Source organism: Collimonas fungivorans (assembly GCF_028292705.1).
In the GTDB taxonomy this organism is placed as follows: Bacteria; Pseudomonadota; Gammaproteobacteria; order Burkholderiales; family Burkholderiaceae_D; genus Collimonas; species Collimonas fungivorans_B.
In genome coordinates this window covers 55,903-103,248 of sequence record NZ_JAQGLV010000193.1, presented here as the reverse complement: position 1 = coordinate 103,248, position 47,346 = coordinate 55,903, and the positions used below count along the sequence as shown (strand labels likewise).

Annotated in this window: 44 protein-coding genes and 1 tRNA gene (1 of these 45 only partly in view); 23 read left to right on the top strand and 22 right to left on the bottom strand. The window is 61.6% G+C overall.

What is annotated here, in order from left to right; all coding sequences use genetic code 11:
• The 3 genes from ligD to JWQ61_RS10850 all read right to left on the bottom strand — a co-directional run.
• Positions 1-2,140: DNA ligase D (gene ligD, locus JWQ61_RS10860; RefSeq protein WP_304360543.1), on the bottom strand; the 2,140-nt coding region annotated here is incomplete at its 3' end.
• Between the two features lie 8 nt (positions 2,141-2,148).
• Positions 2,149-3,045, bottom strand: coding sequence for a Ku protein (locus tag JWQ61_RS10855; protein WP_304360542.1), 897 nt, complete (start codon positions 3,043-3,045; stop codon positions 2,149-2,151).
• Between the two features lie 29 nt (positions 3,046-3,074).
• A complete protein-coding gene (locus JWQ61_RS10850; RefSeq protein ID WP_304360541.1) occupies positions 3,075-3,653 on the bottom strand; it encodes a DUF4142 domain-containing protein in 579 nt (192 codons plus the stop codon).
• Positions 3,654-3,872: 219 nt separating this feature from the next.
• Here JWQ61_RS10850 and JWQ61_RS10845 point away from each other — a divergent pair, with 219 nt between their 5' ends.
• The 3 genes from JWQ61_RS10845 (at position 3,873) to JWQ61_RS10835 (ending at position 5,292) form a co-directional block, all read left to right on the top strand.
• On the top strand, positions 3,873-4,127 hold the full coding sequence (locus tag JWQ61_RS10845) for a hypothetical protein (RefSeq protein WP_120236008.1): 255 nt from the start codon (positions 3,873-3,875) through the stop codon (positions 4,125-4,127).
• Between the two features lie 377 nt (positions 4,128-4,504).
• On the top strand, positions 4,505-5,056 hold the full coding sequence (locus JWQ61_RS10840) for a type 1 glutamine amidotransferase domain-containing protein (protein WP_304360548.1): 552 nt from the start codon (positions 4,505-4,507) through the stop codon (positions 5,054-5,056).
• Between the two features lie 26 nt (positions 5,057-5,082).
• A complete protein-coding gene (locus tag JWQ61_RS10835) occupies positions 5,083-5,292 on the top strand; it encodes a hypothetical protein (protein ID WP_304360540.1) in 210 nt (69 codons plus the stop codon).
• Between the two features lie 37 nt (positions 5,293-5,329).
• On the opposite strand, the gene JWQ61_RS10830 is transcribed toward JWQ61_RS10835, so the two are convergent.
• Complete coding sequence (locus JWQ61_RS10830) at positions 5,330-5,812, bottom strand: DUF4019 domain-containing protein (protein WP_304360539.1); 483 nt, start codon at positions 5,810-5,812, stop codon at positions 5,330-5,332.
• A gap of 238 nt (positions 5,813-6,050) precedes the next feature.
• Here JWQ61_RS10830 and JWQ61_RS10825 point away from each other — a divergent pair, with 238 nt between their 5' ends.
• The 3 genes from JWQ61_RS10825 to JWQ61_RS10815 are packed head-to-tail and all read left to right on the top strand — an operon-like array spanning position 6,051 to position 8,418.
• Positions 6,051-6,803 carry an ABC transporter permease gene (locus JWQ61_RS10825; protein ID WP_369684890.1) on the top strand — a complete coding sequence of 251 codons (753 nt, stop codon included), beginning with the start codon at positions 6,051-6,053 and terminating at the stop codon, positions 6,801-6,803.
• 14 nt (positions 6,804-6,817) lie between these two features.
• Positions 6,818-7,768, top strand: coding sequence for an MlaD family protein (locus JWQ61_RS10820; RefSeq protein WP_304360537.1), 951 nt, complete (start codon positions 6,818-6,820; stop codon positions 7,766-7,768).
• Positions 7,765-8,418: a hypothetical protein gene (locus tag JWQ61_RS10815; RefSeq protein ID WP_304360536.1), complete on the top strand. Its 654-nt coding sequence runs from the start codon at positions 7,765-7,767 to the stop codon at positions 8,416-8,418. The genes JWQ61_RS10820 and JWQ61_RS10815 overlap by 4 nt, the downstream gene beginning before the upstream one ends.
• A 6-nt stretch (positions 8,419-8,424) precedes the next feature.
• On the opposite strand, the gene JWQ61_RS10810 is transcribed toward JWQ61_RS10815, so the two are convergent.
• Positions 8,425-9,708: a lipase family protein gene (locus tag JWQ61_RS10810; protein ID WP_304360535.1), complete on the bottom strand. Its 1,284-nt coding sequence runs from the start codon at positions 9,706-9,708 to the stop codon at positions 8,425-8,427.
• A gap of 103 nt (positions 9,709-9,811) precedes the next feature.
• Positions 9,812-10,702: a transcriptional regulator GcvA gene (locus JWQ61_RS10805; protein ID WP_304360534.1), complete on the bottom strand. Its 891-nt coding sequence runs from the start codon at positions 10,700-10,702 to the stop codon at positions 9,812-9,814.
• A gap of 171 nt (positions 10,703-10,873) precedes the next feature.
• Between JWQ61_RS10805 and JWQ61_RS10800 the strand changes: the two genes are divergently transcribed.
• The 8 genes from JWQ61_RS10800 to JWQ61_RS10765 all read left to right on the top strand — a co-directional run bounded on the left by JWQ61_RS10800 (position 10,874) and on the right by JWQ61_RS10765 (position 17,840).
• Positions 10,874-11,665: a methyltransferase domain-containing protein gene (locus JWQ61_RS10800; RefSeq protein ID WP_304360533.1), complete on the top strand. Its 792-nt coding sequence runs from the start codon at positions 10,874-10,876 to the stop codon at positions 11,663-11,665.
• Between the two features lie 26 nt (positions 11,666-11,691).
• A complete protein-coding gene (locus JWQ61_RS10795) occupies positions 11,692-12,264 on the top strand; it encodes a chromate transporter (protein ID WP_304360532.1) in 573 nt (190 codons plus the stop codon).
• Entirely contained in the window at positions 12,261-12,791 is a 531-nt protein-coding gene (locus JWQ61_RS10790) for a chromate transporter (RefSeq protein WP_014005945.1), read from the top strand. Before JWQ61_RS10795 ends, JWQ61_RS10790 begins: the two co-directional genes overlap by 4 nt.
• Before the next feature lie 69 nt (positions 12,792-12,860).
• On the top strand, positions 12,861-13,247 hold the full coding sequence (locus JWQ61_RS10785) for a VOC family protein (RefSeq protein WP_304360531.1): 387 nt from the start codon (positions 12,861-12,863) through the stop codon (positions 13,245-13,247).
• Between the two features lie 103 nt (positions 13,248-13,350).
• A complete protein-coding gene (gene dbpA / locus JWQ61_RS10780; protein ID WP_304360530.1) occupies positions 13,351-14,730 on the top strand; it encodes an ATP-dependent RNA helicase DbpA in 1,380 nt (459 codons plus the stop codon).
• A gap of 337 nt (positions 14,731-15,067) precedes the next feature.
• Positions 15,068-15,754 carry an autoinducer binding domain-containing protein gene (locus JWQ61_RS10775; RefSeq protein WP_304360529.1) on the top strand — a complete coding sequence of 229 codons (687 nt, stop codon included), beginning with the start codon at positions 15,068-15,070 and terminating at the stop codon, positions 15,752-15,754.
• A 187-nt stretch (positions 15,755-15,941) separates the two neighbouring features.
• The gene (locus JWQ61_RS10770; RefSeq protein WP_304360528.1) at positions 15,942-16,502 is read left to right on the top strand and encodes an acyl-homoserine-lactone synthase; all 561 of its coding nucleotides are present in this window, start codon (positions 15,942-15,944) and stop codon (positions 16,500-16,502) included.
• Between the two features lie 153 nt (positions 16,503-16,655).
• Positions 16,656-17,840 (top strand): low temperature requirement protein A, encoded by a 1,185-nt coding sequence (locus JWQ61_RS10765; RefSeq protein ID WP_304360527.1) that lies wholly within the window; start codon positions 16,656-16,658, stop codon positions 17,838-17,840.
• A 9-nt stretch (positions 17,841-17,849) separates the two neighbouring features.
• Here JWQ61_RS10765 and JWQ61_RS10760 read toward each other — a convergent pair whose 3' ends face one another.
• The gene (locus JWQ61_RS10760) at positions 17,850-18,752 is read right to left on the bottom strand and encodes an AraC family transcriptional regulator (protein WP_304360526.1); all 903 of its coding nucleotides are present in this window, start codon (positions 18,750-18,752) and stop codon (positions 17,850-17,852) included.
• 253 nt (positions 18,753-19,005) lie between these two features.
• Here JWQ61_RS10760 and JWQ61_RS10755 point away from each other — a divergent pair, with 253 nt between their 5' ends.
• Positions 19,006-19,740, top strand: coding sequence for an SDR family oxidoreductase (locus JWQ61_RS10755; protein ID WP_304360525.1), 735 nt, complete (start codon positions 19,006-19,008; stop codon positions 19,738-19,740).
• A 66-nt stretch (positions 19,741-19,806) separates the two neighbouring features.
• On the opposite strand, the gene tauC is transcribed toward JWQ61_RS10755, so the two are convergent.
• From tauC to tauA, 3 genes are read right to left on the bottom strand one after another with little or no spacing between them, the layout of a single operon-like run.
• Positions 19,807-20,688: a taurine ABC transporter permease TauC gene (gene tauC, locus JWQ61_RS10750; protein WP_304360524.1), complete on the bottom strand. Its 882-nt coding sequence runs from the start codon at positions 20,686-20,688 to the stop codon at positions 19,807-19,809.
• Complete coding sequence (locus JWQ61_RS10745; protein WP_304360523.1) at positions 20,685-21,500, bottom strand: taurine ABC transporter ATP-binding protein; 816 nt, start codon at positions 21,498-21,500, stop codon at positions 20,685-20,687. The genes tauC and JWQ61_RS10745 overlap by 4 nt, the downstream gene beginning before the upstream one ends.
• 9 nt (positions 21,501-21,509) lie before the next feature.
• Positions 21,510-22,514: a taurine ABC transporter substrate-binding protein gene (tauA, locus tag JWQ61_RS10740; protein ID WP_304360522.1), complete on the bottom strand. Its 1,005-nt coding sequence runs from the start codon at positions 22,512-22,514 to the stop codon at positions 21,510-21,512.
• Between the two features lie 248 nt (positions 22,515-22,762).
• Here tauA and JWQ61_RS10735 point away from each other — a divergent pair, with 248 nt between their 5' ends.
• The 4 genes from JWQ61_RS10735 to JWQ61_RS10720 are packed head-to-tail and all read left to right on the top strand — an operon-like array spanning position 22,763 to position 26,519.
• Entirely contained in the window at positions 22,763-23,059 is a 297-nt protein-coding gene (locus JWQ61_RS10735) for an XRE family transcriptional regulator (protein ID WP_304360521.1), read from the top strand.
• Positions 23,056-24,369 (top strand): type II toxin-antitoxin system HipA family toxin, encoded by a 1,314-nt coding sequence (locus JWQ61_RS10730; protein ID WP_304360520.1) that lies wholly within the window; start codon positions 23,056-23,058, stop codon positions 24,367-24,369. Before JWQ61_RS10735 ends, JWQ61_RS10730 begins: the two co-directional genes overlap by 4 nt.
• 32 nt (positions 24,370-24,401) lie before the next feature.
• Positions 24,402-25,289 (top strand): Dyp-type peroxidase, encoded by an 888-nt coding sequence (locus JWQ61_RS10725; RefSeq protein ID WP_304360519.1) that lies wholly within the window; start codon positions 24,402-24,404, stop codon positions 25,287-25,289.
• 12 nt (positions 25,290-25,301) lie between these two features.
• On the top strand, positions 25,302-26,519 hold the full coding sequence (locus JWQ61_RS10720; protein WP_304360518.1) for a winged helix-turn-helix domain-containing protein: 1,218 nt from the start codon (positions 25,302-25,304) through the stop codon (positions 26,517-26,519).
• Here JWQ61_RS10720 and JWQ61_RS10715 read toward each other — a convergent pair.
• Positions 26,516-29,329, bottom strand: a complete 2,814-nt coding sequence (locus JWQ61_RS10715; RefSeq protein ID WP_304360517.1) for an EAL domain-containing protein — start codon at positions 29,327-29,329, stop codon at positions 26,516-26,518. The genes JWQ61_RS10720 and JWQ61_RS10715 overlap by 4 nt on opposite strands.
• Before the next feature lie 336 nt (positions 29,330-29,665).
• On the opposite strand from JWQ61_RS10715, the gene JWQ61_RS10710 reads away from it, so the two are divergent.
• Positions 29,666-33,739 (top strand): Pls/PosA family non-ribosomal peptide synthetase, encoded by a 4,074-nt coding sequence (locus JWQ61_RS10710; protein WP_304360516.1) that lies wholly within the window; start codon positions 29,666-29,668, stop codon positions 33,737-33,739.
• Positions 33,740-33,751: 12 nt separating this feature from the next.
• Positions 33,752-34,306 carry a GNAT family N-acetyltransferase gene (locus JWQ61_RS10705; protein ID WP_304360515.1) on the top strand — a complete coding sequence of 185 codons (555 nt, stop codon included), beginning with the start codon at positions 33,752-33,754 and terminating at the stop codon, positions 34,304-34,306.
• Between the two features lie 87 nt (positions 34,307-34,393).
• Here the strand turns inward: JWQ61_RS10705 and JWQ61_RS10700 are convergent.
• From JWQ61_RS10700 to JWQ61_RS10665, 8 genes are all read right to left on the bottom strand, one after another.
• Positions 34,394-34,478, bottom strand: a tRNA-Leu gene (locus JWQ61_RS10700).
• 111 nt (positions 34,479-34,589) lie between these two features.
• The gene (gene iolB, locus JWQ61_RS10695; RefSeq protein WP_304360514.1) at positions 34,590-35,384 is read right to left on the bottom strand and encodes a 5-deoxy-glucuronate isomerase; all 795 of its coding nucleotides are present in this window, start codon (positions 35,382-35,384) and stop codon (positions 34,590-34,592) included.
• Positions 35,381-36,283 carry a myo-inosose-2 dehydratase gene (gene iolE / locus JWQ61_RS10690; protein WP_304360513.1) on the bottom strand — a complete coding sequence of 301 codons (903 nt, stop codon included), beginning with the start codon at positions 36,281-36,283 and terminating at the stop codon, positions 35,381-35,383. The genes iolB and iolE overlap by 4 nt, the downstream gene beginning before the upstream one ends.
• Before the next feature lie 29 nt (positions 36,284-36,312).
• Positions 36,313-38,181, bottom strand: coding sequence for a 3D-(3,5/4)-trihydroxycyclohexane-1,2-dione acylhydrolase (decyclizing) (gene iolD / locus JWQ61_RS10685; RefSeq protein WP_304360512.1), 1,869 nt, complete (start codon positions 38,179-38,181; stop codon positions 36,313-36,315).
• Complete coding sequence (iolC, locus tag JWQ61_RS10680) at positions 38,178-40,151, bottom strand: 5-dehydro-2-deoxygluconokinase (RefSeq protein WP_304360511.1); 1,974 nt, start codon at positions 40,149-40,151, stop codon at positions 38,178-38,180. Before iolC ends, iolD begins: the two co-directional genes overlap by 4 nt.
• Positions 40,152-40,187: 36 nt before the next feature.
• Entirely contained in the window at positions 40,188-40,970 is a 783-nt protein-coding gene (locus JWQ61_RS10675) for an ATP-binding cassette domain-containing protein (RefSeq protein ID WP_304360510.1), read from the bottom strand.
• 2 nt (positions 40,971-40,972) lie between these two features.
• Positions 40,973-42,142 carry an ABC transporter permease gene (locus tag JWQ61_RS10670; RefSeq protein WP_304360509.1) on the bottom strand — a complete coding sequence of 390 codons (1,170 nt, stop codon included), beginning with the start codon at positions 42,140-42,142 and terminating at the stop codon, positions 40,973-40,975.
• Between the two features lie 189 nt (positions 42,143-42,331).
• On the bottom strand, positions 42,332-43,336 hold the full coding sequence (locus tag JWQ61_RS10665; RefSeq protein ID WP_304360547.1) for a sugar ABC transporter substrate-binding protein: 1,005 nt from the start codon (positions 43,334-43,336) through the stop codon (positions 42,332-42,334).
• Between the two features lie 234 nt (positions 43,337-43,570).
• On the opposite strand from JWQ61_RS10665, the gene JWQ61_RS10660 reads away from it, so the two are divergent.
• Positions 43,571-44,437, top strand: coding sequence for a MurR/RpiR family transcriptional regulator (locus tag JWQ61_RS10660; RefSeq protein ID WP_120236040.1), 867 nt, complete (start codon positions 43,571-43,573; stop codon positions 44,435-44,437).
• Between the two features lie 39 nt (positions 44,438-44,476).
• Positions 44,477-44,839, top strand: a complete 363-nt coding sequence (locus JWQ61_RS10655; protein ID WP_304360508.1) for a hypothetical protein — start codon at positions 44,477-44,479, stop codon at positions 44,837-44,839.
• 85 nt (positions 44,840-44,924) lie between these two features.
• On the opposite strand, the gene JWQ61_RS10650 is transcribed toward JWQ61_RS10655, so the two are convergent.
• The 3 genes from JWQ61_RS10650 to JWQ61_RS10640 all read right to left on the bottom strand — a co-directional run.
• Positions 44,925-45,950: a Gfo/Idh/MocA family oxidoreductase gene (locus JWQ61_RS10650; protein ID WP_304360507.1), complete on the bottom strand. Its 1,026-nt coding sequence runs from the start codon at positions 45,948-45,950 to the stop codon at positions 44,925-44,927.
• Entirely contained in the window at positions 45,947-46,939 is a 993-nt protein-coding gene (gene iolG / locus JWQ61_RS10645) for an inositol 2-dehydrogenase (RefSeq protein WP_304360506.1), read from the bottom strand. The genes JWQ61_RS10650 and iolG overlap by 4 nt, the downstream gene beginning before the upstream one ends.
• A gap of 159 nt (positions 46,940-47,098) precedes the next feature.
• Positions 47,099-47,346: the end of an MFS transporter gene (locus JWQ61_RS10640; RefSeq protein ID WP_304360505.1), read on the bottom strand. It continues 1,042 nt past the right edge of the window; only the last 248 of its 1,290 coding nucleotides appear in the window; the start codon falls outside the window, past its right edge — the gene reads right to left on this strand; it ends in the stop codon at positions 47,099-47,101.

Genomic DNA, 47,346 nt, shown 5'->3' with positions numbered 1-47,346 from the left:
TCACCGTATCCCAGCCATGGTGTTTCCTGATCGGCACCACCACATGCAGGCCTTTGCCGCCGCTGGTCTTGATCACGGCCTCCAGCTCCAGTTGCTGCAGGAAAGCGCGCAGCAGCAGAGCAGCTTGCTGCACGGATTCCCATGTGGTTTTTTCGCCGGGATCGAGATCGAAAGTCATGCGGTCGGGTTTCATGATGGACGTCTTGAGCGCGTTCCAGGTATGGAATTCAATCACGTTCATTTGCGCTGCCGACAGCAGTCCGCCCGCTGCGGCGATTTCCAGCAAGGGCGGATGGCCAGGGTCCAGCGCCGTCGTCAGCTGGCGCACGCCATGCATCTTGATCTCGCCCAGGTGCTTCTGGAAGAACAGCTGGCCGGCGATGCCGTCCGGCGCCCGCAGCAATGACACCGGCCTGCCCTTCAGGTGCAGCAGCATCAGCGGCGCGACCAGGCCGTAATAGCGTATCAGTTCGATTTTCGTGATGCCACTGGCAGCGTCGATCACGCGTTCGCCATGCGTGACTTTCAGCGATTTGAGTGTCTTGCTTTGCGGCTCTGCGGCAGGAATATGCATGGCGCTCTCCCGGTTGATTGCCTGCGGCTGCTTATCGCTGCGCAAACCGTGGAACACCGAATGACGGATATGGCCGTCGGCAGTCCATTCGGCGAACGACACTTCTGCCAGCAGCAGCGGTTCTACCCAATGCACTTTTCGATAGCGCCCGGTGGCGCCGCTGAACGGACTGCTTGCGGCGGATATTGCCTTGAGTTTCTTTGTCAGCGCCGCCAGGCCGCGCGCATCGAAGCCGGTACCGACATTTCCCGCATAGCGCAGCTTGCCATCGGCATCGTGCACTCCCAGCAGCAGCGAGCCCACGCCGATGCGCGAGCCTTGCGGATCGGTGTAGCCGCCGATGACAAATTCCTGGCGCTGGGTGCATTTCAGCTTGATCCAGTCGCCGGAGCGGCGCGTGACATACAGGGAGTCCTGTCGTTTGCCTATCACTCCTTCCAGGCCCATCCGGCAGGCGGAGGCGACGATGTCCCTGGCGCTGACGTCAAACGCGTCGCTGAGACGGACCGGCGCCGGCGTTTTTGTGTTGAACAGGGATTGCAGCAGCTTGCGCCGCTCAAGCAGCGGCACGCCGCGCATATCGTAACCGTCGTAAAAAGGCAGGTCGAACAGGTAGTAACTGACGGCTGCAGCGCTGCCGGCACTATCGAAGGCCTGCTGCAGGCGCTGGAAATCGGGCAAACCGCGTTCATCAAGCACCACGATTTCGCCGTCATACCAGCCCGCCGGCAATTTCATCCGTTCCAGCGCGGCTTTCAAAGCCGGCAACTTTGCGGTCCAGTCATTGCCGTTGCGGGTATACAAGCGCAGGGATTTTCCGCTGACCCGGGCCAGCAGGCGATAACCATCGAACTTGATTTCATATAACCAGCCCGCGCCGCCCGGCGCGGCATCAACCAGGGTCGCCAGCTGCGGCGCCAGATGCCTGGGCAATGCGGCCTTGACCACGCCAGCCGGCATTTTTGCGCGCTTGCGCCGGCCGGCGGCAAGCGGGGCCGGTTTCCGTTCTTCTTCGACAGCCAGCCTGGCGACGCTGTCCGGCATTTCGTCCACAACGCTGTATGCCAGCGCCGGCCGCGCATAGTCGTCTTTTTCCTTGATCAACAGCCAGGCTTCTTTTTTTGCGCCATCCGGTTTCATCCGTATCAGCGCCCAGCGGCCGTGCAATTTGTGTCCGCGCAATTCGAATTTCAGATGGCCGCTCCGGTATTGCTTGAGCGGATCGCCGCCGACAGCTTCCCAGCTGCCCTTGTCCCATATGATGACTTTGCCGGCGCCATATTGCCCGGACGGAATTTCACCCTCGAAGCTGTTGTAGGAAATAGGATGGTCTTCGACATGCACCGCCATGCGCTTGTCCTTGGGATCAAGGCTGGGTCCCTTGGGAATCGCCCAGCTTTTCATCGCGCCGCCGAGTTCGATGCGGAAATCGTAGTGCAGCCGCGAGGCCCAATGCTTTTGTATGACGAACGCGCGCGCGCCACGGCTGGCCTGCCCTGCCGTAGACGGCTCCGGGGTGACGGTAAAATCCCGCTTTTTCCTGTAGCTTGTCAATGCGTCGGACATGGGCGGCATCAGGCTGTTGAACGTTTAGGGGAAGGTTTGGCTTTGGCTGTCGACGTCCTTTTGCCGGCCGGCGCTTTGGCTGAACGCGGCCTGGCGGCTTTGCCTGGGCTTTTGTTCAAGCTGCGCTGAAGCATCTCAGTCAGGTCATAGATCTTTGCGCCGGCGGTATCGGCGGACGTTGTTTCCACTTCGCTGACCGTAGCGGTATCGCCGGCCTTGATTTTTTCTTCGACCAGTTTCAGGATCTGTTCCTTGAACGTATCGGTGAAATCTTCGGCATGCCAGCGCTGGCTCATTTCGCTTACCAGCTGTTCCGCCATCTGCAATTCCTTGGCAGACAGGCCGGCGGCCTTGCTGCCCGCCGGCGGCAGATCCAGTTCGTCCCAGCTGCGCACCTCGCCGCCCCAGCGCAGCAGTTCCAGCACAAGCGCCGGGCCGACCGGCGCCAGCAGGGCCAGGTGCTGCTTGGTCTGGATCACCACCTTGGCGATGCCGACCTTGCCGCTTTTGTGGAGTATCTCGCGCAACAGCGCATACACTTTGGCCGCCTTGTTGATAGGCGCTATGTAATAAGGCCGCTGCAGATACACAAAAGGAATATCCGCCGCGGCGACAAACGCTTCTATTTCAATAGTCTGCGTGGTTTTTGGATAGGCGGCAGCGATTTCTTCCTGCGACAGGACCACGTACTGCCCTTCCTCATAGGCGATGCCCTTGACAATGTTTTCACGCGCCACCTCCCGGCCGGTTCTTTTGTTGACGCGCTTGTAGCCGACCGGATCCATCGAACGCTTGTCCAGCCAGTCGAAATCCAGCCCCTGCTCGGACGTCGCCGCATGCAGGGCGACCGGAATATGGACCAGGCCGAACGATATCGCTCCTTTCCAGATCACGCGCCGGCTCATCTCATGCTCCTTTGCTCATATGGGGCAGATCATTTTTCAGCGTCGACTGTAGCCTTTAGCTGCGTCGCCATTTCCAGGTGCTCCTGCAGGCCCGGCAAATTGTTGGCGGCAAACTGCTTGATGTCGGCATCCTTGGCGCTGGCGGCGGTTTTCTTGAACAGGTCAACCGCATCCTTGTGGGCCGACACGCCGATCATGCCGGCATACTGCTTGTCGAATGTGGGGCCTTGCAGCTTGCCGAGAATTGCGATTTTTGCTTTTTGCGCCATTCCGGGTTCATCCGGCACGCTGACATTTTTAGATGCGGCCAGTGCTTTCAGTTCGTCGCCGACCTTGCCGTGGTCAGCGATCATTTTTTCGGCAAAACTCTTGACTGCCGGATTGCTGCTCTTCTCCAGGGCCAGCTTGCTGGCATCGATTTCGGCATGACCGGCATGGGCGGCATCGGTCAGGAAGCTTTTATCCTGGCGCGCCAAGCTGTCTGCCGCCAGTGCGTGGCTTGAGCTGAACGCCAGTCCAGCCAGGACGGCGACTCCCAGCATGGCGATCATTTTCCTGGACGATTGCGGATGAAGTACACGGGCTTGCGGACGGAATGACGGGATCATGGTTGCTCCTAAGTATCGGATCGGTAGCTCCACTCTACGCATCGCTCGATATGAAAAATATCAGACAAGACCGTCCCCTGCTGTAAGAATCGATGAGATTTGTAGACGACACGGCAACTCGGCGCGATGTCCTACACGACATTCAGCGACTGTCCGATAGCCCGCCATGGCGGCGCCTCATAAGCTGGGTTTACACGATGCGGCAAACCGGGAGCAAGCATGAGCGACATTACGCAAGCGCAGATACGCAACAACTACAGCAAGGAACTGAACAGCCGTTTCAAGCAGCTCAGGAGATGGGCAATGGACAACTGGCCGCTGCCCGACCAGCCTCTGACTACAGCCGATTTCAGCGCAGCGGAACATGAAATCCAGTTGCTGCTTGGCGCCAAACTGCATTCGCAGTTGCCGGCCAGCACGCCGGAAGACTTCGAGCCGCAATATCTGCCGGTGACGCCGGCACCCTGGCCTTGATTGCAACAGGACAGCGCATGAGTGCAGTCAACCGCAATGAAAAAACCTGGCAGCACAGCAGCCGCAGCCGAGAGCGGCGGCAGCCGGCCGGCGCCAGGCCACCTATACCTTTACAAGGAACCTCCATGAACGCCAACAGCGCCAACCACAAGCAGCAAAAAAATGTCCGGTCCGACAAGCACGACAGTCCGGATGAAATCACGCTCGACAATGCCAACGAAATGTCGTTCCCGGCCAGCGATCCGGTAGCCTCCTCCAACATCACGCGCGTCGCTGAAGCGCCGGACATGGCTGCCGCCGCGACCGACCATCAAAACAGCAATGCGGTGGAAGGCGGCGTCGACAGCGGCAAGTCGCCGGCCGGCAGCCTGCGCCACATGAACATCGCGATCCTGGTTACCGATGGCTTCGAGCAAGCCGAGCTGTTGGATCCTAAAAAAGCGCTGGAAGAAGCAGGCGCCACCGTCCATGTCGTTTCCGACCAGAGCGAGAGCGTGCAAGGCTTCCTGCATACCGAGAAAGCCATGCGGGTAAGCGTCGACAAGGCGCTGGCCAAGGCACTGCCGGAAGATTATGCAGCGGTGCTGCTGCCGGGCGGCGTGGTCAACGGCGATGCGCTGCGCATGTCGCCGCAGGCGCGCGGTTTCATCCAGAGCATCAACAAGGCGGACAAGCCGATTGCCTCGATCTGCCATGGCGGCTGGCTGCTGATATCGGCCGGCATCGCCAAGGACCGGACCGTGACCAGCTGGCCGAGCCTGCAAGACGATTTCAGGAATGCCGGCAGCACATGGCTGGACAAGGAAGTGGTGCGCGACCGCAATTTCGTTTCATCGCGCAAGCCTGACGACATCCCGGCGTTCAACCAGGCCTTCATCAGCTTGCTGCGCGAACAGCAGCACGCTGCATCCCATCCCGGACAAAAGTGAACGCCATGCCGCGAAAAACGACAAATATGAATGACAAGACGCCGCATAAGAAGGATGGCGAGCCGCTGCTGCCGAATGAGAGAGACGAGACCCCGGACCAGCAGGCAGCCAGGCCGCGCAAGAAGATGAAACAGGCGTTGACTGACCTGGATAAAGGCCTGGTCGATACCGACATGCACGGACAGCGCGGCGTGGAAAAAGTAGTCCGGCGATCCACGAAACTCCAGGGGAAATAAATAATCCCCAGTCGCACCGATGCAAGCGCGAGCTGTCCTATTTTTTGGGATCGGCGGCGGGAGCAGCCGGAGCTGGCTCGAATTTCGTGATCACGTAACCGACGGGTATCCATTTATCGCCGGCCTGCACCAGGGATACTTTCTCAACGGTTGGCGCTTTGGCAAAACGTCCGGCAAATGCGATATTCAGGTACTCTCCCGGCGGCAATTCCGGCGGGTTGGTGACATGAACGATTTGCGCCCACTGGCGGCTGTTCAGCGGACCCAGTTCCGTCTTCACCGCACCCAGGTATTTCAGCCAGTCTTCCTTGCTGGTGCTTTTCTGCATGGTGGGGCCGCTGCTGCTCCACATCCGTTCGGCCTGGTTGCTGTCGGCCAGCGCTATCCACTGCGAGGCGGTAGCGATGGCGCCGTCGATCGATGCCGTGCCCTGGGCAAATGCGGAATTGGCGGCCAGCAGTCCGGCCAGGGCAAATCCGGCGGTGCAAGAAATTTTCTTAAGCGATAGCAAAGTAGTCATTTTTTCTCTTTCCGTGAAATTGATCCGGGTTTTCAGAAAATCGACAGCGGCCGGCGGCGGCTGATTTTTGCCAGAAAGTCTAGCATATCCGTTTCTATTGGCAGCCGGCCGCCACTGCGGGGAAGTCAGCGTCATTAAATAAAAAGAAACCGAAGCAAGACAGTTTTCAGAGTTGCTGCGTTATCATTGAGTTATGTATCCAACCCCGTCCCGCTACATAAAACCAGAGCAATGGGCCGTGACTGTCCTGCGCACCCTGGATAGCTGGTGGCGCATGCTCCACCTGGTCGGCATCGCGCTGGCCATGGGCGTGTCGCCGTCCACCTATCACCGGGCCAACCGCAGCGCCACCTACCGCTACATCTACAGCGGCACCTGGCAGATCCTGCCATGGTTCACCCTGCTCTCGACCTTGCTCAGCCTGGTGCTGATCCGCATCGTGCTGGTCACCGCGCTCAGCTACGGCCTGTCGCGTTATGCGCTGGAAATGATGGTGCGGGTGCTGGTGCTGGAGCTGATCCCGCTGTCGGCGGCGCTGTTCGTGGCGCTGCGCGCCGGCCTGGCCTTCAACGGCGGGCAGTTGCCGGCAGCCGCCGCCAGCCAGAGCGCGACGGCGCCGGATATAGCGCAGTTGCAGCAGGACCTGGTGCCACGCGTCATCGCCAGCGCCTTCTCGGTGATGAGCCTGGCGACGGTGAGCGGCATGATTGTCTTGCTGCTGGCGTATGTCAATGTCTACGGCGTCACTCCCTGGGGCCTGCTCGACTACACGCGCACCGTGGGGCGGGTGTTCGATCCGGCGGTCACGCTGGGTTTTGCCCTGAAAACCCTGCTGTTCGGACTGGCGGTAGCAATCATTCCCACGGCTGCGATCCTTGAAAGCGCGCGCCGCCACACCACGCTGTCATCCACGCTGCAGCCGGGCGCCACGCGCCTGCTGTTCGTGCTGGTCCTGATCGAGGTCGGGGCGCTGGCGGTGAAATACATTTAATCTGGAAAACAACCATGGCACTCGCCCCTGATTCCCCGCCTGTCCGGCCGCCCGCCAATGTCGAACTCAAGGCGTTGCTGCTGCTAGTCCTGATGGCCGCGCTGGTATGCGGTTTTGTGCTGTACGTGATGTATGCGCGCGGGGTGTTCGAAAGCACCCAGCGCCTGGTGCTGGTGGCCGACGATTCCGAGGGCGTGCTGGTCGGCATGGACCTGACTTTCTCCGGCTTTCCTATCGGCCGCGTGCAGCGCATAGACCTCGGTCCGGACGGCAAGGCGCGCATCCTGATCGACGTCCCGCGCAAAGACGCCAACTGGCTGCGCACCAGCAGCGTATTCACACTGGAGCGCGGCCTGGTCGGCGACACCCGCATCCGCGCCTTTACCGGCGTGCTCGACGATCCGCTGCTGCCGCCGGATTCGGTGCGCACCGTGCTGCGCGGCGACACCGCGGCGGAAATCCCGCGCCTGGTGGCGACCGCCAGGGAACTGCTGGAAAACCTGCAGACCATCACCGCCGCCGACTCCAGCCTCAACACCAGCCTGGCCAACGTGCAAGCCATGACCGGCCGCCTGAACGGGCAATACGGTGTGCTGGGCGGCGCGCTGGGCGGCGATGAGAATGCCAAGAAGATCATCGCCACCCTGGACCGCGTCAATGCGCTGCTGACCAAGGCCGACCAGCGCGTATTCGGCCAGCCCGGCCAGCGCGGCGTGATGGACGATGCGCAAGCCGCGATTGTCCAGCTCAACAATGTATTGAGCGATGCCCGCACCAGCCTCAAGAAAGTCGATGCGGTGCTGGCCGAGGCGCAGGCGGTGGGCAGCAATGCCCGCATCGCCAGCAACGACCTGGGCGCGCTGCGCGCCGAAGTCGACGCCAGTTTGCGCAAGGTGACCCAGCTGGTCGACGAAATCAACCGCAAATGGCCCTTCGCCCGCAATACGGAGCTCAAACTGCCATGAAGATTGCCTATCCCCTCGCCGTTGGCGCTGTATTGCCGGCCTTGCTGCTGACCCTGGCCGCCTGCAGCAGCAAGCCGCCCGCGCCCGAGTGGCAGGGCAATGCCTTTAGCTCCCTGCAAAGCTTTTCCTCAGCCTATTTGAGCGGCAATACACGCGTGGCCGATGTGGAATTTGCGCGCGCCCGCGATGCTGTCGCCAGCACCGGCCGCGCCGACCTGGTGGCGCGCGCCGAGCTGACCCGCTGCGCCACGCGCGCAGCCAGCCTGGAGTTCGACAACTGCGCCGGATTCCAGCCGCTGGCGCCGGACGCTGACGCCGGCGAACGCGCTTATGCAAATTATCTGAATGGCCAATGGCAGGGGCTGGACGCCAGCCTGCTGCCGCCCCAGCATAGAGCGGTAGTCGGCAGCGGCCGCATGGACAGCGTTGAGGACCCGCTGGCGCGCCTGGTGGCAGCCGCCGCCCTGCTGCAAAGCGGACGGCTGACGCCGGCGGATATCACCAATGCCGTCGATACGGCCTCGGCCCAAGGCTGGCGCCGGCCCTTGCTGGCCTGGCTTGGAGTCCAACTGCAGCGCGCCAAGGCCGCGGCCGACCGCGAAGCCCAGGCGCGCATCCAGCGCCGTATCGACCTGGTGGCCAAGCCTTAGGGCCTGTCAGGGCGGCGGCGTCAACGCCGCGCAATTCGAGGTGATCGGCAAGCCGGCAAACAATTTCTGTACGAAGGGCTTGGAATCGGCCAGCGAGACCAGCACCGTGCTGTCATGGGTCTGGCCGGGATAATAATGCTGCTCGATGGTGCTGCCGGCAGCGCAAGCGTCTTTCGCGAACAGATACTGGACCGCGGTCGGGATATCGGTATCCAGGGTGCCGGTGCCGACAAATACCGGCGCCGCGAACTTGACCGTCGGATAATTGGACGACTGCAGGGTTTGCGTGGCCCAGGTGGTGACGTCGCCGTTGAATACATCGGAAGTGACCAGTTTGTTCTGCATGATGTTGTCTTCAATCGGCCCCAGGCACTGGCTCGCCGCCACCGCATAAAACGCCTTGCCCTTGGCGGTCAGGTGATCCGACAGCACAAAACCCGGCACTACTCTCTCCGCAGTGGCGTAACCCAGCCAGGCATACGCTTCCAGCGTCCCCAGCACCGAGGTGAAGCCGCTGGTCGGCACCTGGGCCGTCAGCGCATTCAGGTAGGCCAGCACGCTTTGCAGCTGGTAAGGAACGCCGGTCGCCACCGTTCCCAGCAGCTTGATTTCAGGCGCGTAGCTGGGCGCGTAGGCGGCGGTGGCGATCGCTCCCTGCGCACCTTGCGACTGGCCGACGATCACTACCGAACTGGATAGCTGCGGGAAGTTTTTGGAGACCGCTCGGATGCTGTCGAGAACGCTGTAGGCTTCCGGCCTTGCGTGCAAATAAGGATGCAAGCCGGGTGTGCCCAATCCCTGGTAATCGGTAGACACCACGGCATAACCTTGCGCCAGCCAGGCATCCAGGTAATCCACGTCGCGCGGGTCGCGCACCGTCCACGACGGCGCGCAGACGTCGGCTACGCCGACCGTGCCATGGGCCCAGGCGATCAGCGGCCAGCCGCCGACCGGCGGCGCGCCCTTGGGCAGCTGCAGATCGCCGGAAACGTAGATGGCGGTCTTGCCGTCGTCGCCATCGGTCGAGCTGTACAGGATGCGCACCGCCTGCGAGGCATTCGGCAGCACCTGGCTGGCCGGCAGCGGTTCCTGCTGCAACAGCACGCCGGGCGCGCTGGGTAAAACCGCGTTCCAGCGGTAAAACGCGGATACGCCGCCATCGGCGGTGAACGCCTTCGATTGCGGCACGACGTTATCGTCGCCGCCGCCACCGCCGCAGGCGCCGAGCGCCAGGCCAAGCAGAGCGGCGACAATCAATTTCGAAGGACGGCTGAACTGGGTATGGCGCATGACTTTTGTCTCCTCATTTATTTTTTTGTAAATTGAGCCGAGTCCAAAATGGCTGTTGCCATTATGCATCATTATTTGGGCGATCCGCGCTGCCCAGACCGCGTCAGCGCAGCGATTCCTGCTGCAGCCAGTCGCAAAAATGCTTGATCAAAGGCTGCTCTGCCTGGTGCCGCGCCACTATCCACCAATAGCTCCTGGCGCGGATCACCGGTTCAGCCAATGGGGTCACCAGGCGGCCGCTGGCCAGCTCATCGGTAATCAGCGGCAACGGTCCGAGCGCCACGCCGAGGCCATCGACGGCGGCCTGCAAAGCCAGGTAAAAATGGTCGAACGATTGTTTTTTCTTGCACAGGGCCGGCGCCACATTGGCTTCCGCCAGCCATTTTGGCCAGGCATCCGGGCGCGTATCCGAATGCAGCAAGGTATGCGCCGCCAGGTCGCCGGCGCTGCGGATCGGCGCACGCGCCAGCAATGCCGGGCTGCAGACCGGCAGCTCGCTCTCTTCCAGGAATTCACCGCTGACGCAGTTCGGCCAGTGTCCCGGGCCGCGCCGTATCGCAACGTCGAACAGTTCGCCCGATTCACCCAGCGGCTGTTGCGAAGTCGAGGTCGACAGCTTCAGCTCTACCCCCGGATACAGGCGCTGGAATCCGCTCAGGCGCGGCAGCAGCCAGCGCATGGCAAAGGTCGACAAGGCATTGATGTGCAGCACCCGCACCGTGCCCGATTCACGCAGCAGCTTGGTGGCGGCGGCGATATTGTCGAATGCCGCCTGCACCGTCAGCAGGTAGCGCCGGCCGTCGTCGGTCAGTTGCACCCGCTTGCCGAGGCGGTGGAACACTTGCATGCCGAGCCATGCTTCCAGCGCCGCTACCTGGCGGCTGACCGCGCCATGCGTCACATGCAACTCTTCGGCGGCGGCCGAGAAATTTTCAAAGCGCGCCGCGACTTCAAATGCGCGCAACGCTTGCAGAGGAGGAAGTTTACGAGACATGGTTGTGATTATAAATCACAAGCAGCGTGTAAAAAAGTCGATTTGTAAGATCCCCACGGTTCTGTAACATGCGCCTATCGGATCAATATTTACCAGTTCTTGTGGCGAAACGACTGATTTTCCGGAAAACGCCGATGAATTGCACCCTTGTGAAAAATCCTAGGAGATGACATGGACAAGACTACAGATATGGCTACAGATTTTTGGGATGCCAAGCAGTACATGCACTTCGGCAATGAACGCCTGCGTCCCGCCCTCGACCTGCTGGCTTATGTGCCGGAGCAGGAGCCGCAGCGGGTGGTCGACCTCGGCTGCGGTACGGGCAACGTTTCGGCCTTGTTGAAGGCTCGCTGGCCGGCTGCCGACGTGCTTGGCGTCGACAGCTCGGAAAACATGCTGGCGGCAGCCGCGGCGGCGGTGCCGGAATGCCGCTTCGAGCGCGCCGATCTCGCACACTGGCAGCCTGAAGGACTGCTGGACGTGATTTATTCGAATGCGACGCTGCAGTGGCTGCCCGATCATCCCACCCTGTTCCCGCGGCTGCTGTCGTTCCTGCGCGGCGGCGCCTGGCTGGCAGTGCAGATGCCGGCGATGCACGATGCGCCGCTCAGGAAAATGCAGGCGGAACTGGCCAGGTCGCCGGCGTTTGCGCCTTACCTGCGCGGAGTGCCGCAGCACCCATCGATCCTGACCGCGGAAAACTACTACGACCTGCTGCGCTCCCGTGCCAGCAAGCTGGATATCTGGGAAACTACTTACCTGCATACCTTGCGCGGCGAGAATGCAGTTGCGGAATGGGCTGCCGGCACCAGCCTGCGGCCTTACCTGGAAGCCCTGCCGGAAGATAAGCGCGCCGCCTTCCGCGCCGCCTATGCGGAAGCGATGCGGGAGGCCTATCCGCAACGCGAAAACGGCGTCACACTGTTGCCGTTCAAGCGGCTTTTCATCGTCGCCAATGTCTGATCCGAAAAATACGCAGTGACCACACAATGACTACAGAATCCATCATCACTGACCAGGACATGACGCGCACCGCGCCCTCCACCCGCGAGCTGTTCTTCGGCTTCCTGACGCTCGGGCTGATCGGCTTCGGCGGCGTGCTGCCGCTGGCGCGCCGCATGATCGTCGAGCAGCGCCGCTGGCTGAACCCGGCGCAATTCACTGACATGCTTGGCCTGTGCCAGTTTCTGCCGGGCGGCAACATCATCAACCTGTCGGTGGCAATAGGGCTGCACTTCCGCGGCGTCGGCGGCGCGCTGGCGTCCCTGTTGGGATTGATCGCAGCGCCGTCGGCGATCGTGATTGCACTCGGCGTGGTCTACCAGCACTTCCAGGACAATCCCTCGGTACAGCATCTGTTCGCCGGCCTGGCCGCGGCAGCCTCTGGCCTGCTGATCTCGATGGCGCTGAAAATGCTGGTCCCGATCCTGAAAAAACCGCTGCCGCTATTCATCGCCAGCCTGTTTTTTGTCTCGATCGCCCTGCTGCGCCTGCCTCTGCTGCCGACCATGCTGGTGCTGGCTCCGCTCAGCGTGATCGCTGTCTGGAAGCTGCCGTCATGACCGATACCCTGCTCGCCCTTGCAACGATTTTCAGCCAGCTGTCGCTGCTGGCTTTTGGCGGCGGCAATACCATCCTGCCGGAAATGCAACGCCAGGTGGTCGACATCCACCACTGGATGTCGCCCCAGGATTTCAGCGCCATGTTCGCCCTGGCGCAAGCCGCGCCGGGACCGAACATGATGGTGGTGACGCTGGTCGGCTGGCATGTCGCCGGCTGGCCCGGCGTGCTGGTCACCAGCCTGGCCAAATTCGGCCCGTCCTCGCTGCTCACCGGCGTGGTGCTGCACCTGTGGCAGCGCTTCAAGGACCGCCCGTGGCGCGCCACGGTGCAAGCCGGGCTGGTGCCGATGACGGTCGGCCTGGTGGCCGCCAGCGCCGCCCTGATCACCGAGGCCTCGACCCATGCCTGGGGCCTGGCGGCAATCGCCGCCGCCTGCGCGCTGCTTACCTATAAGAGCAAAGTGCATCCGCTATGGGTGCTGGCGGCAGGCGCGCTGCTAGGCTTGAGCGGGATAGGTCAGGTATAGTCAGGGCTGGACAGCCGCCGCACGCTGGCGGCCGCTTTTTACACTGTGTTCAATCCCGCCCGACCACCCATGCAAATTTCCGGCATCCACCACGTCGCTATCATCGCCTCCGACTACCAGCGTTCCAAGCGCTTTTATACCGAGCTGCTGGGCCTGGCCATCGTCGCCGAAACCTACCGCGAGCAGCGCGACTCCTACAAACTCGACCTGCGCACCTCGGACGGCGTGCAGTTAGAGCTGTTTTCCTTCCCCTCGCCGCCGCCGCGTCCGAGCCGGCCGGAAGCCTGCGGCTTGCGCCACCTGGCGTTCCGCGTGCCCGACGTAGCCGCTGCCGTCCAGGAACTGCGCGGCCAGGGCATTGCCGTGGAAGACATCCGTATCGACGAATTCACCGGCAAGCGCTTCACTTTTTTCGCCGATCCCGACGGATTGCCGCTGGAGCTGTATGAGCAATGAACAGTCCAAGTAGTCGTTCTGACAAGCATCGGGGCATTACACTGGTCCTAAGTCCTGCCTCCTGTTAGACTTCCCTCCCTTTTAAGCTGGCGACAACCTCATCGTGAAAACCTCTTCTTTCTCCACCCTCCCGCTGGCGCCGGCGTTACTCAGCAACCTGGATAGCCTCGGCTACCATGAAATGACCACCATCCAGGCGCAGAGCCTGCCGGTGATCCTCGAGCGGCGCGACCTGATCGCCCAGGCCAAGACCGGCAGCGGCAAGACCGCGGCCTTCGGCATCGGCATCCTGCACAAGCTCAATCCCAGCTATTTCGCGATCCAGGCGCTGGTGCTGTGCCCTACGCGCGAGCTGGCGGACCAGGTCGCCAAAGAGCTGCGGCGGCTGGCGCGCTTTGCCGACAACGTCAAGATCCTGACCTTGTGCGGCGGCACGCCGATGGGCCCGCAGATCGGTTCGCTGGAGCATGGCGCCCATATCATCGTCGGCACCCCGGGACGCATCCGCGACCACATCGGCCGCGGCAGCATCAACCTCGGCACCGTGCAGACGCTGGTGCTGGATGAAGCCGACCGCATGGTCGACATGGGCTTCTACGAAGAAATCTCGGGCATCGTCAGCGCCTGCCCGGCGCGCCGCCAGACCTTGCTGTTTTCCGCCACGTATCCGGACGACATCCGCAAAGCCAGCGCCGAATTCCTGCGCGATGCAGTCGAGGTCAAGGTCGAAGCGCAGCACGATACCGGCCGCATCGAACAGCGCTTTTACGAAGTCTCCTACGAAGGCCGCAATGCCGCTGTGGCGCAGCTACTGAACCACTACAAGCCGGTCTCGACCATCGCCTTTTGCAACACCAAGATCCATTGCCGCGAACTGGCCGACGAATTGCGCGCGCAGGGCTTCAGCGCGCTGGCGCTGTACGGCGAACTGGAACAGCGCGAGCGTGACGAGATCCTGGTGCGCTTCGCCAACCAGAGCTGCTCGGTGCTGGTGGCCACCGACGTCGCCGCCCGCGGCCTGGATATCCAGACCCTGGGCGCGGTCATCAATGTCGACGTTTCCAAGGACACCGAAGTCCACATCCACCGCGTCGGCCGCACCGGCCGCGGCCAGGACCGGGGGCTGGCGCTGAGCTTGTGCGCGCCGAACGAAAAGAAATGGGTCAAGCTGATCGAGGACTACCAGCAAGGACCGGTCAGCTGGTTCGACCTGGCGGCGCTGGAACCGGCCGAGGGAGAACCGCTGACCGCACCCATGCTGACGCTGTGCATCATGGGCGGCAAGAAAGACAAGCTCCGCCCGGGCGACTTGCTGGGAGCGCTGACCGGCGATGTCGGCCTGAGCAAGGAACAGGTCGGCAAGATCAGCGTGTTCGAATTCGTGACCTATGTGGCGCTCGACAAACGGATCGCCAAGCAGGCGTTCGGCAAGCTCAGCAACGGCAATATCAAGGGCAAGAACTTCAAGATGCGGTTCATTTAAATCGAAGCGCCGCGGGTGGCATCGTGCATGTGAACAAATCAACAATTATTTTTGTATGTTCACTCAATCCCCTCGGCGGCAAAAGTGTGTTAAATTTCCTAATGGAAACTTTTTTGTGAGCGCGGAAATCCGAGGCCCGCGCCGCAACTGAAGCCAAAAAAGGCATACAGGTTTTGATTCCAAATGCTAGCTGATGTGACGTTGCAATGCCGTTTCCCAGGCCCCTCTCTGACAATGGCCTGAGTGCGGTTTTGCAGCAGAAGAAAAGAATTTCCTTCCATGAAAAACACACATTTTTTACGGGAGTGCAGGTATGTTTAGTTGGCAAGAGCAACAAATGCAGTCTATGTTGAGCGCGAAATCCGCGCCCGTCCTTTTTAACGCCTTGTCCGGAGTCGCCAAGCAGCTCGGCTTCGATTACTGCGCTTACGACATGCGCCTGCCCTGGCCGGTGGCCGAGCCCAAGGTAGTCAGCCTGAACAACTACCCCACCACCTGGCAGCAGCGCTACATGCAGGAGCGCTACGACAAGATCGACCCCACCGTGTCGCATGGCAGGCACTCGAACCTGCCGATGGTCTGGTCCGACAAGCACGTCGCCAGCAACCACTCGTTCTGGGAAGATGCACGTTCGCACGGCCTGCACGCAGGCTGGGCGCAATCCTGCCATGACGCCAAAGGCATCTCCGGCCTGCTCAACCTGTCGCGTTCGGACGACAGCGTCTCGCACAAGGAGCTGCGCGAGATTTCACTCAAGCTGTCGTGGCTGGTGGGAGTCGCGCATGAAGGCCTGTCGCTGCTGCTGATCGAGAAACACATGCCGGAAGCCGCCACCCAGCTGACTTCGCGAGAAATCGAAGTGCTGCGCTGGACCGCCGACGGCAAGACTTCGGGCGAAGTCAGCGAGATCATGAACATCACCGACCGCACGGTGAATTTCCATATCTCGAACACCTTGAAAAAACTCAACGCCACCAACAAGACCGCAGCGGCCATCAAGGCCGCCAGGCTCGGCATCCTGTAACCTCGGCCGGCGCTGCCTCCAGCGCCGGAATCCGACGCAACCCCTGTCAATCCGGCCCTGGCCGGATTTTTTTTGCCCATTTCCTGTCTGATTCCCCGTCGCCCCCTACCTGTCAACCTTGACAGTTACGCCAAGCGCCCCATGCATTTCAAAATTAATTCACCAATACTGACTAAGGACACTACTGATGAACGTCATTTCCGGGGCTGCTGCCGAGTTGTCAAGTGAGCTATTTTCGAAAATATCCAGCTACCGCCACAAGGTTTTTGTCGAAACCCTGCAATGGAAACTGGAGACCAAGGATGGCGCAGAACTGGACCAGTTTGACCATGCCGACACGGTCTACGTGGTGGCGCAGGACAACCAGGGCGAAGTCAACGGCTGCGCCCGCCTGCTGCCTACCAACCAGCCCTATCTGCTGAGCGAAGTCTTCCCGCAGCTGCTCAAGGGCGCGGCGCCGCCCTGCACCACCGAAGTGTGGGAGCTGTCGCGTTTTGCCGCCGTCGATTTCAGCAAAAAACATCAAAAGCACGAGACGCCGCTGGCGCAGGTTTCCTCATCCAACGCCTACCAGCTGCTGCAAGCCTCGATAGACTGCGCCGCCCGGCGCGGCGCCAAGCGCCTGATCACCGTCTCGCCGATAGGCATCGAGCGCTGGCTGCTGCGCGGCGGCTTCAAGGCGCACCGCTCGGGACCGCCCATGCTGATAGACGGCCATCGCATTTTCGCTTGCCTGATCGACGTCTGAGCAACGCCGGTCTGCCGGGCTCCACGGTAACAGCCCGGCCGCGCATGCAGTGCACAATCAAGCCTGGCGACGGCGCCGCCGGCGGCAATTGACATGCGATGGAAACCTCCCTTATTGTGAATGACAATATCTACACAACGAGGGAAAACCACCATGGCCATCTGGGGCAAAGCCAACCTATTGCGCACGCGCGACGGCCATGAAGCCAAGGTGCTGTCGGTCGAACTGTTCTTTGACCTGGTCTATGTCTTTGCGGTTACCCAGCTCTCCCACCACTTGCTGGAAAACCTGACGGTGCTGGGAGCCGTCCAGACCCTGGTCCTGTGGTTCGCGGTCTGGCTGGTCTGGCAATACACCTGCTGGGTGACCAACTGGTTCGACCCGGATGCCATGCCGATCAGGGTGCTGCTGTTCGCCATCATGCTGGTCGGACTGGTGATGTCGGCGGTATTGCCGGATGCGTTTGGCGAACGCGGCCTGATTTTTGCGGTGTGCTACGCCAGCATGCAGATCGGCCGCACCCTGTTCGTGGTGTTCCACCTGGGACGGCACCATGCGCTGAGCAAGAACTTCCAGCGCATGCTCGGCTGGCTGTGCATCTCGGGCGCACTCTGGATCGCCGGCGGCCTGTCGCAGGGCCAGTATCGGCTCCTGTTCTGGACGCTGGCGGTGGCTTGCGAATACCTGTCGCCGATGATCGGCCTGTGGCTGCCGGGCTTGGGACGCTCCCGCACCCAGGACTGGACCATCGAGGGCGGCCACATGGCCGAACGCTGCCAGCTGTTCGTGATCGTGGCGCTGGGCGAATCGATCCTGGTGACCGGCGCCACCATCGGCCATATGGCGAACTGGGATGCGCCGACCCTGATCGCTTTCCTGGTGGCTTTCCTCGGCAGCCTGGCGATGTGGTGGATCTATTTCGACACCAGCAGCCAGGCCGGCACCGAAGCCATCGTGCATTCCAAAGATCCGGGGCGGATAGGCGCGTATTTCCACTACACCCATGTCATCATTGTCGCCGGCGTGATCATCACCGCGGTCGGCAACGAGCTGGCGATGGCCCATCCGGCCGGACACATAGAGACAAAATCGCTGGCGACGCTGGTCGGCGGACCGATGGTTTACCTGCTTGGCAACGGCATCTACAAGACCGTGGTCTACCGCCTGTTCCCGTTTTCGCACATGATCGGGCTGGTACTGCTGGCGATATTGATCCCCTTCGCCTATTACACCGACCAGCTGATGATCTCCGGCCTGACCACCGTGATACTGATCATCGTCGCCATCCAGGAAAGCATTTCGCGGCGCAGCTCCCAAACAGCGCGCCACGCCGAATAAGGAAAGAAGCTAGGCCGGACTGCCGACCGCCGCACCGGCGGCCCGCAAACGCGCCACATCGCGCGCCGGCGGCGAGCCGAACATGCGGTTGTACTCGCGGCTGAATTGCGAAGGGCTTTCATAACCGACCAGGTGCCCTGCGGTGGCGGCGTCGCCGATCTGGGCGAACAACAGGCGGCGCGCCTCTTGCAGCCTGAGCTGCTTCTGGTATTGCAACGGCGTCATCGCCGTCACCGCCTTGAAATGATGGTGCAGCGAAGACGAACTCATGTTCGCTTCGCGCGCCAGGCTTTCGATCCGCAACGGCAGCCGGTAGTCGCGCTTGATCAGTTCGATCGCTTTCACCACGTGCTGGGCCTGGCTGTCGGACATGGCGATCTGGTGCAGCATGCCGCCCTGTTCATCCTGCAGCAGGCGGTACAGGATTTCACGTATCGCCAGCGGCGCCAGCACCGGAATGTCCTGCGGCGTCGCCAGCAGTTGCATCAGGCGCAGCATCGCATCCAGCAAGCTGGAATTGGCCTTGCTGACAAACACGCCGCGCGCCGGCAAATCAGGCCTTTTCGCATGGCGCTCGCCGGCCATGATCAGGTCGCCGATCTCCTTCGGATCAAGGTCCAGCCGCACGCACAGGTAAGGCAACTCCGGCGTGGCTTGCGTCACATGGCCCATCAGCGGCAGGTCAACCGAGACCACCAGGTACTGGGCCGAATTGTAGATATAGACTTCGTCGGCCAGCATCGCCTGCTTCTGTCCCTGGGCAATGATGCACAAGGCCGGCTTATGCAAGCCATGGGCGGGCGCCGAGGGTTGCGACAATCGCAGCAGGTTAAGCGGCGCTATCGCCGTCTGGTGCGTGCCATCGGTGACGGTGTATTGCTCAATCAAGCGCGCCAGTTCGAGTTGTTTCATCGACACCAGAGGGTCGGGGGCACTCTCTTGGATTGATCCTGAATCATTCATTTCCGGCCTCGTTTCCAGTATTTGCAGGGTTTGACCGAGTCTACTATTTTTCCATCGGACGCGGCGCCGCCCGGCCGCACAACTGGAGGATCAGGCAAGAAGTCGCGACGAAGCGACTATCCCTGGCCGCTTCCCGGCTCCTATATTGATAAGCATGTCTGGCGCCGACGGCGCGGGACCTGACTACATCAAGGAGAAATACATGTCTGGAATCAAGGATAAAGTTGTCATCATCACCGGCGCCAGCAGCGGCATCGGCGAAGCCACCGCCCGCATACTGGCGGCACATGGCGCTCGGGTAGTGCTGGGCGCGCGCCGCACCGAACGCCTGGAAACCCTGGCGGGATTGATCCGCACAGCTGGCGGCATAGCAGAATATCAAGCCCTGGATGTCACCAAACGCAGCCAGCTGGAGGATATCGTGGCGCTCGCCAAAAGCCGCTTCGGCCGGGTCGACGTCATCGTCAATAATGCCGGAGTAATGCCGCTGTCGACGCTGGAGCAGCTGAAGGTGGACGAATGGGACCGCATGGTGGATGTCAACATCAAGGGCGTACTGTACGGCATTGCCGCCGCCTTGCCAGTCATGCAAGCCCAAGGCAACGGCCAGATCATCAACGTCGCTTCGGTCGGCGGCCATCGGGTGGTGCCCAGCGCGGCGGTATATTGCGCCACCAAGTTTGCCGTCAGGGCGATTTCGGACGGCTTGCGCCAGGAAGTCGACAACATCAGGGTGACGGTGATTTCGCCGGGGGTGACCGAATCGGAGCTGGCGGACAGCATCACCGACCCTGCCGCCAAGCTGGGAATGCAGGCTTACCGCAAGATCGCCATTACGGCGGAAGCGGTCGCCCGCACCATCCTGTTCGCCATCGAACAGCCGGCTGACGTCGACCTCAGCGAGATCGTGGTGCGTCCGACGGCAAGTGCAACCTAACGCAGCGCCACGAAACAACAGGCCAGCCGGTCACGGCTGGCCTGCCCCACCTCCCTGAATCGGGAACTATGCGCGGCCTTCCCACGGCACGTATTTGCGCTGCAGCCAGCGCAAGGCATATTCAAAACTGGAAGCAATCAAGGCAATCACCAGGATCCCCATGATGACGACATCGGTCACCAGGAACTGCGCCGCCGACTGGATCATGAAACCCAGCCCCCGCGTGGCGGCAATCAGCTCCGCCGCGACCAAGGTCGACCAGCCGACGCCCAGGCCGATGCGGATCCCGGTCAATATGTCCGGCACCGCGGACGGCAGGATCACGAAACGGATCAGCTGCCAGCGCGAAGCGCCCAAGGTCTGCGCTGCCCGCAGCCGGTTCTGGTCGACCCGCCGCACGCCATGCAAGGTAGCGATCGCCAGCGGCGCGAAAATCGCCAGGTAGATCAGCAGCACCTTGGACAGTTCGCCGATGCCGAACCAGATCACGATCAGCGGCAAATAAGCCAGAGGCGGGATCGGCCGGTAAAACTCGATCAGCGGATCGAACACCGCGCGCGCACGGCTGCTCAGGCCTATCAGGATGCCCACTGGAACGGCGCTGAAAATGGCCAGCAGCAGCGCGGCGAATACCCGTGCGATGCTGGTGGCGGCATGCTGCCACAAGGTAGCGTCGACAAAACCGTCGAGCGCGACCGCCTTGAATTTCTGCAATACCGCCAGCGGCGACGGCAGGAACAGCGACGGCACCAGCGCCAAGGCGCTGACCAGCCACCACAAACCCAGCAAAGCCGCTACCGTCAGCAGAGTGATGCTGCGCTCGGAAACGGCGCGCCCGGCCTTGGTTTTTGGGGCCTCCTGGCGCTGGCGGGCAGCGCTCGGCGATGCCTCCGGCTCCGGCGGCAGTTCAAATTCAAGCGGCGAAAACGTCACGGATAATTCACTCATGCCAATGCCTCCTCCAATCCGGCAAGGTTGCCGGAAGCGTTGCTCGAAGCATGACCCGGATGCAGCAGCTGCTCCAGGATTTCCTCGCGCAGGCTGACGAAGCGCGGATCGGACTTGATGCTGCGCGCCGCTTCGCCGGCCGCAAAACGCGCTCCGAATTCGAGCTGGCGCGCACTCTCCACCCGTCCCGGCCGCGCCCGCAGCAACACCAGGTCGGTCGCCAGGAACAGCGCTTCTTCCACGCTATGGGTAATCATGAAGATGCCTTTGCCGGAGGCTTTCCAGACTTGCAGCAGATGTTCCTGCATGTGTTCGCGCGTCAAGGCGTCGAGCGCGCCTAGCGGCTCGTCCAGCAACAGGAAACGCGGATCGACCGCCAGCGCGCGCGCCAGGCTGACGCGCTGGCGCATGCCGCCGGACAGTTCCCAGATGGCGGCGTCGGCGTAATCCTGCAGCCCGGTCAGCGCCAGGTATTCGTCCGCCCTGGCATGGCGCTGCTGCGGCGACTGCCCGGCCAGGCGCAGCCCGAACGCGACATTTTCCCGCACCGTCTGCCATGGCAGCAAGGTATCGTTCTGGAACACCACGCCGCGCTCGGCGCCCGGCCCGGTGACCGCCACACCGTCAATGCTGACGGAACCCGAGCTCGGCTTCAGGAACCCGGCGATCAGGTTGAGCAAGGTGGTCTTGCCGCAGCCAGATTCACCGATCACCACGGTAAACCGGCCGTCATGCAGATCCAGCGACAGATCGTGCAAGACTGGCCGCGCCGCGTTGGGATACACCACCCCCACCGATTGCAAACGGATCATGCGAACTCCTTACTGAAGCGCTGCTTGCTTGGCGAACGCCGGATTGACATAGGGCTGGTAATCCGGCAATACGCGCTCCACTTTCTTTTGTTCTTGCAAGAAACCGGAAGTCGCCGCCAACGCCTTGACGGTAGAATTGCTCAGCAACTGCTCCTGCTCGCTCAGGGTAGGAAAGCCGCTGCCGGCCAGCAGTTCGGCGATATCGCTCTGCTTGGCGGCGGTCAGGCGTGCAATTTTCTCGAACTGCGGCGAACCGGCTTTCCAGTCCGCACCGTGGCTGCGGTAGTCGGCATAGGCTTTGCCGGTGACTTTCACGAAGGCGGTCACGAAATCGGGATGTTTTTGCGCAAAATCCTTGCGCACGATCCAGGCGTCGAAAGTCGGCGCGCCCCATTTGGCCACTTCAGCCGAATCGGTCAGGATCTTGCCGGATTCCTTGACCTTGCCCAGCGCCGGATCCCAGACATAGGCGGCGTCGATATCGCCGCGCTGCCATGCCGCCGTGATCTCTTGCGGCCGCAGGTTCAGGATCTGCACCTTGGAGGCGGGAATGCCCCAGTGCTTGAGCGCCGCCAGCAGGCTGTAGTGGGTGGTCGAGACGAACGGCACCGCGATCTTCTTGCCTACCAGGTCTTGCGCCGTCTTGATGCCGCTGCCGTTACGCACCACCAGCGCTTCCGCCTGGCCGATCTGGGCCGCGATCAGGATGGTTTCGATCGGCAGTTCACGCGTCGCAGCGGCGGCCAGCGGGCTGCTGCCCACATAACCCAGCTGGATATCGCCGGACGCCACCGCGGTAATCACGTCGGCGCCGCTGTCGAATTTCTTCCAGTTGATTTTCCAGCCGCTGGCCTTTTCGTAGGCGCCGTCAGCCTGGGCCACTTTGGCGGGTTCGACCACCGTCTGGTAGGCGATATTGACTTCCTGGCCGGCGGCCCAGGCCTGGCCGGCCAGCACAGTGATGACTGAAGCTGCCGCCAAGGCTGGCAAACGTTTGAAAATATTGGCAATCATGCAAACCCTCGTTGTGATTGAATTGATCGATGCAACTAACGAGCCCTAAGGCTTTGGCGCAAAGTTAATCGATTCGGGCAAGTTGCAGAACGAAGGTTTTCGGCAATGCTTATATGGTTTTTGCCTGGAGCAAGTTTTTAAAAGAGATAGTAAAATATCCTTTTAATTTAATAAGATATTAAACTATCTTTTTCAGAAAAAGATACTATACTATTCTTAAATCCATAAAAGATAGTTTATTAACCTTCATGAAAACCTTGAACGAACTCTCTTCCGTCCTGCGCCAGGCAAAGGACCGGCTGGCGTTGCCGATCATCGCCATGAGCCGCGTCAGCGGTCTGACGGCGGTGACGATACGCGGCGTCCTGTCGGGCAAGAACGATCCCCGCCTCAGCACCCTGATGACGATGGCCGACCTGCTGGGACTGGAGCTAATGCTGCTGCCCAAGGCGGTGGCGTCTTCGATTGCCGCAAAAGCGCCGGCCGAGGAAGAAGTGCAAAGCCTGGTAGCTGCGGCGCTGGCGCAGCAAGCGGAGCGCAAATGAACCTGAGCGCGCTGGATATTTTCGTGGCGGAGCGCCTGGCCGGCGTCCTGTTCCAGTATGGCGACATGGTGCGCTTCCAGGTCGATCCCGCCTATGCGCAAGATCCGCAGCGTCCGACCTTGTCGCTCTCGATGCGCGCCGCCACGCCGCAACAGGACATGGCCCTGCTGCTCAATCCGCTGGCGGCGATTTTCAATTCGCCAGGCCAGATGCGGCTACCCGCCTTCTTCCAGAACCTGCTGCCGGAAGGCGTATTGCGCAAGCAAATCGCGCTCGAGCGCAAATGCGCGGAAGACGATCATTTCGAACTGCTGGCAGCCTGCGGCCGCGACTTGCCGGGCGCCGTCAGGGCTATCCCGACCAGGCTGACGCGGGCCACGATGACGCGCCTGGTGACGCAAGACAAGGAAGCCATAGAAGAAAGCGTGAGCGCGGCACCGCTGGTGGACGGCGTCTCGATTTCCGGCATGCAGCCGAAACTGGCGCTGATCCTGGAAGGCGGCAGGTATGTCAGTCGCACCCGCCACAAGGACGCTCATATCATCGGCAAGCTGCCCACGGCCCAATATGATCACCTGCCGGAAGTCGAGCACCTGTCGCTGCAGCTGGCGCAGGCCGCCGGCGTCACCGTATGCAGCGCCAGCCTGCAGCCATTGGCCGCTATCATGGCCGAACATCCGCACGCCGCAGAAGACAACCAGCAATTCCTGGCGGTGCAACGCTTCGACCGCGACCAGCCGGGGCGCCTGCATGTAGAAGATTTTTGCCAGATCCTGGGCGTGGATCCCGACAAGAAATATACCGGCGCCAGCTATGCCGACATGGCGCTGGTGATGCAAGCCGTGCCGGGACTGGGCGCAGCGGCCTGCCATGAGATGCTGCGCCGCATCGCGGTCAACGAACTGATAGGCAACTACGACGCGCACCTGAAAAATTTCGGCATCCGCTACCTGGCCGACGGCAGCATCGAATTCTCGCCGGCCTACGACATCGTGGCGTACAGCGTGTACCTGAACGGCAGCGGCCACGCCCTCAAGTTTGCCGAGGGCCAGGCCAAGCGCTCGTTCCTGTCGCCGCTTACCCTGCGCGCGTTCGCCAACCGCAGCGGCCTGCTGGAGCCGCCGCTGCGCCAGGTGATCAGCGAGGTCTGCAAAAAAGCCCTGGCGACATGGCCCGCCCTGATTGCCGCCAGCCAGTTGCTGCCGCACCAGAAAACCAGGCTGACCGAATATTTCATGGGCCGCGACATCATCGCCGGCTTGCGTGCAAGACAGGCCCGGCAAAACGCAAAAGCTGCCGGAATCCGCTAATATCACACCCTTCTCCCGTTTAAGGATCAGCAATGCCAGCAACAGCAGACCAAGCCCAGCCAGGAATCCTGGAAGTACTCGCGCCACTCGGCCGTTCACTCACATTTCGCCTTGGCGGCCACAACCCGCAGGCGGCGCTGATACGGCTGCGCGAAGTTTTTGCGGCGGACTGGGGCGTGGTCGGACTAGGTCAGTCCCTGGTCCAGGCGCTGGAACAGCATGTCGGCGGCCTGCGTCCGTTTCCGGCGCTTGAAGGACAAGGCTGCGCTGCGCCGTCGACCCAGCAGGCCATGTGGATCCTGCTGCGCGGCAGCGACCGCAGCAGCCTGTTCGAACGCACCGCGCAACTGGTCGAGCTGCTGGGCGAAGCGCTGGTGCTGGACGATGCGATGGATACTTTCCGCTATCGCGACACGCGCGACCTGACCGGTTACGAAGACGGCACCGAAAACCCCAAGGCCGCCGCAGCCATCGCCGCCGCACTGGTGGCGGACGGCGTCGGGCGCCAAGGCTCGAGTTTTGTCGCGGTACAGCGCTGGATCCATGATTTGCCGCGTTTCCGCGCTTTCCCCGCGGCGCAGCGCGACGCCACCATCGGCCGCCAGGTTGCCGACAACGAGGAAATCGAAGATGCGCCGGAATCGGCCCACGCCAAACGCACGGCGCAGGAAAGTTTTACGCCCGAGGCCTACATGGTGCGCCACTCCATGCCATGGGATAACGGCCTGCAGCAAGGCACCGAATTCATCGCTTACGGCGAATCCAGCGACCGCTTCGAAAACGTCCTGCGCCGCATGCTGGGCCACGAAGACGGCATCGTCGACGCCCTGTTCAGCTTTTCGCGTCCGGTCACCGGCGGCTACTACTGGTGCCCGCCGCTGCAGGACGGCCGCCTCGACCTGTCCGGCATCGGCATCTAAGCCGGGCTCGGCATGACGACCATCGAGCTTTCCCTGCCCGCCGCGCGCGCCTTGCAACTGGCGGCCCAGGGTTTGCTCAACCCGGTGCGCAAGAAAGCCGTCAAGCAGGACGTGCTGGCCGCCATCCGCCAGATGGGCCTGCTGCAGATCGACACCATCCACGTAGTGGCGCGCAGCCCCTACCTGGTGTTGTGGAGCCGGCTCGGCAGCTACCAGCAGAGCTGGCTGGACGAGTTGCTGGAGGAACGCCAGCTGTTCGAATACTGGGCGCACGAAGCCAGTTTCCTGCCGATCGAGGATTACGGCCTGTACCGGCACCGCATGATCGACCCCGGCTCCATGGGCTGGAAGTACTCGGCAAAATGGATGGAACAGCACGCCGGCACCATAGAGCAGCTGCTATTGCATATCCGCCAGCACGGCCCGGTACGCTCGGCCGATTTCAAGCGCACCGACGGCAAAGGCGGCGGCTGGTGGGAATGGAAACCTGAGAAGCGTTCGCTCGAAGTGCTGTTCACGGCAGGCCGCCTGATGATCGCCAAGCGCCATAATTTTCATCGGATCTACGACCTCGCCGAACGCATCCTGCCCGACTGGGACGATGCCCGCATGCCGTCCACCGAGGATACCCAGCGCACCTTGCTGCTCAAGGCGGTGCAAGCGCTGGGAGTGGCCAAAGCCAGCTGGATCGGCGACTACTTCCGCACCGCCAAGAGCCGCCCCAGCCCCGATCCCGAGACCCTGGTCGAAGATGGCAGCCTGCTGCGCGCCACGGTGGACGGCTGGCAGCAGCCGCTGTATATCCACCCCGCGCACCGCGAACTGGCGCTGGCCGCCGCCGGCGGTTTGCTGAAACCCAGCGCTACCTGCCTGCTGTCGCCTTTCGATCCGCTGGTATGGGACCGCAAGCGCGCGCTGGAGCTGTTCGATTTCGATTACCGGCTCGAGTGCTATACACCGGAGGCCAAGCGCAGCTACGGCTATTTCACGCTGCCCATCCTGCATCGCGGCGCCCTGGCGGGACGGCTGGACGCCAAGGCGCATCGCAGCCAGGGCGTGTTCCAGGTCAAGGCGCTGTATCTTGAGCCGGGCACGCGCACCAGCCAGAGGTTCGCCACCGAACTGGCGGCCACCCTGCAGCGTTTTGCCAACTGGCACGGCACGCCGCAGGTGGTGATCGACCAATGCACGCCACGGGCGTTCCGCACCATGCTGAGGGCCGCGCTCTAACCGGTATTCAGCAGGTTCTTGTCGACGCCGATGCCAAACGCGCGCGGCCGCCCGATGCCGTAGCCCTGGGCGAAATCGACGCCGATCTCGGTCAGGGTGCCGATGATCCGTTCATTGACGGCGAATTCGGCAATCGTCTGCTTGCCCATCAAATGGCCGATCTTGTTGATCGCCTCGACCATCGCATAGTCGGTCGGGCTGTTCAGCATGTCTTTGACAAACCCGCCGTCGATCTTGATGAAATCGACCGGCAGGTTCTTCAGGTAAGCGAACGAAGACATGCCGGCGCCGAAATCGTCGAGCGCAAAGCGGTAGCCCACCCCTCTCAGCTCCTGGATAAAGTGCGCCGCCTTGGCAAAATTGGCGATCGCGCTGGTCTCGGTAATCTCGAAGCAGATGATTTGCGGCGCGATGCCGTACTTCACGTGCTGTTCCTGCACAAAATTGAGGAAATTGCTGTCGCCTATGCTGGTGCCGGAAAGGTTGATGGCGCAGGTCTGGATTTCCCGGCCGCGCCCTTGCTGGCGCATTTTCGCCAGGGTCGCGAATACCGTGGAAACGACCCAGCGGTCGATGGCCGGCATCAGGTTGTAGCGTTCCGCGGCAGGAATGAACACCATCGGCAGCACCAGGTTGTCGTCCTTGTCCAGCATGCGCAGCAGGATTTCAAAATGCGCGCCGTGGCAGGGAGGCTTGCCCAAAGCGGCGATCTCTTGCGAGAACAGGCAGAATTTTTCTTGGGTCAGCGCTTCATTGATGCGCGTGATCCACTCCATCTCGCCGTGCCGTATCGACAGCTCGCTGTCGTCCAGCCGGTATTCGTGCACGCGGTTGCGGCCTTTTTCCTTGGCCAGGTAGCAGGCGGCGTCGACCGCACTCATGATCTGCCCCAGCGTATGCATTTCGCCCGCCAGGTTGATCAGGCCGATGCTGACGCCGATGGTGAACGGCTTGTTGGTCCAGACGAACTGGAAATCGGCGACGGTCTGCCGCAGCCCTTCGGCAATCCGCAGCGAATGCTCGACCGGACAGTTCTCCAGCAAGACGCCGAATTCGTCGCCGCCCAGGCGCGCGATGGTGTCGGTATCGCGCAAGCGCTGTTTCAGCAAGACGCTGACCTGCCGGATCAGCTCGTCGCCGGCGGCATGGCCGCAGGTGTCGTTGACCACCTTGAACTGGTCCAGGTCGAGATACAGCACAGCATGCTGGCGCTGCTGGTCGCGCGAGGTGATCATCGCCACCGTCAGGCGCCGCTCGAACTCGCGCCGGTTGATGAGTCCGGTCAGTTCGTCGTGGCTGGCCTGGTACGACAGCTGCGCCGCATATTCCCGGTCCTTGCTGACATCGTGCAGCACCAGCACCGTGCCTATGGTTTCGCCGCTCAGGTTGCGGATCGGTTCGGCCGACAGGTTGACCGCGACCTCGCTGCCGTCGTCGCAGACCAGCAGCAGGTTGGAAGCGCGGTCGATCGGCATGCTGTTGTCGAGGATCTGGGGAATCAGGTCGGGAATCCGGTTGCCCGAGCTTTCGCCCACCACGTGCAGGATTTTTTCCAGCGGCAAGCCGCGCGCCGACGCCAGCGTCCAGCGGGTCAGGATTTCCGCTGTCGGGTTCAGGTATTCGACCAGGCCGTCGGTACTGAGCGTGATCACCGCCTCGCCTATCGATTCCAGCGTGACCTGGGCGCGCTCCTTGGCGGCGTACAGCTGCTCCTCGGAGCGCTTGCGGGCGGTGATGTCGGTAAACGAGCCCGCCATGCGCACCGGCTCGCCGGTCGAATTGCTGGTGGACTGCGCGCAGGAACGGACCCAGCGCAATTCGCCGCCCTTGGTGACGATCCGGAACTCGATGTCGCATGGCGAATTATCGTGCAGGTGCGAAGTCAGCTTGGCGCGCACCGCATCCAGGTCCGACGGATAGATGCAGTTCAGGAACTGCAGCGGCGTCGGCTCCTCGTCTTCCAGCGAATAACCCAGCAATTCCTTCAGGCGCGGCGAATAATAGATATTGTCAGCCTGGATATCCCAGTCCCACAGGCCGTCGTTACTACCCAGCATCGCCAGGTGCAGCCGTTCCTGGCTGATCTTCAGCGCCTCTTCGAACTGGTCGCTCTTGGTCAGGATATAGCGCGAAATCCAGCTGCCGAAAATCATCAGGCCGACGGCGATGGTCAGCGTCGCAAACAGCAGCAGGCGCTGGACCTGGCGCGACGACTCGCCCAGGCTGGCTGAAAAGCGCAGCTCCAGCGGCGTCAGTTCGGCGTCTATCTCGCGGATGCGGGCGACGCTGGCGATCATTGTCTGCGGATCGGGGTTGCCGGCGTTGATCGCCGCATGCAGGCGACTGGCTTCCGTGCTCAGCTCCTGGATCAGCTGGTCGCCGATCTTCCAGTTCGCGACCGGTTCCCGCAGCAGGCTGAAATTCTTGAAATTGCGATACAGGCTGATGATGCCGTCGATGTCGTCCGGGTGATTGCCGCCGTCCAGGAAACCCTGGCGCACCACTTTCAGGTCCGGATTGGGTTTATCCAGTTCATCCCGGGCGCGGCGGTCGCCGATCGACACCGCCAGTGCCTTCAGCACCTTCCGGTAGTCGGGGTCGGCGTGCGTCACCGCATACTGGTTCAGGTGGAATACCGCCTCCTTCTGCGCTTTCGACCACAGGCTTTCGCCGCCGACAAAAGCGCGCACTGAAGACAAGATATTCATGCTGAACGCCAGCAGCCCCACCATCAAGGCCACGATCGCCAGGAAAGGCAAAATCACCTTGACCCAGCGCATGCCGCCGTCCATGGTGAAAAGTTTCTTCAATCGCTGCATCACAAAACCTCACTGATAAAAACTGCACAGTCAGAAAGCTTTAGCGGAATTGCAGAAAATTGCGAAAAACGACACTACTTGAAACCGGACCCTGAATACCCCATCATACGACCAATAGTTTCCCATTAGCAAGTTCGTTAGCAAGGGAGAGGAAAATGCCTTGTTTACACCCGCGTAAACACCTTGGGACAAGTGCAGGCGAGACCCATCGCAGGCCGGAAAACCACAGTGCCAACCCAGTGCGAAATTGTCTGAACGTTACCTATATCAGCGTGCTACCATCGCCCGCTTGCGATCGTTCACCCGTCTCTTTTATTTGCCTCATCCATGACTCAGTCTTTGCTCGTCGATAACGCGGCTGCCAGCGATTTTTCCAGTCACCCGGACGTTCTGCAGGGGCCGGTCAGGCCTGAGCTGATACGCGATGAAGTACTGGCCGACCTGCTTGAGGCGACCGCCGAGCGCATGCCAGCCCAGATCGCCATGGTGTTCGGCGAGCGCCGGCTGAGTTATCAAGAATTCAACCATCATGCCGACCTGGTCGCTTCACGCCTGATCGCTGCCGGCGTCGGGCCGGGCCAGATCGTCGGCTTGTGGCTGCCGCGCGGCATTGACCTGCTGATCATGCAGGCCGGCATCGCCAAGAGCGGCGCCGCCTGGCTGCCGCTGGATGCCGATACGCCGCCGGACCGCATCGCCGTCTGCCTGGAAGACGCGCAGGCGCCGGGCATCGTCAGCTGCCAGCAATTCGCGCCGCGCCTGGACTCGGGCCGATGCCAGGTCTGGACCGCCGAGCAGCTGCTGGCGCCCTCCGAGACACCGTTGCTGCGCCGCCAGAACGTGCAACGCAGCGATCCGGCTTATGTCATCTACACTTCCGGCTCGACCGGCAAGCCGAAAGGCATCGCCATCACCCAGGGCGCCATCTGCCATTTCCTGCGCAGTGAAAACGCGGTGTTGGGAATCACTGCCAGCGATCGCGTCTACCAGGGCTTTTCGGTAGCCTTCGACATGTCGTTCGAAGAAATCTGGATCAGCTACCTGGCCGGCGCCACGCTCTGGATCGCGCCCAAGGAACTGGCTTCCGACCCGGAAGCCTTGCCGCCGGCGCTGGCCGCACAGGGCGTCACCGTATTGCACGCGGTGCCGACGCTGCTGGCCCTGTTCAACCAGGACGTGCCAAGCCTGCGCATCATCAACCTGGGCGGCGAAATGTGCCCGGAAGCGCTGGTCAGCCGCTGGGCGAAACCGGAATCCGGCCGCCATATCTTCAACACCTACGGCCCGACCGAAGCCACGGTATCGGCCAGCCTGGCCGAACTGCACGCCAATGAAACCGTCACCATAGGCCGGCCCTTGCCCAATTATGGCTTGCTGGTGATTAAGGTGCTAACTGAGGTGGTGACTGAGCCAGCGCCGGAAAACGGCCTGTTCCTGCTGCCGCGCGGCGAAGTCGGCGAACTGTGCATTACCGGCCCCGGCGTCGCCGAGGGCTACCTAGGGCGGCCTGAACTGACCGCCGAGAAATTCCTGGCCAACCCCTGGGCCAGCGGCGAACACGACCGCCGCCTGTACCGCACCGGCGACCTGGCCCGGATCGAGGCCGACGGCCGGGTCCAGTGCCTGGGCCGCACCGACGACCAGGTAAAGATCCGCGGCTTCCGGGTCGAACTGGGTGAAATCGAAGAAGTGCTGGCGCGCCAGCCGGGAGTCGGCACGGTGGCGGTGGTATTGCGCCAGGAAGACGGCATCGACCAGCTGATTGCTTTCATCGTCGCCGAAAGCGGCGCGGAAATCGTCCCTGCGGTTCTGCGCAGCGCCCTGGCCGAACGGCTGCCGCCTTACATGGTGCCGGGTTTCTTCGAAGTCATGCAGGAAATGCCGCGCCTGACTTCCGGCAAGATCGACCGCAAGGCGCTGAAAGCCAGGCCGCTGGCGGCAATCAACTCCGGCGCCGGCAGCGGCGATTCCGACCTCCCCGAAACGTCGGCCGAAGTGGCCCTGTTCGCGGCGCTCAACAAACTGTTCCCCGGCCAGCCGATCCAGCGCAGCGCCGATTTCTTCAACGATCTCGGCGGCCATTCGCTGTTCGCGGCAAAACTCGCCTCCGCCCTGCGCGCCAATCCCGATTTTGCCCACGTGACAGTGCGCGACATTTACATGAACCGCACCATCGGCCGCATCGCCCAGGTGCTGGCGGTAGCGCCGGCCGCCGGCATCGCGGTCGACACCGGCTGGAGCGCGCCGTCGGACCTGAAGCGCTGGCTGTGCGGCGCCGCCCAGGCCGCCGCCGTGCCGTGGCTGGTGGCGATGCGCATGATGCAATGGCTGGCGCCGTTTTTCACCTACCACTTCTTCACCGGCGATCCGGGCGATTCGATTGCCCTGGCGATCGTGGTGTCGGTCGGCGTGTTCCTGCTGGCCACCTTGTTTGAGTTCGCCATTGCGATCGCCGCCAAATGGCTGATCGCCGGACGCCTGAAAGCCGGTCGCTATCCGCTCTGGGGCCTGACCTATTACCGCTGGTGGCTGGCGGATCGCCTGATCGAGGCGGCGCCGGCCTACCTGCTGAGCGGTTCGACCTTGTACAGCTGGTGGCTGCGGGCGCTGGGTGCGCGCATCGGCTCGGAAGTCGTGATCGGTTCCATGACCTTGCGCGCGCACGACCTGCTGACCATAGAGGACGGCGTGAGCATCGGCAATGCCGTCAATCTGGAAAATGCCCGCGTCGAACATGGCGAACTGTGGCTAGGGCCGATCACGTTGCGGCGCGAAAGCTGTATCGGTTCCTATGTTGTCATGGAAGGCAATACGGATGTCGGCGCCTTCGGCCATGTGGAAGGCCAAAGCGCCATCAGCGAAGGCCAGACGGTGCCGGCCGGCCGCATCTGGACCGGCTCGCCGGCGCGTGATGCAGGTGCTTTCGACCCTGCCTCGAAACCGCCGCGGCCGCCGGTTACGCGCAGACGCCAGCTGGGTGAATCGGTATTTTTCCTGTTCGGCGCCTTCCTGATCACCACCCTGTTCTTCATGCCGGTGTTTCCGAGCTTCATCCTGATCGACTGGCTCGACGATACCGATCGTTTCCCCTGGCTGCAAAGCAACGGCAATGTGCCGTTCCAGCTGACCAAATATTTCGTCATGGCCTTCCCTGCCACCGCGGTGCTGATCGTGTGCACAGCCCTGCTTTCGGCCGGCATCCGCTGGAGCCTGCTGCCGCGCATGCGGGCCGGCAGCTGGCCGGTGCGCAGCAATATCTATTGCAGCAAATGGCTGGTCAATCAGATCCAGGAATCGAGCCTGAGCGTCTTGCACGGCGTCTACGCCACCGTCTACGCACCCTACTGGTACCGCCTGCTGGGCGCCAAGGTGGGCCGCCATGCCGAGATCTCGACAGCGCTGGGCGTGGTGCCGGACATGCTGACCCTGGGCGACGACACCTTTATCGCCGATGCCGTATTGCTCGGCGACGAACAGATCGAGGGCGGCTGGATGACCATGAAGCCAACCGTGATCTCGCGCCGCAGCTTCGTCGGCAACGGCGCTTATGTACCGGACGGCAGCATCCTGCCGGAAAACGTCCTGATCGGCGTCCATTCGCGCGCGCCGGACAACGGCCGCATGCAGCCCGGCGACACCTGGCTCGGCTCGCCGCCGATCAACCTGCCGGCGCGCGAACAGACCAGCGGTTTCCCGGAACACCTGACGTTCCGTCCGTCGCGCCGGCGCCGCCTCGGCCGGTCGCTGGTGGAAGGCTTCCGCATCGTGTCGCCGCATGCGATCGTGATCGCGGTCGGTTATACCGTGGTGCTGAACCTGATGCCGCTGGCCGGCGCCGGCCAGTGGGGCGAAGTCATTTCCTTGCTCACCAGCGCCGGCCTGCTGTACGGCATCGGCACCTTCATCTTCATCGCCGCCCTCAAGTGGCTGCTGATCGGGCGCTACAAGAAATGCAGCGTGCCGATGTGGACCCGGTTCGTCTGGCTGTCGGAGGGCGTCACCAACCTGTATGAAGGGATCGCGATACCGAACTTCATGAGTTACCTGCGCGGCACGCCGTGGCTGCCGCTGGCTCTGAACCTGCTGGGTTGCCATATCGGGCGCGGGGTTTACATGAACACTACCGACATCACCGAGTTCGACTGCGTCACCATCGGCGACTACAGCGAACTGAACGCCCAGGCCTGCCCGCAGACGCACTTGTTCGAAGACCGCGTCATGAAGATCGATCATGTCAATATCGGCAGCCGGGTCTACATGGGGCCGCGCAGCTTTGTGCTGTACAGCGCGACGGTCAACGACAACGCCAAGCTGGGCGCGCTGACGCTGGTGATGAAAGGCGAATCGATCCCGGCGGGCACCAACTGGCGCGGCTGCCCGGCGGCGCCGGCAAAAAACTGAAAGGCAGAGAGCATGGAAATCCGCCAGGCCCGTAACGAGGATTACCCGAAGATCGTCCAGCTGCAGCTGGAAAACACGCCCGAGCGCCTCAGCGCAGCCGAACGGCAGCAGGGTTTCATCGTTTCGCAAATGGATGAGGCGCAGCTGGAAGCCATCAACCAGGCGCTGGGCATCCTGGTCGCGGTGGATGGTGCGCAGCTGGCGGCCTTTGTGTGCATGGCGCCGGCCGCGATGCAGCCGCGCCATCCGGTGGTCGATGCCATGCTGGCCACGTTTGCGCGGCAGCAGTTCGGCGGCAAGTCGCTTGAGCAACAGCGGGTTTTTGTCTATGGTCCGGTATGCATCGGTCGGGAGTGGCGCGGCAAGGGCCTGTTGCAGCAGCTGTTCGCCGCCGTGAAAACCTATGCCCAGGCCGATTACGACACCGGCGCCGCATTTATCAACGACCGCAATCCGCACTCGCTCGCGGCTCACGTCCAGGGCTTGAAGATGACTGCCCTGACTCCCTTCAGCTGCGGCCAGGACACTTTTCAGCTGGTGGTATTTCCTACCGCAGACAATCGATAAAACCAGGAAAAATTGGGCCGGAAAAGAAAAAAACCGCATAAACATTGATGTTTATGCGGTTTTTCTTTACTTCCAACACCAGTTACCTGGTGCCCACGGAGGGACTCGAACCCCCACACCTTGCGGCACATGGACCTGAACCATGCGCGTCTACCAATTCCGCCACGTGGGCCGTAATGCGAAGCCCAGTAAGGCTCACTGCAATTCCGAAGACAGAATAATACGTGCATTTGATAGCTTCGGTCAATCGGAGTTTGCAATTTTTATGCAATTAATTGCTGCATCAACGCTGCAGCATCCATTCATGGGCCGGATCGTTCTTGAAATGCCACTCGCGCTTGGGGCCTGCCATCACGTTCAGGTAATAACTGTCGTAGCCGTGCGGCGCCACCACCGGGTGGTAACCGCGAGGCACCATCACCACATCATGGTTTTCCACCGCCATCGATTCGTCGAGCGAACGATCGTCGGTATACACGCGCTGGAAAGCAAAACCCTGCGGCGGGTTGAGGCGATGGTAATAGGTCTCTTCGAGGGAACTCTCTTGCGGCAGGTTATCGGTATCGTGCTTGTGCGGCGGGTAGCTTGAAGAATGGCCGCCGGGCGTCACCACTTCCACTACCAGCAAATGGTCGGCCGGCTCGGACTGCGGCAGGATATCGCAGACGTAGCGTGTGTTGCTGCCCTGCCCGCGCACCGAACGCTTGGCCGTGCCCGGCTCGATCAGCCGCGCGCTCAGGCCGCCATGGCCGGGCGCGCTGCAGACCGCAATTTCAGCATCGCCATGGGCGCTGATGGTGACGGCGTGGCTGTGCGGCACATACACCGCATACGGCGAAACCTGGTCAAACACGCTTTGCCGTTCGCCGATTTCTTTCCATGCATGATCGCCGGCCTGCACGCTGACCACGCCGCGCAACACCACGATGCACACCTCGCGCTCGGCGGTATCGAAGCGGATCCGTTCAGCGGCTGCCAGGCGATAGGCGGCAAAACCGACAAAACGCCAGTTGGCGGACTGCGGCGTGACGCTGACGATTTCCCGTCCTTGCGCCTGGCCCTTGACGAGCAAGCTCATGCCGCCTCCTTGCCGATGATGTTCACCAGCCCGGCCAGATGGCGATAACCCATGTCGGCGTATTGATAGCTCGGAGCAACGGCCGGATCCTGCTCCGCCTCGACCACCAGCCAGCCGGCGTAACCATGCCGGTACAGCAGGCGCAGCAAACCGTCGAAATCGATGGCGCCGTCGCCCGGCACGGTAAACGCGCCGTTGATCACCGCCTGCAGGAAACTCCAGTTGCCGTTGCGCGCCATCTTCACCACCGCCGGCCGCACATCCTTGCAATGGACGTGGCAGACGCGTTTGATATGCTGTTCCAGCACCTGCAAGGGATCGCCGCCGGCAAACATGATGTGGCCGCTGTCGAACAGCAAGCCGACTTCATCGCCGGTCAGCGCCATCAGGCGTTCGACATCGGCTGGCGTTTCAACGTAGGCGCCCATGTGATGGTGGTAAGCCAGGCGCACCCCGTGCGACAAGGTGAAACGCGCAAAAGCAGTCAGCCTGTCGGCATACTGGCGCCATTCCAGGTCGTTCAGGAAACGCGGCCGTTTGTACAAGGGGTCCGGCCGGCCCTGGATGGCGTTGGCGACTTCGCCATACACCATGACCTTGGAACCGTTTTCCGCCAGCAGCCGCAGATGCGGGCCGACCGCGGCGATTTCATCTTCCACCGAGCCGGTCGCCAGGCGGCCGGAATACCAGCCCGAAATGCATTCCAGCTGATATTTTCCGAGCACGGCCGCCAGCGCTGCCGGTTCCTTGGGAAACTTGTTGCCCAGCTCGAAGCCGCGATAACCGATCTGCGCGCCTTCGGCCAGCGCCGTTTCCAGCAGCGTCTCGCCGCCCAGCGACGGCAGGTCGTCGTTCATCCAGGAAATCGGGTTGATGCCGATCTTTACGTTAAATGTCATGGTCTCTCTCGCTGTCACTCTATTAAATTTCACACCTTTTGACTGTGGCGGGCCTGTTCATATTCGGCCCGCGCGGCTTGCACCTGCGGCCGTTCAGACACTTCCGGCACCGCCACTTCCCACCAGCAGCCGCCGTCTTCGGTAGTGCGCGCGGGGTCGGTGTCGATGCACACCAGGTAGGTGCGGTCGGCAGCGCGCGCCCGCTGCAGCGCAGCTTCCAGCTGGGCGATGGTCTTGACGTTTTCCGCCAGCGCGCCCAGCGATCTTGCATGCGCGGCAAAATCGATGGCCGGCGCGCCCTGCGGCCCCTGCAGGCAATCTTCCAGCATGTTGTTGAACGGTGCACCGCCGCAGGCCTGCTGCAGGCGGTTGATGCAACCGTAGCCGCGGTTGTCCAGCACCACGATGATCAGTTTTTTTCCCAGCATGACCGACGTGGCGATTTCCGAATTCATCATCAGGTAGCTGCCGTCGCCCACCATCACGATCACGTCGCGTTCCGGCTGCGCCAGCTTGACGCCTAGCGCGCCGGCGATTTCGTAGCCCATGCACGAATAGCCATATTCGACGTGGTAGCCGCCCGGAGTCGAAGTACGCCACAATTTGTGCAGCTCGGCCGGCAAGGTGCCGGCGGCGCAAACCACGATATCGTGCACGGTCGAATCGATGCTGGAGCGCTGCACCGCGCCGATCACCTCGCCGTCATAGGGCAAGGCCGGCGCCTCTATTTCCCGCTGGCCGGTGATCTTGTCGACCGCGGCGCGCCAGTTATTGGCCTGTTCCAGCGCCAGCGCGTGCCAGCCGGTGCTGGACCGCCAGTCCTGCAAGCCCTGTGACAAGGCAGCCAGCCCCAGCCGGGCGTCGGACAACATCGGCGTCCCCTGCCATTTGATGGCGTCGACTGGATTGACGTTGATGCTCAACAGGCTGGCCTGGCCGAACAGCGAGTGCGAACCGGTAGTGAAATCCTGCAGCCGGGTGCCTACCGCAATCACTACATCGGCTTTCTGCGCCAAGGCATTGGCTGCCGGCGAACCGGTCACGCCGAGCGCGCCAAGCTGCAAGGGATGACGCCACGCCAAGGCGCTCTTGCCGGCCTGGGTTTCCGCTACCGGCACCGCATGTTTTTCGGCAAAACAGCGCAGCGCTTCGGTGGCTTCGCCATACAGCACGCCGCCGCCGGCCACGATCAATGGCTGCCTGGCGTTTTTCAGCAACTCCAGCGCTGCCTGCAATTCATCAGTAGCTGGCCCCTGGGCACGGAACCTGACCGTCTGCGGTGCAAAAAATTCGACCGGATAATCGTAAGCCATGGCCTGGACGTCTTGCGGCAAGGCCAGCGTCACCGGGCCGCACTGGGCGGCATCGGTCAGCACCTGGATCGCGCGCGGCAAGGCCGTCAGCAGCTGCTCCGGATAATAGATGCGGTCGAAATAGCGCGACAGCGGCCGGAACGCATCATTGGCGGAGACGCCGCCGTCCTGGAAATTTTCCACCTGCTGCAGCACCGGATCGGGACGCCGCGAAACGAAGATATCCCCCGGCAGCAGCAGCACCGGCAAGCGGTTCACATGGGCCAGCGCCGCCGCCGTCAGCAGGTTGGTGGCGCCCGGGCCGATCGAGCTGGTGACCGCCATCATGCGCCGCCGCATGTGTGTCTTGGCATAGGCGATTGCGGCATGCGCCATGGCTTGTTCGTTATGCGCGCGATAGGTCGGCAACTGCTCACGATGCTGGTATAGTGCCTCGCCCAGGCCGGCCACATTGCCGTGGCCGAAAATGGCGAAGACGCCGCCAAACAGCGCTGCCTCGCCATCGGCGGTATCGACTCGCAAGGCGGCCAGGTAGCGCACCAGCGCTTGCGCCATGGTCAGGCGTATGGTTTTGGCTGCACTCATGCTGCGCGCTCCGCTGGGTTGGATTGCTCTTCGCTGCGGCTGGCTTGCCAGACGCCGATCAGTTTCTCGAATGTGGCCCGCACCTGCCCGATCAAGGCAGCATCGTCGATCCGGCCTTGCAACCAGAGCTTGGACGGTTCATGGAAAATCGTCCGCCCTACCATGAAACCGCGGCAGGTCTTGCTGTGGCGCGAGGCGCGGAAACCCGCCGCCAGTTCTTCCACCGGCGCCGCCAGCCCCAGCAGCACCACGCCGCGGCAATAGGGATCGCGCTCAGCAATCAGGCGGTCGATCGCATCCCACTGGCGGGCCGACATCGATTCCAGTTTCCACCATTCGGGATAAATGCCCAGGTTGTACAAACGCTTGATGCCGCGCAGTACGGTATCCTCGGCCTTCGGCAAATCCTTGGGCGGGATGATTTCCAGCAGCAGCTCATGGCCGCTGACCTGCACCGCGTTGTACAAACCGCGGATCTGGGCTTCCTGCTCCAAGCGTTTTTCAACCGCATCGTCGGGATGGAACTGCACCAGGCATTTGACTACATGTTCCTTGGGCCAGCTCAGCAGATGCGAACCTATCGAACGGCCGTAGTCGAATTCGAGCGGATTCGAGAGCGGCAGTTCCACTGTGCGGCCAATCCACCAGCCGCGTCCGGTAGCGGTATTCAGCGCATCCTGGCCATACCGGTCATCGGACAATATGCCGATTTTCCCTTGCAAGCCCAGCGCCTGCTCGGTGGCAGCCACGGCCTGCACCAGCAGTAGCTTGAGCTGCGGCAAGCGTGCTTCGCTGACGCCGAACTCGCCCGATTCGCGCGCCAGCTCAAAGAACTGGTTGCGATGGTCAAAGGCGAAGACATTCACCTCATCCCAGGTTTTGCGCGGCACAGTGACCCGGTGCAGGCGCTGCAAGTGCGCATCCTGGTCGGGCCGCTGCATGCGATCTGCATGTTCAAGGAAATACGCCAGTTCGACCGGCGTCGGCATCGCCGGCGCACAGGCATGGCGCGACACCACCAGGGCGCCGCAGGCATTGGCGTAACGGCAGCAGCTTTCATCGTCTTCGCTGTTCAGCCAGCCCTTCAGGAATCCCGACAGGAAAGCATCGCCGGCGCCCAGCACATTGAGCACTTCGACCTGCACGCCCTTGTAGTTGAAACCTGCATCCAGCGACTCTGGAATCGCAGCGTGGATCACGGCGCAGCCGAGCGGCCCGCGCTTGACCACCAGCGTCGCCTGGCTGACGGCGCGCACTGCCTGCAGGGAGGCGATGATGTCCTGGCCGCCGCCGGCGATCATGAATTCTTCTTCGGTGCCGACCACCAGGTCGAATTTTGGCAGGATGCCTTGCAGGTGTTTGGTCACGCCGTCGTTGGCGATGAAACGTGTCTCGCCGTCCCCCTTCTGGGTCAGCCCCCACAATACCGGCCGGTAGTCGATGTCGAGCACGGTGCGGACGTTGTTGCGGCGCGCGTACTCCAGCGCCAGGCTGCTGCTGCGATGCACCTGTTGCGTGGAAAAATGGGTGCCGGTAATCAGCAGCGCCTTGCTGGAGGCGATGAAAGCCTCATCGATGTCTTCTTCCGCCAGCGCCATGTCGGCGCAGTTATCGCGGTAAAAAATCAGGGGAAAAGTATCCTTGTCTTTCAGCCCCAGCATCACCAGCGCGGTCAGCCGCTCCGGATCGACCTTGATCTGGCTGACATCGCAGCCTTCCGCCGCCAGCGCCGCGGTCAGGAACTGGCCGTTATGCTCATTGCCGACCCGCGCCAGCATCGCCGATTTCAGGCCCAGCCTGGCGCAGCCGAAAGCGATATTGGCGGAAGAGCCGCCCAGGTACTTGGCGAAACTGCTGACATCCGCCAGCGGCGCGCCGATCTGCTGCGCATACAGGTCTACCGCCAGGCGCCCGATGCAAACCACGTCAAGCTTGCGGCCTGGTGCGAAGGTGTTGTTAGTGTTTGGCATGAGTGCTTTCCTTAACTGAACCATTTGAACTTGGACCTAGACCTGTATGCCTTCCAACTGATTCATCAGCGTCTGCATTTCCGCGCCGCCGGCCATCATGTCCAGCACTTCGTCCTTGGTGACATTGTCCTTGGTGAAAGTGCCCATCGATTTGCCGCGGTTAAGCAAGGTAAACGAATCCCCGATCGGATAGGCATGATGCACATTGTGGGTAATAAAAATCACCGAAATGCCGCGCTCGCGCGCCTTGTGGATCAGCTTGAGCACATTGAACGACTGCTTGACGCCGAGCGCCGCGGTCGGTTCGTCCAGGATCAGGACGCGGGCGCCGAAATGGATCGCTCGGGCAATCGCCAGGCATTGTTTCTCACCGCCCGACATGGTGCCTATCGCATGGTGCGGATCGCGCACCATGATGCCCATTTCAGCCAGCTTTTCACGCGCCGTCTCGGCTGCGTAATTGATATCCATGACGGTGATGCCGAATACCTTCTTGGTCGGCTCGCGCCCCATGAAGAAATTGCGCGCCACCGACAGCAGCGGCACCAGGGCCAGGTCCTGGTACACGGTCGCCACGCCGACATCCAGCGCTTCTTTCGGCGAATTGAAAGAGACCGGCTTGCCGTCGACCAGGTACTCTCCTTCGGACGGCTTGTGCACTCCCGCCAGCGTCTTGATCAGGGTCGACTTGCCGGCGCCGTTGTCGCCCAGCAGGCAATGCACTTCGCCCTTTTTCAAGCGCAATGTGACGTTCTGCAAGGCGATCACCGAACCGAAATACTTGCTGACGTTTTCCAGTGCCAGAATGGTTTCACTCATGATTACCTCGCTTCCGTCACACGGCGACGGACATAATTGTTGAACAATACGGCCACCAGCAGCATCACGCCGAGGAACACGCGGAACCAGTCCGAATTGAGATTGGTATAGGTGATGCCGATCTGCACCACGCCGAAGATCAGGGCGCCGAAGCAGGCGCCGATCACCGAACCGTAACCGCCGGTCAGCAAGGCGCCGCCGATCACGGCAGCAATGATGGCTTCAAATTCCTTCTGCAAGCCGCGGTCGGCCGCGGCCGAGCCGACGTCGGCCACCTGCAGCACGGCGAACAGGCAGGCGCAGAAAGCGGTGAACACGAACAGCGACGTCTTGACCCGCTTGACCGGCACGCCGACGTTCTTGGCGGCGTTGGCGTCGCCGCCGACGGCGAAGATCCAGTTGCCGAAACGGGTGCGCGCCAGCACAAAGCTCGCCGCCAGCGCCAGCACCAGCCACCAGGCGATCACCTTGGGAATCCCGGCCACCAGCGGCTGGCCGTTGGCCATGGTGGCGATCCAGCCGTGGGCGGCCATCCAGTGGAACAGCCCGCTGCCGAGATTGCCGGTGAACAGCCAGCTGCCCAGCCAGTCGTTCGCCGCGAGGTCGCCGACGCCGCTGACGATGGTGCGGTTGGCGAACATGATCGACAACGCCAGCGTCAGGCCGCGCAGGATGAACATGAACGCCAGCGTGACGATGAAGGAAGGCAGCCGGGTCTTGACCACCAGGTAGCCGTTGAGCCAGCCCAGCGCCATCGAGCCGGCAAAGGCAAACAGCACCGCCAGCCAGAACGGCCAGTGGAAATAGACGGTGGGAATCGCCACCATCATGCCGGCGAAGCCGATCATCGAACCGATCGACAAATCGAACTCGCCGGCGATCATCAGCACGCAGGCGCCGATGGAGATCAGGCCCAGGTAGGCCGCCACCTGCATCCAGTTGACGACGCCATCCAGGTTGAACATGCCGGAATCGCCGGCGGCGAAACCGAATACGATAAAGACCAGGATCGCGCCTGCCAGCGAGGCAAATTCCGGACGTCCCAGGAAACGCTTCAAAGAACCTTCCTTGCGGACCCGCTCGTCTTTCGGCGCGGCCTTCTGCGGCGCTGCAAGATGAGCGGGTGCGCCGTCGGCGCCTAGCTTGTCAGCGTGCACACTGCTTGAATTCATGGTTGTATCTCCTGCTGTATTGGCTGCTGGCCGGCCGCTGGTAGGGCTCAAAACGGAACGGCCTGATGGGGTATGGCGAGATGCCTCGGGCGTAACAAGACCCGGGTGCATCGTCCCCCTGGGGTTTCCACTTATCGGCTGCCGGCAGCGTCGCCGCTGCGGGCAGCCATGTTAAAACAAGGCGCTGGATCAGCGATACTGGCCAGCGTATTTCAGCACTTTGTCGAGGTTGTCCTTGGTGATGTAGCCAGGACCGGAGCTGATGTGGCGCGGTCCGTAGAGCGGCGCCAACCCATATTCAGCCAGCCGCGCCTGGAACTTCGGATTGGCTTTCAGCTTGGCCTGGATGGTGGCGACGTCGGTGGTCTTGTTTTGCGTCATGATGGCTAGCACGGCGACCGGGATATAACCTTGCAGGTAGGGTTGCTGGTCAATCGCAAACTGCACCGAACCATCCTTGATGCCCTTGGCGACTTCTTCGGACAGGTCGAAGGTAGCGAACCACATCTTGCCCTTCAAACCCATTTTTTGCAGCGCGCGCAAGCTTGGCGACGCCGAATCCGGACCGAGCGCCAGCACCGCCTGGGTGCCGGGATTGTTGCGCAGGTAGGCGCTGACCTTGCTCTCTATGCCGGTCGGATCCTGGCCTGCGTCCAGTGTTGATTTTTTATAATCGACGCCGATGGCCTCGGCAAAACCGCGGCAGCGCTCGAAGGAGGAAGGATTGGTGGCATAGTGGTTGACGCACAGGAAAGACTTGATGCCGGCTGCCTTGGCTTTTTCGCCGGCGCCCTTGCCTGCATCGTATTCCGGCTGGCCGACGTGCATGATCGCGCCCAGCTCTTCACTTTGCTGCTGGGTGCCGGAATTGATGGTGACCAGCGGGATTTTCTTGGCGGTGACGTTTTCCATGGCTTTTTTCAGCACGCTGAAATCGGCGATGCTGGCGATCACGCCATCATAATGACGGGCCGCGGCCTGTTCGATCAGGCGCGACATGTCGGACAGGTCGCCATTGGGCGGATTGCGGTAATCGACTGTAACGTTGAAATCTTCGCCGGCCTGCTTGATGGCGTTCTTGATGGTGTTCCACCAGGAATCGGAATCCGGTGCGTGGCTGATCAGGACGAATTTTTCATTTGCGGCATAACTGGGGTTCATGGCGCCAAAGCTCATCGCCAGCGCCGTCACCATCAGGGCCCTGGTCAGGCCCTTGCATCTGAGTCGTTGCATAGTTGTCTCCGTTGTTGTTTTATTCACTATTCTTTAGGCTGATCGCCCGGATCCGACAGCGTCATCGGTATTAAACAATAGAACAAGCGGATTCAATATGCAACGTTTTTTTCAATTAAATTTAATTTAGAATTTTATTTTCACTTGCCAAATTTTCTTTATAATTGCTCCACGACATAAACCAGAAAGAACACCATGGCAGATACGCCGACTGTCGACCAGCTGATGCTGCAAATCGCCGAACAATACGCAACGCTTTCGCGCCAGCTGAAGATTATCGCCACCTATGTGGAACAGCACCGCGGCAGCCTGATGCTGGAACGGATCAGCGACATCGCCGAGCATTGCGATGTGCAGCCGTCCGCCATCGTGCGCTTCGCCAAGCAGTTCGGCTTCAGCGGCTTCAGCGAGATGCAGGCGGTTTTCCGCGACGCCTATACGGCGCAGGCGATCCCTTCGCAAAACTACCAGCAACGGATACGCAAGCTGATCGACGCCAAGCCGACCCCGCTCACCGGCGGTTCGATGGCGCGCGAATTCATCGCCGCCAGCCGCAGCGGCCTGGATGAACTGCTGAACGGCATGGACGACGTGCAGTTCGACGCGGCGGTCAAGCTGCTGCAGAAGGCCGAGAACATCTACGTGATCGGCGTGCGCCGCTCCTTTCCTATCGCCAGCTACATCGTGTATGCCTTGCAGCACACCAACAAGCGCGTGCACCTGCTATCCGGACTGGGCGGCATGATCCGCGAGCAGATCCGCAGCATAGGCAAGAACGACGTGGTGATCGCGATCAGCTTTACGCCTTACGGCAAGGAAACCCAGGCTTGCGTGCGGCTGGCGCATCACCACCAGGCCAAGTCGCTGGTCATCACCGACAGCCAGCTGAGTCCGCTGGCCCGGCATGCGTCGGTGCTGCTGACGGTGAAGGAAGGCAGCGCCTTCGCCTTCCGTTCGCTGACCAATGCGATGTGCCTGTGCCAGGCGCTGTTCATTGCCTTGGCTTATAGGTTAGAGCTTAATGTAGAGGAAACCGGTGCAATTGAAGGTTATGATGAATAAAAAAGCACTGAAATTGCGTTAATATTTCTCAAGCTATCAATGTCACCGCACATTCATGATGCGCAACATGCTTTGAGGAAAGTCATGACCGAACTTAAACATCTCACCGAGAAACGCACGCAAGCACAAAAATCGCATCTTGCTGCCGACAACTGCCAGGCAGGCGCGCTGGAAACAAGAATCGGCAAACTCGAAGAGTCTGCGGCCGACACGCGCGAACGCCTTTCACGCATAGAAACAAGGCTGGATGCCTGCGCCACAACATCCGACTTGAAAGACCTTGAATCCACTATGCATAAAGAATTTTCCAGCATGCACAAGGAACTGCACGGACTGACCTGGAAACTGATTGGCGTTACAGGCTTGCTGGTTTCCGTTGTCTATTTCATCGCAACCAAATAAAGTCTTGGTCCTGGCTTTTCCCTTCTCTTTTTTACCACCCCGCCCAATCGAATACGCATACCACCGCGTGTCCAGGCAAGGGCAGTCATAACAACACTGGCTGTTTTGACAGCAACGATTCGCGCAAAGCAATGCCGATCCGGGTCGCCTCGGTAGCGTCGTCCAGAGTGAGCTCCAACTTTTGCTCCCGGCGTATCGCGTCCACGAAAGTACTGACCTCGGTCAGGAAGGCGTCTTCGAAACGCTCGAAGAAACTGGGCACACATTCGTTGCGGACGCCATGGGCGTCGGCGATTTCCAGGCGGTTCTTGCGCGGATTGCTGCCCACTGTCAGGCGCCCCGCCGTGCCGGTGATTTCAGTCATGGTGTCGTGGCCGTGCGCCATCGTGCGCGAGGCGTAGAAGGTGGCCAGCTTGCCGTTGTCGAACTCGCAGATGGCGACACCATTGTCGACGTCCTGGAACTGCTGCAGGTCCTGATGGATGGCGCGGGTGCCGCTGGCATAGACACGGACCGGCCGCGGGTTGCCGAGCAGCCAGCGCGCCAGGTCGATATCGTGCACGCTGCAATCGAGGAAGATGCCGCCGCTGGTAGCGGCGAACTTGACAAAGAATCCGTCCGGATCGTGCTGGTCGCAAGTCTGCGAATACACCATGAACGGCGCACCGATGGCGCCTTGCTGGATTTTTTTATAAGCGTCCTGATAGCTGGCGTCGAAGCGGCGCACAAAACCGATCATCACCTTCAGCTGCGGATGACGCGCTGCCTCGGCGCTGACCCGGCGGCAATCCTCCAGGTCCAGCGACAGGGGTTTTTCGCAAAACACATGTTTGCCGGCCTGCAAAGCCTGGATGATCTGCTGCGGATGCAAGGATGTCGGCGTCACCAGGAATACCGCATCCAGCCCGTCGTGGGCCAGCAGGGCTTCATAGTCGGCGTACAGATGCGGCACCTGCAGAGTATCGCGCGCCCACTCCAGTTCTGCCGGCAAGGGACTGCAGGCCGCCGCCAGCTCGGCGCCGGTCACCCGCGACATCAGGTTTTCCGCATGCCGCCGCCCTAGCCTGCCAAGGCCGACGATGCCGACTTTCAGTGTCCGGGAATGGTTCATTTGGCCAGCTCGATGGTACGGTTTTCACGCCAGGACAGGGTTGCCGCTTCGGCCAGTTCCAGGGCCTTGACGCCGTCTTCAATCGTGGTGCGTACTGCCACTTTGTTCACCACCGCATCAAAAAAATGGGCGATCTCGCTGGCATAGGCAGCACGATAGCGCTCCAGGAAAAAATGCTCGGGCTTGTCCTGGCTGACGCTGTGCCCGGTGGCGGCGACCACCTCGGTCGGTTTGTGGTTGCCGGCCTGCAGCATGCCCTTGCTGCCCAGCACTTCGAAACGCTGGTCGTAGCCATAGGCGGCGCGGCGGCTGGTATTGATCTGGCACAGGCGGCCGCGCCGGCTGCGGATGGTGACCGCGGCGCAATCGATGTCGCCGGCTTCGGCTATCGCCGGATCGGTCAGGCAGCTGCCGGTGGCCGAGATGCTGACGGCTTCGTCTTCCAGTATCCAGCGGAAAATATCGAAATCGTGGATCAGCATGTCCTTGAATATGCCGCCCGAGCTTTTGATATACGACACCGGCGGCGCGCCAGGGTCGCGGCTGGTGACGATCAGCATTTCCGGATCGCCGATTTCGCCGGCGGACAGGCGCGTCTTCAGCGCATGGAATGTCGGATCGAAACGGCGCTGGAAACCGATCATGCAAGTCACCCCGGCGTCGGCCACCGCGCGCGCGCATGCCTTGGCGCGCTCCAGCGTCAGGTCGACCGGCTTCTCGCAAAAGATCGCCTTGCCCGCCGCCGCCGCGCGCATGATCAGGTCTGCGTGGGTGTCGGTGCTGGAGGCGATCAGCACCGCGCCTATGCTCGGATCGGCCAGTACGCCGTCGATATCCGCCACCTGCGCGCCATGCTGCCCGGCCAGTTCCTGCGCGGCTTGTGCATTGATGTCACTAACGTATTTCAGATTGGCGCCCGGCTGCAGCACCAGGTTGCCCGCATGGATCTTGCCGATACGGCCGGCGCCGAATACCGCAACGTTCATCATGGTTCATCTCCGTGTCTATGTTTGTATTTTGGTCGGTTACCGCTTTCTGCCATTGTAGGCACGATTCTCGAAAATAGAAACAATTTTTCGTTTAATTTTTTAATCGAATATTTTTTGCATGACAGGCAAGCCATCTTGACTGCCATGCAATTGGAGCGCTTAACGCAAGCGCAGCTTGTAGCGCGCGGCAAGCGTGGCGATCACGCTCAGCAATGCCCCGCCAATCACGTAAAAGGTCACCGCCAGCTTGTTCTCTGTAACAGCAATCAGCCAGGTAATCATCATCCCTGCAAAGCCGCCGAAAATCATCACCGCAATGTTGTAGCTCAGGGACATGCCGGTGCCTCGCGTCTGGACCGGGAAAATATCCGACAGCAGCGCCGGCATAGCGGCGAAATACATGGTCA

What these genes read in the sequence shown, in the direction of transcription:
- JWQ61_RS10855 (WP_304360542.1), bottom strand. Translation starts at nt 3,045, where the DNA reads ATGAGCCGGCGCGTGATCTGGAAAGGAGCGATATCGTTCGGCCTGGTC.
- JWQ61_RS10850 (WP_304360541.1), bottom strand. Translation starts at nt 3,653, where the DNA reads ATGATCCCGTCATTCCGTCCGCAAGCCCGTGTACTTCATCCGCAATCG.
- JWQ61_RS10845 (WP_120236008.1), top strand. Translation starts at nt 3,873, where the DNA reads ATGAGCGACATTACGCAAGCGCAGATACGCAACAACTACAGCAAGGAA.
- JWQ61_RS10840 (WP_304360548.1), top strand. Translation starts at nt 4,505, where the DNA reads ATGAACATCGCGATCCTGGTTACCGATGGCTTCGAGCAAGCCGAGCTG.
- JWQ61_RS10835 (WP_304360540.1), top strand. Translation starts at nt 5,083, where the DNA reads ATGAATGACAAGACGCCGCATAAGAAGGATGGCGAGCCGCTGCTGCCG.
- JWQ61_RS10830 (WP_304360539.1), bottom strand. Translation starts at nt 5,812, where the DNA reads ATGACTACTTTGCTATCGCTTAAGAAAATTTCTTGCACCGCCGGATTT.
- JWQ61_RS10820 (WP_304360537.1), top strand. Translation starts at nt 6,818, where the DNA reads ATGGCACTCGCCCCTGATTCCCCGCCTGTCCGGCCGCCCGCCAATGTC.
- JWQ61_RS10815 (WP_304360536.1), top strand. Translation starts at nt 7,765, where the DNA reads ATGAAGATTGCCTATCCCCTCGCCGTTGGCGCTGTATTGCCGGCCTTG.
- JWQ61_RS10810 (WP_304360535.1), bottom strand. Translation starts at nt 9,708, where the DNA reads ATGCGCCATACCCAGTTCAGCCGTCCTTCGAAATTGATTGTCGCCGCT.
- JWQ61_RS10805 (WP_304360534.1), bottom strand. Translation starts at nt 10,702, where the DNA reads ATGTCTCGTAAACTTCCTCCTCTGCAAGCGTTGCGCGCATTTGAAGTC.
- JWQ61_RS10800 (WP_304360533.1), top strand. Translation starts at nt 10,874, where the DNA reads ATGGACAAGACTACAGATATGGCTACAGATTTTTGGGATGCCAAGCAG.
- JWQ61_RS10795 (WP_304360532.1), top strand. Translation starts at nt 11,692, where the DNA reads ATGACTACAGAATCCATCATCACTGACCAGGACATGACGCGCACCGCG.
- JWQ61_RS10790 (WP_014005945.1), top strand. Translation starts at nt 12,261, where the DNA reads ATGACCGATACCCTGCTCGCCCTTGCAACGATTTTCAGCCAGCTGTCG.
- JWQ61_RS10785 (WP_304360531.1), top strand. Translation starts at nt 12,861, where the DNA reads ATGCAAATTTCCGGCATCCACCACGTCGCTATCATCGCCTCCGACTAC.
- JWQ61_RS10775 (WP_304360529.1), top strand. Translation starts at nt 15,068, where the DNA reads ATGCAGTCTATGTTGAGCGCGAAATCCGCGCCCGTCCTTTTTAACGCC.
- JWQ61_RS10770 (WP_304360528.1), top strand. Translation starts at nt 15,942, where the DNA reads ATGAACGTCATTTCCGGGGCTGCTGCCGAGTTGTCAAGTGAGCTATTT.
- JWQ61_RS10765 (WP_304360527.1), top strand. Translation starts at nt 16,656, where the DNA reads ATGGCCATCTGGGGCAAAGCCAACCTATTGCGCACGCGCGACGGCCAT.
- JWQ61_RS10760 (WP_304360526.1), bottom strand. Translation starts at nt 18,752, where the DNA reads ATGAAACAACTCGAACTGGCGCGCTTGATTGAGCAATACACCGTCACC.
- JWQ61_RS10755 (WP_304360525.1), top strand. Translation starts at nt 19,006, where the DNA reads ATGTCTGGAATCAAGGATAAAGTTGTCATCATCACCGGCGCCAGCAGC.
- tauC (WP_304360524.1), bottom strand. Translation starts at nt 20,688, where the DNA reads ATGAGTGAATTATCCGTGACGTTTTCGCCGCTTGAATTTGAACTGCCG.
- JWQ61_RS10745 (WP_304360523.1), bottom strand. Translation starts at nt 21,500, where the DNA reads ATGATCCGTTTGCAATCGGTGGGGGTGGTGTATCCCAACGCGGCGCGG.
- tauA (WP_304360522.1), bottom strand. Translation starts at nt 22,514, where the DNA reads ATGATTGCCAATATTTTCAAACGTTTGCCAGCCTTGGCGGCAGCTTCA.
- JWQ61_RS10735 (WP_304360521.1), top strand. Translation starts at nt 22,763, where the DNA reads ATGAAAACCTTGAACGAACTCTCTTCCGTCCTGCGCCAGGCAAAGGAC.
- JWQ61_RS10730 (WP_304360520.1), top strand. Translation starts at nt 23,056, where the DNA reads ATGAACCTGAGCGCGCTGGATATTTTCGTGGCGGAGCGCCTGGCCGGC.
- JWQ61_RS10725 (WP_304360519.1), top strand. Translation starts at nt 24,402, where the DNA reads ATGCCAGCAACAGCAGACCAAGCCCAGCCAGGAATCCTGGAAGTACTC.
- JWQ61_RS10720 (WP_304360518.1), top strand. Translation starts at nt 25,302, where the DNA reads ATGACGACCATCGAGCTTTCCCTGCCCGCCGCGCGCGCCTTGCAACTG.
- JWQ61_RS10710 (WP_304360516.1), top strand. Translation starts at nt 29,666, where the DNA reads ATGACTCAGTCTTTGCTCGTCGATAACGCGGCTGCCAGCGATTTTTCC.
- JWQ61_RS10705 (WP_304360515.1), top strand. Translation starts at nt 33,752, where the DNA reads ATGGAAATCCGCCAGGCCCGTAACGAGGATTACCCGAAGATCGTCCAG.
- iolB (WP_304360514.1), bottom strand. Translation starts at nt 35,384, where the DNA reads ATGAGCTTGCTCGTCAAGGGCCAGGCGCAAGGACGGGAAATCGTCAGC.
- iolE (WP_304360513.1), bottom strand. Translation starts at nt 36,283, where the DNA reads ATGACATTTAACGTAAAGATCGGCATCAACCCGATTTCCTGGATGAAC.
- iolD (WP_304360512.1), bottom strand. Translation starts at nt 38,181, where the DNA reads ATGAGTGCAGCCAAAACCATACGCCTGACCATGGCGCAAGCGCTGGTG.
- iolC (WP_304360511.1), bottom strand. Translation starts at nt 40,151, where the DNA reads ATGCCAAACACTAACAACACCTTCGCACCAGGCCGCAAGCTTGACGTG.
- JWQ61_RS10675 (WP_304360510.1), bottom strand. Translation starts at nt 40,970, where the DNA reads ATGAGTGAAACCATTCTGGCACTGGAAAACGTCAGCAAGTATTTCGGT.
- JWQ61_RS10670 (WP_304360509.1), bottom strand. Translation starts at nt 42,142, where the DNA reads ATGAATTCAAGCAGTGTGCACGCTGACAAGCTAGGCGCCGACGGCGCA.
- JWQ61_RS10665 (WP_304360547.1), bottom strand. Translation starts at nt 43,336, where the DNA reads ATGGTGACGGCGCTGGCGATGAGCTTTGGCGCCATGAACCCCAGTTAT.
- JWQ61_RS10660 (WP_120236040.1), top strand. Translation starts at nt 43,571, where the DNA reads ATGGCAGATACGCCGACTGTCGACCAGCTGATGCTGCAAATCGCCGAA.
- JWQ61_RS10655 (WP_304360508.1), top strand. Translation starts at nt 44,477, where the DNA reads ATGTCACCGCACATTCATGATGCGCAACATGCTTTGAGGAAAGTCATG.
- JWQ61_RS10650 (WP_304360507.1), bottom strand. Translation starts at nt 45,950, where the DNA reads ATGAACCATTCCCGGACACTGAAAGTCGGCATCGTCGGCCTTGGCAGG.
- iolG (WP_304360506.1), bottom strand. Translation starts at nt 46,939, where the DNA reads ATGATGAACGTTGCGGTATTCGGCGCCGGCCGTATCGGCAAGATCCAT.